Origin of the sequence: Cobetia sp. SIMBA_158 (assembly GCF_046566945.1) — a bacterium.
Classification (GTDB): domain Bacteria; phylum Pseudomonadota; class Gammaproteobacteria; order Pseudomonadales; family Halomonadaceae; genus Cobetia; species Cobetia amphilecti.
The window spans coordinates 1-53,338 of sequence record NZ_JAWJYL010000020.1 but is presented as its reverse complement, the minus strand read 5'-3'; the positions used below and the strand labels follow the sequence as shown (position 1 = coordinate 53,338).

The 53,338-nt window shown below is 64.2% G+C and carries 45 protein-coding genes, 3 tRNA genes and 1 pseudogene; 23 read left to right on the top strand and 26 right to left on the bottom strand.

Translation table 11 applies throughout. The annotated features are described in order from the left end of the window. Window positions 1–807 precede the first annotated feature (807 nt). The gene (locus R2R70_RS18590) at window positions 808–1,707 is read right to left on the bottom strand and encodes a Tim44 domain-containing protein (protein WP_107335863.1); all 900 of its coding nucleotides are present in this window, start codon (window positions 1,705–1,707) and stop codon (window positions 808–810) included. A gap of 74 nt (window positions 1,708–1,781) precedes the next feature. Here R2R70_RS18590 and R2R70_RS18585 point away from each other — a divergent pair, with 74 nt between their 5' ends. Next, window positions 1,782–2,387 carry an isochorismatase family protein gene (locus tag R2R70_RS18585; RefSeq protein WP_235507073.1) on the top strand — a complete coding sequence of 202 codons (606 nt, stop codon included), beginning with the start codon at window positions 1,782–1,784 and terminating at the stop codon, window positions 2,385–2,387. Window positions 2,388–2,414: 27 nt separating this feature from the next. Here the strand turns inward: R2R70_RS18585 and yaaA are convergent, their stop codons facing one another. From yaaA to R2R70_RS18570, 3 genes are all read right to left on the bottom strand, one after another. Next, window positions 2,415–3,203, bottom strand: coding sequence for a peroxide stress protein YaaA (gene yaaA / locus R2R70_RS18580; protein WP_410978690.1), 789 nt, complete (start codon window positions 3,201–3,203; stop codon window positions 2,415–2,417). Window positions 3,204–3,310: 107 nt separating this feature from the next. Further along, window positions 3,311–3,763, bottom strand: a complete 453-nt coding sequence (locus R2R70_RS18575) for a DMT family transporter (protein ID WP_043336565.1) — start codon at window positions 3,761–3,763, stop codon at window positions 3,311–3,313. Between the two features lie 80 nt (window positions 3,764–3,843). Beyond that, the gene (locus R2R70_RS18570) at window positions 3,844–4,875 is read right to left on the bottom strand and encodes an NADP(H)-dependent aldo-keto reductase (protein WP_410978689.1); all 1,032 of its coding nucleotides are present in this window, start codon (window positions 4,873–4,875) and stop codon (window positions 3,844–3,846) included. 317 nt (window positions 4,876–5,192) lie between these two features. On the opposite strand from R2R70_RS18570, the gene R2R70_RS18565 reads away from it, so the two are divergent. Both R2R70_RS18565 and R2R70_RS18560 read left to right on the top strand, forming a co-directional pair. Beyond that, complete coding sequence (locus R2R70_RS18565; protein WP_043336560.1) at window positions 5,193–5,678, top strand: tetratricopeptide repeat protein; 486 nt, start codon at window positions 5,193–5,195, stop codon at window positions 5,676–5,678. Window positions 5,679–5,931: 253 nt separating this feature from the next. Beyond that, entirely contained in the window at window positions 5,932–6,432 is a 501-nt protein-coding gene (locus R2R70_RS18560) for a hypothetical protein (protein ID WP_043336558.1), read from the top strand. Between the two features lie 205 nt (window positions 6,433–6,637). Here the strand turns inward: R2R70_RS18560 and R2R70_RS18555 are convergent, their stop codons facing one another. Beyond that, window positions 6,638–7,606, bottom strand: a complete 969-nt coding sequence (locus R2R70_RS18555) for an NAD(P)H-quinone oxidoreductase (protein ID WP_043336555.1) — start codon at window positions 7,604–7,606, stop codon at window positions 6,638–6,640. Window positions 7,607–7,818: 212 nt separating this feature from the next. Here R2R70_RS18555 and R2R70_RS18550 point away from each other — a divergent pair, with 212 nt between their 5' ends. Continuing rightward, window positions 7,819–9,600 (top strand): GNAT family N-acyltransferase, encoded by a 1,782-nt coding sequence (locus R2R70_RS18550; RefSeq protein ID WP_410978688.1) that lies wholly within the window; start codon window positions 7,819–7,821, stop codon window positions 9,598–9,600. Window positions 9,601–9,744: 144 nt separating this feature from the next. Here R2R70_RS18550 and R2R70_RS18545 read toward each other — a convergent pair whose 3' ends face one another. Further along, on the bottom strand, window positions 9,745–10,287 hold the full coding sequence (locus R2R70_RS18545; RefSeq protein WP_216059997.1) for a TIGR00730 family Rossman fold protein: 543 nt from the start codon (window positions 10,285–10,287) through the stop codon (window positions 9,745–9,747). Window positions 10,288–10,636: 349 nt separating this feature from the next. Between R2R70_RS18545 and R2R70_RS18540 the strand changes: the two genes are divergently transcribed. Next, window positions 10,637–11,977 (top strand): sodium-dependent transporter, encoded by a 1,341-nt coding sequence (locus R2R70_RS18540; protein ID WP_043336549.1) that lies wholly within the window; start codon window positions 10,637–10,639, stop codon window positions 11,975–11,977. A gap of 97 nt (window positions 11,978–12,074) precedes the next feature. On the opposite strand, the gene R2R70_RS18535 is transcribed toward R2R70_RS18540, so the two are convergent. The 9 genes and pseudogenes from R2R70_RS18535 to R2R70_RS18495 all read right to left on the bottom strand — a co-directional run bounded on the left by R2R70_RS18535 (window position 12,075) and on the right by R2R70_RS18495 (window position 19,044). Then, entirely contained in the window at window positions 12,075–12,602 is a 528-nt protein-coding gene (locus R2R70_RS18535; protein WP_043336547.1) for a DUF501 domain-containing protein, read from the bottom strand. Next, on the bottom strand, window positions 12,580–12,909 hold the full coding sequence (locus R2R70_RS18530; RefSeq protein ID WP_043336543.1) for a hypothetical protein: 330 nt from the start codon (window positions 12,907–12,909) through the stop codon (window positions 12,580–12,582). The genes R2R70_RS18535 and R2R70_RS18530 overlap by 23 nt, the downstream gene beginning before the upstream one ends. Before the next feature lie 78 nt (window positions 12,910–12,987). After that, window positions 12,988–13,467, bottom strand: coding sequence for an aminoacyl-tRNA deacylase (locus tag R2R70_RS18525; RefSeq protein ID WP_054557284.1), 480 nt, complete (start codon window positions 13,465–13,467; stop codon window positions 12,988–12,990). A gap of 95 nt (window positions 13,468–13,562) precedes the next feature. Beyond that, window positions 13,563–13,952: pseudogene (locus R2R70_RS18520) on the bottom strand (acyl-CoA thioesterase); the annotation flags it as partial. A 47-nt stretch (window positions 13,953–13,999) separates the two neighbouring features. After that, window positions 14,000–14,821: a hypothetical protein gene (locus tag R2R70_RS18515; RefSeq protein ID WP_410978687.1), complete on the bottom strand. Its 822-nt coding sequence runs from the start codon at window positions 14,819–14,821 to the stop codon at window positions 14,000–14,002. Continuing rightward, on the bottom strand, window positions 14,818–15,840 hold the full coding sequence (locus R2R70_RS18510; protein WP_317292351.1) for a zinc-binding dehydrogenase: 1,023 nt from the start codon (window positions 15,838–15,840) through the stop codon (window positions 14,818–14,820). Before R2R70_RS18510 ends, R2R70_RS18515 begins: the two co-directional genes overlap by 4 nt. A gap of 216 nt (window positions 15,841–16,056) precedes the next feature. After that, complete coding sequence (locus tag R2R70_RS18505) at window positions 16,057–17,598, bottom strand: alanine/glycine:cation symporter family protein (protein WP_054557282.1); 1,542 nt, start codon at window positions 17,596–17,598, stop codon at window positions 16,057–16,059. Window positions 17,599–17,678: 80 nt separating this feature from the next. Further along, the gene (locus tag R2R70_RS18500) at window positions 17,679–18,116 is read right to left on the bottom strand and encodes a universal stress protein (RefSeq protein ID WP_043336528.1); all 438 of its coding nucleotides are present in this window, start codon (window positions 18,114–18,116) and stop codon (window positions 17,679–17,681) included. A gap of 502 nt (window positions 18,117–18,618) precedes the next feature. Beyond that, a complete protein-coding gene (locus R2R70_RS18495; RefSeq protein WP_043336524.1) occupies window positions 18,619–19,044 on the bottom strand; it encodes a hypothetical protein in 426 nt (141 codons plus the stop codon). A gap of 120 nt (window positions 19,045–19,164) precedes the next feature. On the opposite strand from R2R70_RS18495, the gene R2R70_RS18490 reads away from it, so the two are divergent. Then, window positions 19,165–20,319 carry a MalY/PatB family protein gene (locus R2R70_RS18490; RefSeq protein ID WP_216059992.1) on the top strand — a complete coding sequence of 385 codons (1,155 nt, stop codon included), beginning with the start codon at window positions 19,165–19,167 and terminating at the stop codon, window positions 20,317–20,319. Window positions 20,320–20,932: 613 nt separating this feature from the next. Here R2R70_RS18490 and R2R70_RS18485 read toward each other — a convergent pair. The 5 genes from R2R70_RS18485 to R2R70_RS18465 all read right to left on the bottom strand — a co-directional run bounded on the left by R2R70_RS18485 (window position 20,933) and on the right by R2R70_RS18465 (window position 23,009). After that, entirely contained in the window at window positions 20,933–21,898 is a 966-nt protein-coding gene (locus tag R2R70_RS18485) for a tetratricopeptide repeat protein (protein WP_410978686.1), read from the bottom strand. A gap of 134 nt (window positions 21,899–22,032) precedes the next feature. Continuing rightward, window positions 22,033–22,512 (bottom strand): EVE domain-containing protein, encoded by a 480-nt coding sequence (locus R2R70_RS18480; RefSeq protein ID WP_410978685.1) that lies wholly within the window; start codon window positions 22,510–22,512, stop codon window positions 22,033–22,035. A 170-nt stretch (window positions 22,513–22,682) separates the two neighbouring features. After that, a tRNA-Met gene (locus R2R70_RS18475) sits at window positions 22,683–22,759 on the bottom strand. A 43-nt stretch (window positions 22,760–22,802) separates the two neighbouring features. Next, a tRNA-Met gene (locus tag R2R70_RS18470) sits at window positions 22,803–22,879 on the bottom strand. Between the two features lie 53 nt (window positions 22,880–22,932). Continuing rightward, window positions 22,933–23,009 (bottom strand) — tRNA-Met (locus tag R2R70_RS18465). 370 nt (window positions 23,010–23,379) lie between these two features. On the opposite strand from R2R70_RS18465, the gene phbB reads away from it, so the two are divergent. Beyond that, window positions 23,380–24,126: an acetoacetyl-CoA reductase gene (gene phbB, locus R2R70_RS18460; protein ID WP_043336510.1), complete on the top strand. Its 747-nt coding sequence runs from the start codon at window positions 23,380–23,382 to the stop codon at window positions 24,124–24,126. Between the two features lie 151 nt (window positions 24,127–24,277). Here the strand turns inward: phbB and R2R70_RS18455 are convergent, their stop codons facing one another. Continuing rightward, a complete protein-coding gene (locus R2R70_RS18455) occupies window positions 24,278–27,121 on the bottom strand; it encodes a DUF349 domain-containing protein (protein ID WP_248381071.1) in 2,844 nt (947 codons plus the stop codon). Between the two features lie 525 nt (window positions 27,122–27,646). On the opposite strand from R2R70_RS18455, the gene minC reads away from it, so the two are divergent. The 4 genes from minC (at window position 27,647) to sbcB (ending at window position 31,205) form a co-directional block, all read left to right on the top strand. Next, on the top strand, window positions 27,647–28,405 hold the full coding sequence (gene minC / locus R2R70_RS18450; RefSeq protein ID WP_107335876.1) for a septum site-determining protein MinC: 759 nt from the start codon (window positions 27,647–27,649) through the stop codon (window positions 28,403–28,405). An 82-nt stretch (window positions 28,406–28,487) separates the two neighbouring features. Further along, window positions 28,488–29,306: a septum site-determining protein MinD gene (minD, locus tag R2R70_RS18445; RefSeq protein ID WP_054557277.1), complete on the top strand. Its 819-nt coding sequence runs from the start codon at window positions 28,488–28,490 to the stop codon at window positions 29,304–29,306. After that, the gene (gene minE, locus R2R70_RS18440) at window positions 29,303–29,563 is read left to right on the top strand and encodes a cell division topological specificity factor MinE (RefSeq protein ID WP_043336475.1); all 261 of its coding nucleotides are present in this window, start codon (window positions 29,303–29,305) and stop codon (window positions 29,561–29,563) included. The genes minD and minE overlap by 4 nt, the downstream gene beginning before the upstream one ends. Before the next feature lie 166 nt (window positions 29,564–29,729). After that, the gene (sbcB, locus tag R2R70_RS18435; protein ID WP_410978684.1) at window positions 29,730–31,205 is read left to right on the top strand and encodes an exodeoxyribonuclease I; all 1,476 of its coding nucleotides are present in this window, start codon (window positions 29,730–29,732) and stop codon (window positions 31,203–31,205) included. Window positions 31,206–31,369: 164 nt separating this feature from the next. On the opposite strand, the gene R2R70_RS18430 is transcribed toward sbcB, so the two are convergent. Then, entirely contained in the window at window positions 31,370–34,354 is a 2,985-nt protein-coding gene (locus tag R2R70_RS18430; RefSeq protein WP_410978683.1) for an insulinase family protein, read from the bottom strand. A gap of 140 nt (window positions 34,355–34,494) precedes the next feature. Continuing rightward, entirely contained in the window at window positions 34,495–35,205 is a 711-nt protein-coding gene (locus R2R70_RS18425; protein WP_082388948.1) for an SOS response-associated peptidase, read from the bottom strand. 295 nt (window positions 35,206–35,500) lie between these two features. Here R2R70_RS18425 and R2R70_RS18420 point away from each other — a divergent pair, with 295 nt between their 5' ends. After that, on the top strand, window positions 35,501–36,145 hold the full coding sequence (locus R2R70_RS18420; protein ID WP_404325480.1) for a TetR/AcrR family transcriptional regulator: 645 nt from the start codon (window positions 35,501–35,503) through the stop codon (window positions 36,143–36,145). Beyond that, a complete protein-coding gene (locus R2R70_RS18415) occupies window positions 36,142–38,034 on the top strand; it encodes an MFS transporter (protein WP_410978682.1) in 1,893 nt (630 codons plus the stop codon). Before R2R70_RS18420 ends, R2R70_RS18415 begins: the two co-directional genes overlap by 4 nt. 122 nt (window positions 38,035–38,156) lie before the next feature. On the opposite strand, the gene R2R70_RS18410 is transcribed toward R2R70_RS18415, so the two are convergent. The 3 genes from R2R70_RS18410 to R2R70_RS18400 form a co-directional block, all read right to left on the bottom strand. Further along, entirely contained in the window at window positions 38,157–39,392 is a 1,236-nt protein-coding gene (locus R2R70_RS18410; protein WP_410978681.1) for a multidrug effflux MFS transporter, read from the bottom strand. Window positions 39,393–39,700: 308 nt separating this feature from the next. Then, window positions 39,701–40,978 (bottom strand): HlyC/CorC family transporter, encoded by a 1,278-nt coding sequence (locus R2R70_RS18405; protein WP_043336457.1) that lies wholly within the window; start codon window positions 40,976–40,978, stop codon window positions 39,701–39,703. Between the two features lie 99 nt (window positions 40,979–41,077). Further along, window positions 41,078–41,875, bottom strand: a complete 798-nt coding sequence (locus R2R70_RS18400; protein ID WP_153636634.1) for an inner membrane protein YpjD — start codon at window positions 41,873–41,875, stop codon at window positions 41,078–41,080. Between the two features lie 384 nt (window positions 41,876–42,259). On the opposite strand from R2R70_RS18400, the gene ffh reads away from it, so the two are divergent. From ffh to R2R70_RS18350, 10 genes are all read left to right on the top strand, one after another. Next, window positions 42,260–43,696, top strand: coding sequence for a signal recognition particle protein (ffh, locus tag R2R70_RS18395; RefSeq protein ID WP_054557273.1), 1,437 nt, complete (start codon window positions 42,260–42,262; stop codon window positions 43,694–43,696). Window positions 43,697–43,919: 223 nt separating this feature from the next. Further along, window positions 43,920–44,171 (top strand): 30S ribosomal protein S16, encoded by a 252-nt coding sequence (gene rpsP / locus R2R70_RS18390; protein WP_043336448.1) that lies wholly within the window; start codon window positions 43,920–43,922, stop codon window positions 44,169–44,171. A 7-nt stretch (window positions 44,172–44,178) separates the two neighbouring features. Then, a complete protein-coding gene (gene rimM, locus R2R70_RS18385) occupies window positions 44,179–44,745 on the top strand; it encodes a ribosome maturation factor RimM (protein ID WP_082388946.1) in 567 nt (188 codons plus the stop codon). Between the two features lie 25 nt (window positions 44,746–44,770). Next, complete coding sequence (trmD, locus tag R2R70_RS18380) at window positions 44,771–45,523, top strand: tRNA (guanosine(37)-N1)-methyltransferase TrmD (protein ID WP_043336440.1); 753 nt, start codon at window positions 44,771–44,773, stop codon at window positions 45,521–45,523. Between the two features lie 196 nt (window positions 45,524–45,719). Beyond that, on the top strand, window positions 45,720–46,076 hold the full coding sequence (rplS, locus tag R2R70_RS18375; RefSeq protein WP_043336437.1) for a 50S ribosomal protein L19: 357 nt from the start codon (window positions 45,720–45,722) through the stop codon (window positions 46,074–46,076). Between the two features lie 270 nt (window positions 46,077–46,346). Beyond that, window positions 46,347–47,252, top strand: a complete 906-nt coding sequence (gene xerD, locus R2R70_RS18370) for a site-specific tyrosine recombinase XerD (protein WP_410978692.1) — start codon at window positions 46,347–46,349, stop codon at window positions 47,250–47,252. A 39-nt stretch (window positions 47,253–47,291) separates the two neighbouring features. Then, the gene (locus tag R2R70_RS18365; RefSeq protein ID WP_410978680.1) at window positions 47,292–48,062 is read left to right on the top strand and encodes a DsbC family protein; all 771 of its coding nucleotides are present in this window, start codon (window positions 47,292–47,294) and stop codon (window positions 48,060–48,062) included. A 172-nt stretch (window positions 48,063–48,234) separates the two neighbouring features. Then, window positions 48,235–49,551 carry a homoserine dehydrogenase gene (locus R2R70_RS18360; protein ID WP_153636631.1) on the top strand — a complete coding sequence of 439 codons (1,317 nt, stop codon included), beginning with the start codon at window positions 48,235–48,237 and terminating at the stop codon, window positions 49,549–49,551. A gap of 115 nt (window positions 49,552–49,666) precedes the next feature. Further along, window positions 49,667–51,058 carry a threonine synthase gene (thrC, locus tag R2R70_RS18355; protein WP_043336430.1) on the top strand — a complete coding sequence of 464 codons (1,392 nt, stop codon included), beginning with the start codon at window positions 49,667–49,669 and terminating at the stop codon, window positions 51,056–51,058. A 159-nt stretch (window positions 51,059–51,217) separates the two neighbouring features. Beyond that, entirely contained in the window at window positions 51,218–53,023 is a 1,806-nt protein-coding gene (locus R2R70_RS18350; RefSeq protein ID WP_410978691.1) for a single-stranded-DNA-specific exonuclease RecJ, read from the top strand. The last annotated feature ends 315 nt before the right edge of the window (window positions 53,024–53,338 follow it).

The window sequence follows — 53,338 nt, the reverse complement described above, 5'->3', positions numbered from 1 at the left end:
TGTGAGAGTAGGTCATCGTCAGGCACTTATACCGAACCGCCCCTGCAGCCTTGCTGCAGGGGCGGTTCTCTTTGTGCTCAGGAAAAGTTGTGCTCAGGAAAATTGGCGCGCAGAAAGTCCACGGATGGCCACCTCATGGGAGGCCTGTACCAAGGGCGGTCATGAAAAGCTCGTCAGGCACTTGTCCCGCACCGCCTCTGTCGCCTTGCTGCAGGGGCGGTGCTGTCTATGGCAGTGCATAGGGGGAGCAAGGCGCCCTGCTGAGGAAGGGAGGTACGCAGAGATCCGCCTGTGGACAACCGGAATCTGGGAGTGGCGCCTGAATTATCCACAAGGGCTTGTCGAGCAGGAGGAGTGTCCAGGAGTAGGCAAGCCTTGCTGAAACCATGGGTACAGCCGGCTGATGGTGGGGGCTGATCAGGCGTCGCGGGTTCTGCACCTCAGGGTTGCTCATGTTTTTTACGGTCAGGCTGAACTAAAGCTCAATCGGCGACTCTGAGTATGTGAGTTTCGACGTTCCCTTGCTTAGAAACTTGTCTGTGCTATCCCATCAGCAGACTTTTTGCGATCTGGCGCTCCTGCCTTGCAGTCGAGCAGCCTATCCGCCGGTCACTTCCCCAGTGGCCGGTTTTTTTATGCCTGTCATTCGGGCGATGCCTTTGTGGTCTTCGGCGAGCAGTTGCAAAGCCCTGGTAGGTCATCTGCAGTGAGACACAAAAAAGCGGCCGGATGAGTGATCATCCGGCCGCTTTGGCATCTGATGTGGCCCTCACGGAGTGAAGGTCATGTCAGTGAGCGAGGAACGACTTAGCTGTTCTGCTCGATGCCCTGGATGTGCCAGTCGGCGCCATCACGCAGTTCACGGACCAGGTGCCAGGTCTCGTTGAACTCGTTCTGCTCGCCATTTTCATCCAGCACGCCGTGGAACAGGACCGTCGCTTCCGCCTGCTTGCCAATCTCCTGCACGCTGCCCAGTTCAGCAAACAGACGCACGATCTCGGTACGGTTGTTGGCCGGTTGCTGAGCGCGCTCTTCACGCAGCAGATTGTAGAGCTCTGGCGTGACGTACTCCTGAATGCGCGGCAGGTCGTTGTTGTCCCAGGCGCGCTGCAGCGTCATGAAGTGTTCCTTGGCGCCGCCGAGGAATTGCTCCTTGTCGAACCAGGCCGGTTCGCTGGTCGGTGCACCGCCCGTCAGGCCTGCCCCGATACCACCGGCCGGCGCCAGCGACTCGCCTTGTGGCTGATGCGCTTCACGCGCCTGCACATTGCGCGGCTGGTCGTCGTGGCGTGTAGAGGAACCACCACCACTACCTGCCGGCCCGCCGCTCGCCATGGCGGCCTTCTTGCGCGCGCTGAGGAACTTGAAGGCGATGAAGGCGATCACTGCGATGATCAGGAAGTCTGTCATGCGCAGACCATCGAAGGCGCCGCCGAAGAACAGCGATGCCAGCAGGCCGCCTGCCAGCAGGCCTGCCAGAGGTCCGGCAAACTTGGACAGGCCGCTGGAGGGCTTGGACTTCGCTGCGGTGCTGCTGTTGGTGGCCTTGTTGCTGCCAAACAGTGAGCTGGAGGATTTTCCGCTGTCAGCGGATCGTGAGTAGCTACCGAAACTCTTGCCGCCGCCGAGGCGCTTGGCCTCTGCGTGTTCGACGCTCAGACCGAAGCCGAGCAAGCCGACCATCAGCATGATGAACAGATGGCGCATGTGGGATCTCCTTGGATGCGCTAGCGTGTAAGTGGAAGCTCCATTCTAGCCTTGGAATCGTCGTGGGAGGACCAATGGACGACGAAAAGTCTCAACACCTGATGGCGAGGCGATCATTGTTGTTGCTGATCGATTTCCAGGCTCGCCTGATGCCGGTTCTGAGCGGCGGAACCGAGGCCATCAACAGTGCCATCTGGCTGGGCGGAATCGCCCAGGCGCTGGAAATTCCCGTCTGGCTGACCGAGCACTGTCCCGACAAGTTGGGTGCAAGTGCTCCGATGACGCATCTACTGAGCGAGCGCACCCGCTGCTTTACCAAGCGCAGTTTCAGCGCGCTGGATGCGCAGGACTTTCGCAAGGCATTGGAGCAGAGTGGCTGTGACCAGTTGGTGGTATGTGGTGCCGAGGCGCACGTCTGTGTGATGCAGACCGTGCTGTCCCTGTGTGGCGCAGGCTATCGAGTGGCGCTGGTCGCCGATGGGGTCGCCAGTCGCCGCCCGCGGGAGGCGGCGCTGGGAGTGGCCCGCTGCGAGGCCGCGGGCGCCAGTATCGTCAGTGCCGAGATGGTGGCGTATGAATGGCTTGGGTGTGCAGATCACGTCTTGTTCGGCGATATTCATCGCCGTTACCTCAAACCGCGTGCCGCAGAGCATCTGACTTTCCCGGGGCTGGGCGGATGAGGCGTTAAGTGACCCAGCGGTCACGTATCAGGCGCGTGCCGCGTCGGCCTCACTGCGCGTGAAGACCAGCGTATCGCCCTCAGAGGCGGCATTGGAGAAGCGATAACCGGCCACGTCGAAGTCCTTGAGGTCCTCGGCTGTCTCGATGTCGTGCTTGAGCATCCAGGCGCTCATCAGGCCGCGTGCACGCTTGGCGTAGAAGCTGATGATCTTGGACTGGCCATTCTTCTCGTCCTTGAACACCGGCGTCACGATGCGGTGGCGGAACGCCTTGGCATCGATGGCCTTGAAGTATTCATTGGAGGCCAGGTTGACCAGTATCGGCGTGCCGCTGTCTTCCACCGCCTGCTCCAGTGCCGGTGTCAGCGTCTTGCGCCAGTAGGCGTAGAGGTCCTTGCCGGCCGGGTTGCTCAGACGCGTGCCCATCTCGAGACGGTACGGCTGGATAAGATCCAGCGGGCGCAGCAGCCCATAGAGGCCGGAGAGAATGCGCAGCTTGCGTTGTGCGCGCTGGAAGTCTTCCTCGCTGAACGAGTCCGCCGCCATGCCCTGATAGACATCCCCCTGGAAGGCCAGCACCGCCTGTTTGGCATTATCTGGCGTGAAGGGCGGCTGCCATTCCTGGAAGCGAGCGGCATTGAGGCCGGCCAGCTTGTCGGAGAGCTTCATCAGGCTTGCGATGTCCTGCGGCGACTGTTTGCGCAGGATGTCGATCAGCGGTTGAGCCTGCTCGAGAAAATCGGGTTGGCTATGACGGGAGGTCACGGGGGCGCTGTCGAAATCCAGCGATTTGGCGGGCGAAATCACACTCAGCATGTAGACCTCCTGGCAGGGAAAGGTCTCAGTATATCAGGCAGACAAGATGGCCCCGAGTCCGCCAGGACTATCGGGGCCATAGATTGCAACGCGTGACGCCAGAGGCATCAATAGCGGCGGATCAGGAAGACCCCCGCGAACAGCAGCAACACGCCTGCCACGCGCCCCAGCGAAAGATCATGCTGCGGGAAGGTCGCCCAGCCGAAGTGGTCCAGCACCACCGAGGCCGTCAGCTGCCCCGCCAGGAAGGTGGCCATCATGGTGGCAGCACCCAGCTTGGGCACCAGTATCACGCTGGCCGCGACGAAGAAGGCGCCCAGCAGACCGCCGGTCCAGCTCCACCAGGGGGCCGCTTTCAGAGCGCCGACGCCCGGCATGGGCAGGCGCATGGCCAGCACGATGACGACCAGCGCGATCGAGCCGACCACGAAGCTGACCATGGCAGCCATGAGCGAGCTGTGGGTCTGCAGGGCCAGCGTGGAATTGACGCCAGCTTGAATCGGCATCATGGCACCGGCGGCGACAGCCATGAGGATCATGCTCAATTCAGCGGGATTCATGAGGGGTCCTTGGTCACGAGCAGGCCGGTCATGATGACCGGCCTGTCGGGGTTGTGTATCCGTTACGGGTCAGAGGCGATTCAGGGGCACGGGTTGGGCGCGGTGTTGTGGATCATCTCGATCTCGGCCAGCACTTCCTCACTCAGCTCCACCTCGAGGCTTTTGATGTTGCTTTCCAGCTGGGTCATCGTCGTGGCACCGATGATGTTGCTGGTCAGGAACGGGCGGGTGTTGACGAAGGCGAGGGCCATCTGGGCCGGGTTCAGGCCGTGACGACGCGCGATGTCCACGTAGCAGGCGATGACGTGCTGAGCCGGCTCGGCGTTGTAGCGCTGGAAACGCTCGAACAGCGTCAGGCGAGCGCCTTCCGGACGGGCGCCGTCCAGATACTTGCCGGACAGGGTGCCGAAGGCCAGCGGCGAGTAGGCCAGCAGGCCGACATCTTCGCGATGCGCGAACTCGGCCAGGCCCACTTCGAAGCTGCGGTTGACCAGGTTGTACGGGTTCTGGACGCTGGCCACGCGCGGCAGGTTCAGGCGCTCGGCCAGGTTCAGGCACTGCATCACGCCCCACGGCGTCTCGTTGGACAGACCCACGGCGCGGATCTTGCCGGCGGTGACCAGCTCGCCGAGGGCCGACAGGCTTTCTTCCAGCGACGTCATGTCTTCCTCTTCGGTCGGCTGGTAGCCCAGCTTGCCGAAGAAGTTGGTCTTGCGGTCCGGCCAATGCAGCTGATAGAGGTCGATGTAATCGGTGCCCAGGCGACGCAGGTTGTCGTCACAGGCGGCGATGATCTGCTCACGCGTCAGGCGCGAACCACCGCGCAGGTAATCCATGCCCGGGCCGGTGACCTTGGTGGCGATCTTGACCTGATCACGATTGCCGCGAGCCGCCAGCCAGCTGCCGATGTATTCCTCGGTACGGCCCTGGGTCTCGCCATTCGGGGGCACCGGGTACATCTCAGCGGTATCGATGAAGTCGATGCCAGCGTCGAGCGCGCGGTCCAGCTGCTGGTGGGCATCGGCTTCGCTGTTCTGCTCGCCGAAGGTCATGGTGCCAAGGCATAGCAGACTGACGTCGATGCCAGTACGGCCAAGAGCTCTACGTTGCATGCAGGATTCCCCTATCGGGTAGGTGTCAATGTAGCGGGCAGGACGAGTGCTTCCAGCACGCGCGTGGCGCGCGGTTCGCGCGCGTACTTTACCCCAAGGATGGCGCACATATTAGCAGCGTAACAAAAACCCACAAGGCGGGCTTGAGTCCCCCCGATTGCGCGAGTATGCTTGGCGCCCCGCTGTCAGGGGAGCAGTCTTTCTAGGCCGCCCGCAAGGGCAAACTGACAGTGTTGGCAAGGAGAATAGCGTCGCGGGCTCAGGATCGGGCCAGGACACGGCGTCACCCCTCTTATTCTGTATCAAGGTTACTCGTCATGCCGCAGGCCCCAACCCTGATGACTGGACTGAAATACCGCCTGGCGGAGCGTCTGTTCCACGCCTCCTGGCTGTCCGGCTCTCAGCAGAAGCATCGTCTGACCATGCGTCTGTTCAATCACTGCGCCAATGCCGGTCACACCGGTGCGTTGTCATTGTACGGGCACATGCTGTTCCAGCGCGGCAACTCCGCTCAGGAAAAGGCCAAGGGCGCGCGTTTCGTCATCAAGGCCGCGCAGGCCGGCGACGTGCATGCCCAGTATCAGGCGGCGCGTATCTATGAGTATGGCTGTGCCCAGTATCAGAGCGATCCGGCCAAGGCCGTGACCTGGTACGCACGTGCCGCCGAGTGCCGCCATGCTCTCGCGGCCCAGCGCCTGGCGCGTGCCTATCGTGAAGGCTCCCTCGGTCTGGCGGTCTGCCCGCACAAGGCCGAGCAGTGGGAAGCCCACGCCCGCACGGGTGGTGAGGCAGACCTGCACTGACTGGATGTACCAGCTGATGTGCTGCCCTCGCTGCCACTGACAACGCCCTCTTCGTGAGGGCGTTGTCGTCTCTGGCCCTCCCGCGCGCGTCTCTTGAGCGTGATGCCAGCGTGATGGAGCAGATCGACCTGATGCCTGCGTTGACAGCGTCGCGCTCAGGACTCGCCAAGCAGGGGGCAATTCCCGTAACCTGAGGACATTCAACCTCTTCTCGCCCGGGCCCTGTCTGCCTGAGATACCTTGGGAGATTCGTGTGACGCTGCCTATTCTGCTCGATATTGAAGCCTCCGGCTTTGGCCGTGGTAGCTATCCGATCGAGATCGGGCTGGCACGTGCCGACGGCAGCAGTTGCGCCTTTCTGATACAGCCTCTTGATGAGTGGGTGCATTGGGACCCGAAGGCGGAGCTGTTGCATGGCATCTCACGGGCACGGCTGGCACGCGAAGGGCGGCCAGTACGTGAGGTAGCGCAGTGGGTCAATGATGAGCTGGGTGAGGCGGGAATCGCCTATAGTGACAGCTGGGGCTACGACAATACCTGGCTCTCGCTGCTGTTCTATCATGCCGGCATGCTGCCGCGCTTTCGTCTCGAGGCGCTCAGACGGCTGCTCGATGAGGAGCAGCTGAATTGCTGGGCGGAGCTCAAGGAAGCGGTGATCGCCGAGGGTGGCATCCAGCGCCATCGCGCCGGAGACGACGCCCGTCTGCTGCAACTCACCTGGCAGAAAGCCCAGTCGATCGGGCGCAGCGAGTAAGCCTCTGCCAGGTGCCTCGGGGTCTACGCCTGGCGGCATGAGCGACACTGCTGTCAGGCCGGGTGTTGTCAGGTCAGATGTTGTCAGGCGGAGCAGCGAGCACGAGATAACGCCAATAAAGCCAAAAAAGCGGCAGCCCAGTGGGCTGCCGCTTTTTCATGCTGGCGCTTTTTTCATGCTGATATCATCAGCGCCATGACGAGGCTCAGGCGCCCGTCACCGCCAGCAACACCTTGCCGGTGCTGGCGTTGTCCTGCACATAGGCATGCGCGGCATCGGCTTCCTGGATCGGCCAGCTCTTGTCGATATGCGGGCGCAGCTCACCCCGCGCCAGGCGTGGCCACACATGCACGTAGAGCGCATCCAGCACCATGCCCTTGCCATCGGGGGAGCGCGACCGCAGGGTCGAGCCGATCAGGCGCTGACGCTTCATCAGCATGCGACCCAGATCCAGCTCATCCATGCGCCCGCCCATCAGGCCGATCAATACCATGCGGCCATCCTGTTTCAGCACCTGCTGATTGTCGGCCAGATAGCCGCCGCCCACCGGGTCGAGAATCATGTCGGCGCCGCCCCAGTCGTTCACGGCCTCCACGAAGCTGCCATCGTGGCGATTCCAGCCGGCATCCGCACCGAGGCGCAGGCAGGTCTCCAGCTTCTCCTGGCTGCCGACGGTCACGAAGCACGGATGCCCGAACAGCCCGCACAGCTGGATGGCGGTGGTACCGATGCCGCTGGCACCGGCGTGCAGCAGCACGCGCTCCTTGTGCTTGAGGTTGCCCTCGATGAACAGGTTCAGCCAGGCAGTGGCGAACATCTCCGGCAGGGCGGCGGCGTCTCGCAGGCTATAGCCCTCCGGCACCGGCAGCACCTGCAGGGCGTTGACGACCACTTCCTCGGCATAGCCGCCACCGGACAGCAGCGCACAGACCGGATCACCGACCTTGAAGCGCTCGACGTGGCGGCCAACTTCACGAATGGTGCCACTGACCTCCAGTCCCAGGATCTGACTGGCACCTTCGGGTGGCGGATATTGGCCGGCACGCTGCATCAGGTCGGCGCGGTTGACGCCGGCCCAGGCCACCTCGATACGCACCTCGTCCGAGGCGATCCCGTGCGGGGCCTCGGTTTCCTGCCAGACCAGTGATTCATTCTCGACGGCTATCGCAAACATTCGCTCTCTCCTTGGCGTGGCAGTCGCGCTGCCTGTTCGTACGCGGATGATCTCCGTGCCGGGGCGCATCGGCCGCGGATCACGTGGGCGACTGTCATCTCACTGTACGGGGACTGTGACGCATCTGTCATGAAGTGGCGCGAACCTGACGTGATATCAAGCCCCATGATCCAGACATCGCGCTCCGCACTCCGTGCGGCCAAGGAGAGAGCATGATCGATACTGCCCGCGTCATCGCTGCCAAGTATCCTGCCTTTGCCAAACGTCACCCGCTGATCCGGCGGCCAGCTCTGGCCATGCTGCGGCGCCTGGTGCATGAGGGCGAGATCAATGCCTTCCTCGGCGAGAACTCGGACCAGCGCGGCTTCGACTTCATTGACCGCGTGCTCGATCACTTCTCCTTCGGCTACTCGGTGTCCTCGCGGGAGCGCGAGAACATTCCGGCCTACGGGCGTGTCGTCATCGTCGCCAACCATCCGCTGGGATCACTGGATGGCCTCGCACTGCTCAAGCTGGTCGGCGAAGTGCGCCGCGACGTCAAGATCGTCGCCAACGACATCCTGATGAAGGTCGAGCCGCTGGCACCCTTGCTGCTGCCGCTGGACAACCTCAGTCGCCGTGGCTATCGCAAGAGCAGTGGTCAGATCTGCGATGCGCTGATGAATGAAGAGGCTGTGATCATCTTCCCGGCCGGCGAGGTCTCGCGTGCAGGCCCGACCGGGCCACGCGACGGCAAGTGGCTGTCGGGCTTCCTGCATTTCGCGCGCAAGACCAATGCGCCGGTGCTGCCTATCCATGTCAGCGGGCGCAACTCGACGCTCTTCTATGCGCTGTCGTCGATCAACCGCAGCTTCGGCACGCCCCTGCTGGCCCATGAGATGTTTCGCCAGCGCGAGCGTCAGCTCAAGCTGCGCATCGGCGAGCTGATTCCGCTGGAGCGCCTCGACAGTGATGCCCTCAATACCAACGCCAAGACGCGTCTGCTGCGCAAGCACCTGTATCGCATCGGGCGCGGCAAGCGTGGCCTGTTCGTGACCGAGAAGGCCATCGGCCATCCCGAGGAGCGCCAGGCGCTGCGTGAGGAACTGACGCCCTGTGAACTGCTGGGCGAGACCCGCGACGGCAAGAAGATCTATCTGTTCGATGCCTTCCCCGGTTCCAGCGTGATGCGCGAGATCGGGCGACTGCGCGAGATCAGTTTCCGGCGGGTCGGCGAGGGCACCGGTGAGCGGCGCGATATCGATCGCTATGACGCCCACTACCGGCATCTGGTGCTGTGGGATGACGCCGATCTCGAGATCGCCGGTGCCTATCGCATCGGAGAGGTACGCAAGATCATGGCGGCACATGGCGAGAAGGGGCTCTACAGCCCGACCCTGTTCCGCTTCACGCCGGAGATGTTCGAGCGCATGCAGGACGGTCTGGAGCTGGGGCGCAGCTTCGTGCAGCCGCGCTACTGGGGGCGGCGCAGCCTCGATTACCTGTGGCAGGGGCTGGGCGCCTATCTGCGCTGTCATCCCGAGATTCGCTGGCTGTTCGGCCCGGTCACGCTCTCCAACAGCTATCCGGAGGCCGCCAGGGCACTGATCGTCAGCTACTACCGTCACTACTACGGGGATGATGAGGGGCTGGCGCGTGCGCGGGCACCGGTCGCCCAGAGCCTGCCGGGCAGCGCCGCCCATGAAGCGGAGCGGCTGTTCGATGGCCAGGACGCCGATGGCGATTTCCGCCGCCTGCGTGCCCAGCTGGATGCGATGGGTGTGACGGTGCCGACGCTCTACAAGCAGTACGCCGAGGTCACCGAGCCCGGTGGCACCCGCTTCCTCGATTTCAGTGTCGACGCCGATTTCGGTTACTGCATCGACGGCCTGGTGATGGTCGATGTCGAGCAGGTCACCGCCAGCAAGCGGGCGCGTTATATCGGCAAACCCGTTCAGCAGCAGGCCGCCTCGGAGGAGGCCGTTGAGGTTGTTGGCGAGACGGTGCTGAGCTGAGGCGACGATTTGTTAAGACTGTGCGCTGCTGAAAGAGCGCACTGCTGAAAGAGCGCGCTGAACTGAGACGGCCGCTCGCAGAGTCACTCCCCATGGCGCCAGCGTCATGCGCTTGATGGGGAGTGACGCGTCAGGCCTCAGGTCTTACGTCTCGGGTGCCAGTCGCTCCAGCAGGGGCGCGATCTCGCGCTCGCTGATCAGGCGCGCGCGAGTGTCCGCATCGAGGAAGCCCGCCTCGACGGTGCGGTCCAGAAACTCGAGCAGGGGCGCGAAGAAGCCGTCACTGTCGAGGACGGCGATCGGCTTGGCGTGAAAGCGCAGATACTGCCAGGTCCAGGTCTCGAACAATTCCTCCAGGGTGCCAATCCCGCCGGGCAGGGTCACGAAGGCATCCGCCAGTGCGGCCATCTGCGCCTTGCGCTCATGCATGTCCGCCACCTCGATCAAGCGCGTCAGACCGGTATGTGCCTTCTCGTTGCGTACCAGTGCCTGGGGGATCACGCCGATCACCTCACCGCCCGCTGCCAGCGCGGCATCTGCCAAGGCCCCCATCAGCCCGGCGCGCGCGCCTCCGTAGACCAGTCCCCAGCCGCGCTCGGCGATGGCCGTGCCCAGGGCTTCGGCCAATTGGCGGTGCTGTGGGGAGACGCCCTCGCGGGAGCCCAGATAGACACAGATGCGATGCATGTTGCTCTCCTGAATGTTTCTCGGCGGCGCTCACTGCTGGCTGCCGTGCCTTGATGTCATGTCCTTCCTATCCTACGCGAGTTGTGCGGCGACGCTATGACGCCTGTGAGGAACTCGGCATTGCCCCGTGGCCAACGCGGGTACGTGCTGACTTTCGGCGTTGTCGCCTGCATTCGCGGGCCTGCTCTGCTACCCTTGCCGCCCCCGCAGGCGACGGCTGGCGGGCGCTGGCGCCCCGTGAGCTTGCATCGGGATGCACCCCAACTCATCGCGACGCCGCCTTCGGCGAGCGTGGACTCATCGCGACGTCGTCTTCGACGGACGCGGAACAACAAGGCAGGAGAGGCAGATGGCGCAGGTGCGCGGACGCTTTGCCAGTCGGCTGGGCTTCTTGATGGCCGCCGCTGGTTCGGCAGTAGGACTTGGCAACGTATGGGGCTTTCCGTCCCAGACGGCCAACAACGGAGGCGGGGCCTTCGTGGTGATGTATCTGGTGCTGGCCTTCCTGCTGGCATGGCCGGCCTTGATGGCTGAGCTTGTCATCGGCCGCCATGGTCAGGCCAACATCGTCACCAGCATGAGTCTCGGTCGAGGCATCACCAAGCGCTTCGGCGCGCTGGCGGGCTGGGCAGGCATGCTGACCGCCAGCCTGATCCTGGCCTTCTATGCCATCGTCGCGGGCTGGCTGCTGGGCTATACCGCCGCACCGGTCAGCGAGGCGCTGGGCATGAGTTCCGCCGCCAGCTGGCTGACCACCTTCGACTTCACGCGCAATGTCTCGCTGACGGCGGTCTTCCTCGCCTTGACGATGGCGATCGTGGTCGGCGGCGTGCGCGGCGGGATCGAGAAGTGGTCCACGCGTCTGATGCCGCTGTTGCTGATGCTGCTGGTCGGGCTGATCGGCTACGTGCTGACCCTGCCGGGCGCCGATGAAGGCCTGAGTGTCTATCTGACGCCGCAGTGGGACCGTATCTTCGATGCCGACCTGATGCTGAGCGCGATGGGCCAGGCCTTCTTCTCGCTGTCTCTCGGCGTGGGCGCGATGCTGATCTACGGCTCCTATCTGGGGCCGGAGCAGAACCTGCCGCGTCTGGGCGTGCTGGTGACGCTGATCGATGTCGGCATCGCCTTCCTCGCCGGCCTGCTGGTGATTCCGGCCATGTACGCCGCGCGTCATCTGGGCGTCGAGATCTTCGATGCCGATGGCCTGCTCAAGAGCTCGGACACCCTGCTGTTCGACACGCTGCCGGCGCTGTTCGGCCAGATGGGTGGCGCGGGTGACATCCTGATGGTGGCGTTCTTCGCGCTGATGAGCGTGGCGGGCATCACCTCTTCCATCTCGATGCTGGAAGTGCCGGTGTCCTTCGTGGTCGAGCGTGGCTGGCTGGGTCGGCGTGCCGCCACCCTGGCCGTCGGTGCCGCCATCATGGCCATCAGCCTGACCATCGCCGCCAACTTCGGGGCACTGTTCGGCCTGGTGATCATGTTGACCACCCAGTACAGCCAGCCGCTGGTCGCGCTGGTGATGTGCCTGCTGGTCGGCTGGGCGATGTCGCGCCATGCGCTGCTCAAGGAGATTCAGAGCGGGGCGCCGGACATCGAGTCCAGCCTGTTCTGGAAGATCTGGCCGTGGTACGTGCGCCTGATCTGCCCGTTGTGCATCGCGCTGGTCTTCGCGCACTCGCTGTAGGCCTGACACTCGTCACGACGCAAGAAGCCCGCCAATTGGCGGGCTTCTTCGTCTTCTGCATTCAAGCCGACGGCATCGGCTCGATCGTCGCCAGAGCTCAGGGCAGCTCGGACAGCACGTCGTAATGGGCATCGACCCAGTGACCGATGGCGTTGCCCTCGGCGTAGGCGAGATGCTGGGCGTACTGGGTGTGCAGGCAGCGCACCTGATTCCAGTCACGGATACCGCCGACGCCACGTTCACGCATCAGGTCGGCGAAGCCCTGGGACTCGATGGCGCTGCGCTCGGCCTCGCTCATGAAGCTCCAGCGTTCGGCGACATAGGCCTCATGGCTGGCACGATAGCGCGCCAGCAGTTCCTCGTCGGTCTTGAGGCGTTCTTCCAGCCCCTTGATGACGCCTTCGGCCTCGATGCGTGACAGCGAGATCTTGAGGCGTTCATCGCACAGCCAGTAGAGGGTCGGGAAGGGCTTGCCGTCCACCAGCGAATGCATGCGCAGTACCAGCGGAGTGCCCTCGCCATCGGTGGCGGCCACGGCCTGGATGCCGCGCGGCTTGCGTCCGAGCTGGCGCTCGATGATCTCGAGCTCCCGCGCGTCGGGACTATGATTGGTCAGGATCACCATGCTTGCGGTCAGGCTCCAGCACACACTTGTTGGACCGGGATACGGCCCGGAAGAAAGCCTGGTTGAGCTGCTGGGGGCTCGGCACATAGCCATGCCACTCGCGCTCGCAGTAGTCACTGCCGCGCGCCATTAGCTCCGGGGCCAGACGATTGAACCAGCCATCATAATCGTAGGGGTCAAGGCCCGGCAAGCTGATGTGCGGGTAGTCGGCGAAGCGCTCACTGAACCAGTGCTCCAGCGCCGCCTCGACCTGCGCATGCAGCTCGGTCATGTCCGGGTAGATCCACTTGCTGTAGCGAATGCCCATCGGGCCTCCTCGCTGACGCGGTGCTATGGCGGGTGCTCGTCATGGAGAGTCCATCATGCAGGGCCTGGCCCGTGGCCATCAGTCGTCACGGGCCAGCGGGGCGAACTGACCATTGCCCAGCTCACACAGTAACGCGGGGGCGAGCGCTATCTCCAGTCCACGACGGCCGCCGCTGATGAAGATTTCCGCCTGTGTCGCGGCGCTGTCATCGACCCACAGTGGCAGGCGCTTCTTCTGCCCCAGCGGACTGATGCCGCCGACCACATAGCCGGTGGCACGTTCGGCGGCCTCATGCGCGGCCAGTGCCGCCTTGCGTGCCCCGCAGGCGCGTGCCAATGCCTTGAGGTCGAGCGTACCGCTGACCGGCACCACGGCGACCACCAGCGGCTGACGTGCATTGCCGCCTTCCAGCTGGCAGACGAGGGTCTTGAAGACCTGGGCGGGATCAAGCCCCAGCGTGCGGGCAGCCTCTTCCCCGTAGGCGGGGGCACGCGGGTCGTGGGCATATTCGAGTGTGCGGTGCGGCTTGCCCTTGAGCAGCTTGAGCGCGGGTGTCATGCCGGCACGCTCCCCTCGGAGGCTGCGCTGTGCGTCCCGAGTGCCCGGGCGGCCTCGCGCAGGGCCGGGACATCCAGTTCGGCGCTGTCGGTGTGTTCGTGCACATGGCTGACCAGGGTCGCGCGCAGCTCGCCCTCGATGGGCAGCGACTGCTTGGCATGATGATCGAACTGCACCAGCACGCAGTGGCCACGCGCGCCGCAGACGCCGCTTTGCCACGCTTCCTGGGTCACGGTGAAGGAGCTGCCGCCGAGACGCGACAGCCAGGTGCGAATCTCCACCGGCTGGCCGTATTGCAGCTCGGCGAGGAAGTCGACCTCGATGCGCGCCATGATCAGCGGCCACTTGCGCGGGTCGAGGTCCGGCACGAAGACGCGGAACAGGTCATTGCGCGCCCACTCGAACCAGGCCGGCAGGCGCGTGTTGTTGACGTGCCCGAGGGCATCGGTGTCGTAGAAGGCCGGTTCCAGCGTCTTGAAGTACATGTCATCGCTCCTGGGCATCCATGCGGCATTTCAGCCTATCAGGAAGCTCAGGCGCTGGCTGTACGTCGTGAGGCTAGTCGACGTTGCAACGGCGTGAACACGCCCAGCCACGCCGTCGCCACGATGAAACCGAGCAGGGTGCCCAGGCCGACCCCCATGCCGGGGTAACTGAGCGAGACCACCAGCGCATAGCACAGCAGCGAGCCAAGACCGGCCGGGTAGTGCTTGATGACGGTCGCGACGGCCACTGGCCCCTGGGTGAGATGCAGAATCACCAGCAGCGGGTACATGGTGACCGGGAAGGCCGCCACCAGGCCTGCCCACGAGGGCGGCAGCAGATGGGCCAGCGCGGTGATGCCGAACACGATGCCGGCGGCCAGTCCGGCGCGCGCCAGCAGCGAGACCCAGGAGAAGGGCGACTTGCGCGCCGTGCTCTCCGGTACGCCGCGATAGAGGCGCATGCACAGTACGATGGCGATCAGCGTTACGATCACGCCGCTGACGCGCATGAACTCGAACTGCGCCAGCACCAGACTGGCGAGCAGCCAACCCAGCAGGCCGCCCAGGGTGCCATTGATGACGCCGCGCAGTCCTTGTGCACGCCCGCATAGCCAGTAGCCGACCCCCAGCGCCAGCGTCGAGGAGAAGCCGGCCAGAGTGTAGACGGCGCTCTGGCCGGCGAACTCGGGAGAGATCTCCACGCCGATGAAGCCCAGCGTGATGGCCGTGCCCAGCGGGTAGCCGGACAGCAGCCCGGCCATGCGTGTCGAGAGACGCTCCGCGATCAATGACAGCCCGATCACCACCGCCACCGAGATCAGCAGCTTGAGCAGTTGCAGGCCCAGCTCACCCTGAAGCGCTGCGCTCATTGGGCGGCGTCCCAGAACTGACGACGCACCAGCGAGATCTTGCCCACTGCCGTGCCGGAGGCCTGATGACGATGGGCCTCGGCGACCTCGCTGAAGTCGAACTGGCGCTCATCGAGGCGCACCTTGAATTCGCCTTCCTCGACCAGTTCCACCAGCTTGCCCAGCGCCTGGCGCTGCTGCTCATGCCCGATGCCAGCGGTCAGCGGCAGCAGGATCGACAGCACTTCCAGACTGCGGCTGCCGGCGTGCAGCGGTGAGAGGTCCACCGTGGTGCGCGCATTGATGGTCACGATGCGTCCGCCCAGCTTGCTGGCGGCGAAGCTGGCGGCCAGGTTGTCGCCGCCGACGCAGTCGAAGACCAGATCGAAGCCCTCGCCCCCCGTCAGCCGGGCCACGTAATCGGCCACGGCTTCCTCGCGGTAGCGAATGACGTGGTCCGCGCCGCAGTCGCGTGCTGCCCGGGCCTTGTCATCGCTGGAGACCGTGGTGGCGACTTCCGCGCCGATGCAACGGGCGATCTGCAATGCCACATGGCCGACGCCACCGGCGCCGCCGTGGATCAGCACGCGTTGTCCCGCTTCCAGCTGGCCACGCTCCACCAGTGCCTGCCAGGCGGTGATGAACACTGCCGGCAACGCGGCGGCTTCCATGAAGCTCAGGCGGCGCGGCTTGCGGGTGATCAGGCGCTCATCGGCGAGCATGTAATCCGCCAGCGCGCCCGGATGAGCGGCGACACCGCCGGCGAAGCCGAGCACCTCGTCGCCGGGCGAGAAGGCCAGCACGTCATCACCGACGGCATCGATCACACCGGCCACGTCGCCGTGCAGCACGCAGGGCGCTGGCGGCAGGAGAGGCACCTGGCCGCTGGCCAGCTTGAGATCCAGTGGATTGACGCTGGAGGCAGCGACACGAATGCGCACCTGGCCGGGGCCGGGAGTGGGTAGCGGGCATTCGGTCGCCACGAAGTCGGCATCCGGGCCGGGATTGCGCAGCACCATGGCATGCATGGAAGCGAGCATGAGACGTCCTCGTTGATACGGGTTCCGGCCAGTGTGGCCAGTTAGCGCCACACCCTACCCATTGCGCTGCGTTGCGGCAATCCGACTTGGGTGGTTTCAGCCGTCCAATGCACGGAATTGCATGATCGACAACGAAAAAGCCCCTGCCGATGGGCAGGGGCCTTGGGTCATGCGGCGGCTGACGGCTGTGTCAGGCCCGCCTGGGCGTGATGGGGATCACGCGTTCTGGCGCTTGGCCTCCTTGTCGACCGGTGCGATCTCGCCGGACTTCAGCTTGGCCATGTACTGGGCCAGCTCACGCTTCACGACCGGCATCAGGTAGTAGAGGCCGATGATGTTGGCGATGGACATGGCGAAGATCATGGCGTCGGAGAAGTCGATGACCGGGCCGAGACTCATGGAGGAACCGATGACCACGAAGGCGAGGAAGATCAGCTTGTAGACGATCTCGGAGCCCTTGCTCTCACCGAACAGGTAGGTCCAGGCCTTCAGGCCGTAGTAGGACCAGGACAGCATGGTGGAGAAGGCGAACATCAGCACCGCCAGGGCCAGCACATACGGGAACCACGGGAAGGCGGTCTCGAAGGCGTAGGAGGTCAGCTGGACGCCGCCGAGGCCTTCGACCTGGTAGGCGCCGGTGATGACGATGACCAGCGCGGTCATGGTGCAGATGACGACGGTATCGATGAACGGTTCGAGCAGGGCGACGATCCCTTCGGTCGCCGGCTGGGAAGTCTTGACGGCAGAATGGGCGATGGCCGCGGAGCCGATACCGGCTTCGTTGGAGAAGGCAGCACGCTTGAAGCCCTGGATCAGCACGCCGACGATACCGCCGCCGACCGCGACCGGTGCGAAGGCACCTTCGATGATGGCGCCGAAGGCGGCCGGAATCGCACTGAAGTTGAAGCCGAGGATGATGAGTGCCGCGATCACGTAGATGACAGCCATCATCGGCACCAGTTTCTCGGTGACACGTGCGATGGACTTGATGCCGCCGATGATGACCATGCCGACGATGGCGGCCATCACGAGACCGAACAGCCAGCCGTAGCCGACCAGGAAGCTGGCATCACCGCCGGTGACGTTGACGGCCTGCTGATAGGACTGGTTGGCCTGGAACATGTTGCCGCCGCCGATGGAGCCACCGATGGCGCAGATGGCGAAGAAGATCGCCAGAATCTTGCCCAGACCCGCCTTGCCGTTTTCCGCGAAACCCTTGGACAGGTAGTACATCGGGCCGCCGGAGATGGAGCCATCTGCATTGACGTTGCGGTACTTCACGCCAAGCGTACATTCACAGAACTTGGAGGCCATGCCGAGCAGGCCGGCCAGAATCATCCAGAAGGTCGCGCCCGGGCCGCCCAGCGAGACGGCGACCGCGACGCCGGCGATGTTGCCAAGGCCGACCGTGCCGGACAGCGCCGTGGCCAATGCCTGGAAGTGGGATACCTCGCCTTCATCCTTCGGGTCGGTGTAGTCGCCCTTGACCAGACGGATGGCATGGCCGAACAGGCGGAACTGCACGAAGCCGAAATAGAGCGTGAAGATGACGGCCGCGATGATCAGCCAGCCGACGATCAGCGGGAACTGGGTGCCGGCCACCGGCACGGAATAGAAGATGGTCGAGACGATCGGGTTGACGATCGGTCCGACGATGTCACTGATGGCCTGGTCCATGCCTTCGGCACGGGCAGAGCTTGCGGCCATGAGGGCTGCCATCGCGGCAGCCCAGGGGGCCAGGGAGCGGAATCGACTCATGAGAGGTAACCTCGAAAAGCGAATTGTCGTTATTGTCTGGTGCGAATCTCTGCAGGCGGCGGGTGCGGGAGGCGCCTGTCTCAGGGAACGATGGTGACGGGCACCGAGGCCTCTTGAATCAGATGGGCGGTCACGCTGCCGAAGATGCGTGAGCGCACGCTTTCCCCCTTGCGGCCGACGATGATCTGCTCGGCATTCACTTCACGCGCCAGCAGGCTGAGGATCTCGGCGGCATCGCCGTGGCGGACACGCCCCTCGACCTGATAGCCCTCCTTTTCCAGCTCGCTGATGGCAGGCGCCAGCACGCGCTCGCGGGCCAGCTTGATCTCGTTCTCACGGCGGCTGGCACGCTGGGCGTTCTCTTCCGGCGTGTTGAAGCTGTAGGGCGACCATTCGACCACGTAGCAGAGAATGATCCTGGTTTCCGCGCCCACCAGAGAGGCGACTCGCTTGGCATAGGCAATGGCACTGTCGCCGCCCGGGGTTCCATCCAGTCCGACAATCAGGGAGGTGGTCATGGAGCTTCTCCTGAAGCTTGCTGGTCGTCGTGTCGCGCCAGCGGATTCTTGTTGAATTACCGTTTCGTTGCGGTTGAAAGAACTTTACTCCTCGCTCACACAAGAAATCCCTTCGGGTGTATCGCTTCACAAAACGATGATTAAACGAAATGGCGTCAGTTACGCGTTGACGAGTCTCAGGTTTCCGCTACGCCATTAGCCGGTGGTGACGATATTCGCTGAGAAAACTGCTACCCATGGCTGTCAGCAATGCCGAGAGCAGGACGAGCTGTCCTTTAGGGCGCCAGCAGGGTCACCATCAGAATCGCTGTCAGTGGCAGGGGGCGGGAGTGGGAGCGGACAAGAGAATAGAGCGGGCAAGAGAGGGTAAGCAGGGGAGGGAAAGCAGAGGGTTGGGAGGTGAGGAAGGAGAGCAGAGGAGAGGGCGGTGAGGGAGCAGAGCAGTGGAGAGAAACGCAGCGCTGCTCACCAACAGCGCTGCGAGTGTTCAAAATCGATGCGGCTAGATCAGCCGCTGATGCGTCAGGTCTTGCCAGGCGGCTTCGATGGGCCAGGCCAGCGGCTGACGCAGGTGTTCCGGCAGCGCCATCAGGGCGGCCGTGGGACTGTCGTGTTCGCGCATGCGCAACCAGCAATAGGCCCAGGCGCAGGCGTCATCCGGGCCCTGCGGCACCGGGCGTGCCGGCATCTGCATCAACAGGAACAGCGCTGCCTTGGGTGCCCACAGCGGCGCACCGCCCTCTGCGGCCCACTGCTCCAGCGTCTCGCCATCGGGATTGCTGGCGGGCTGGCCAAGACTTGCGACGCGCGCGGTATCGGCCAGCAGCACGGCGAGGCGCTCGCTGTCGCCGCGGCCATGGGTCAGCCAGGCACGCAACAGACCGGGCAGCCCGCGCTGGGCCTGTGGGTAAAAGGTGTCTTCAGACATGCACAAAGCCTTATGCTGTAGTTGGTCCACAGGTATTCTTCTCGCCGCCCGAAGGCGGCGTGAGTCGAGAGCACAGCTCGCGTTGCCTGCCAAATTTGCCCGCCACAGGGAGACTCCATCTTGCCATTCGATTTCATCACCCCGCTCGATCGACGCCAGTATCCTTCCCAGAAGTGGGATCGCTACGCCTCGGACGTCATGCCCCTCTGGATCGCCGACATGGACTTCAGCGCCCCGCCCGCCGTGACGCGAGCGCTGGCCGAGCGAGTGGCGCACCCGGTCTACGGCTATGCCAAGCCGTCGGAGGGCCTCGATGACAGCCTGTGTGACTGGAGTCGCGAGCATTATGGCTGGGAGGTGCCGCGTGACGCCATCGTCTGGCTGCCGGGCGTGGTGCCGGCCTTGCATCTGGCCAGTCTGGCATTGACCTCTCCCGGCGCGGGCGTGGTCACGACGACCCCGATCTACCCGCCCTTCCTCAAGGTGGCCCAGAAGACCGGGCGACTGGCACAGATGGCGCCGCTGGCAGAGCCCGAGACGCAAGGCGGCCCCTGGCGTCTGGATCTGGAGGCGCTGGAAGCGGCCATCACGCCCGAGACCGAGCTGCTGCTATGGTGCCACCCGCACAATCCTACCGGCCGCGTCTGGCGCGAGGAAGAGCTCGAGGCGCTGGCGGAGCTGGTCGAGCGTCACGATCTTCTGGTGGTCTCCGATGAGCTGCATGCGGATCTGGTGGTGGACCCGACGGCCCGCCATATTCCGCTGGCCAGCCTGAGCGAGCGACTGGCGGCGCGCTGCGTGACTCTGTGGGCGCCCTCCAAGACCTTCAACACCGCCGGGCTTACGTTTGCCTGCGCGGTGATCACCGATCCCAAGCTGCGTGCACGCTTCACCGGCGCCGCCAATGGCTTGATGCCCGATAGCAATGTGCTGGGCATGGCCGCAACCGAAGCGGCGTGGCGCGAGGGTGAGCCTTGGCGTCAGGAGTTGCTGAGCGTGCTGCGTGACAACCTCGATCTGCTGGAAAGCCATGTGGCACGTTGGGACGGTGTCAGCATGTCGCGCCCGCAGGCCACCTATCTGGCCTGGCTGGATATGCGCAAGGCAGGGCTCGGGGAGTCTCCGCAGCAGACCCTGCTCGAGGAGTGCGATGTCGCGCTGTCGGATGGCGCAGACTTCGGCTGGCCGGGCTTCGTGCGCTTGAACTACGGCACCACGCGCGTGCAGCTGGAGAAGGCGCTGCAGCAGATGGATGAGCGCCTGCAGAAGGGCTGAGGTTGGCGAAGGGATCGCGGGGGCGAGCGAGGCGGCCGAGAAGGGGAGTCGAGAGAGCCGGAGTTGATCTGGGTCAGTCTGCGGCGTTTCGTTGGCAGCTATCGCTCATCGCAAACTTGAATTGAGAATCATTATCGTCAACTCTGAAGCCAGGCCGCTCATCGGGAGGGGCTTGTCATCAGGAGATGCGACGATGAGACATGAGGTGGCAGAGACGCCGCGACAGGGGCGCCCAGCAAGCAGGGATGCAGGCGTGACGGCCTGTCGTGAATGGTGTTGTCAGGGTGGGAGCCTGCGCCTGGCGCGTTCGTCGCCGCCATCTTCCCGCTGCCGTGCTCCCGCGGCGTCATCTGCCACCCCGTCTGCGCCAGACGCCGTGAAGTCTGCGGGCCAGGAACTAGAGGTGGACTTTCCGCCCAGCGTGCGCGAATCGCGTGCTCGCCCCTCGCTTCTCAAGGGCTGGAGCCGTCGTTAGCCCTTGAATCGGCGCGACGGCAGGCCCTCAATGACAAGGCCCCGCTTCCTTTACCGGAGGCGGGGCCTTGTCGTCTGCGTGGCGTGATCAACTCATTGATACGGTCAGCGCACCAGCACGATCAGTACATCAGCACGATCAGTACATCAGAGCGAACAGTTGGCGGCGGAAGCGCACGGTCAGCTCATGGGTCGCGCCGAGGGCGTCGAAGACACGCAGCAGCGTCTTGCGTGCCAGATCATCGCCGTACTGGCGGTCGGTCTTCACCAGACTGATCAGGGCATCCAGCGCCAGCTCGTAATGGCCATCCGCCAGGTCACGCATGGCGCGCTGGTAGCGGGCTTCGCTGTCGTCCCGCTCGATCATCGCCTGCACCTCTTCGGGAGACGGTGCCTCGGCGATGAAGTCGATGCGTGCGCGTACGCCACGCGCCTGGGCACCATCACGGTCTTCCGGCTTGAGGGAATCCAGCAGCTGACGGGCCTCTTCACCATTGCCTTCGGCGACCAGCACCGAGGCGAGGTGGATGTGGTATTCCGGCGTCTCGGGGGATTCCTGCGCCAGCTGCTGATACAGCGCCTTGGCGGTGACGAGGTCGCCGCTTTCCAGTGCAGTGGCCGCCTGCTCCGCGAGGCTGGGACCTGCTCCTGCCGCCGGCTGGACCTTGTGCTGCTCGAGGAACTGGCGAATCTCGGCTTCCGGACGTGCGCCGGTGAAGTTGCCTGCCAGACCGCCCTGGATGACCAGCTTGACGTCCGGCACCGAGCGCACGCCCAGCTGAGCGGCGATGTCCTGCTGTTCCTCGGCGTTCAGCTTGGCCAGGATGAAGCCGCCCGCATATTCACGTGCCAGCTTCTCGAGGATCGGCGTCAGGACGAGGCAATGCTCGCTCTGCGGCGACCAGCAATCCAGCAGTACCGGCACTTGCTGTGAGGCTTCCAGCACCTGCTGAAGATTGCTCATGTCCACATCGATGATGTAGGTGTTGGCGTCTTCTGCCTGGCGCGGTGCACTGGCGGCACCGCCGCCGACCACCCCTTGTGGCTGGGCGGCGGTGGTGTCATTGCCGGTCAGTGGCTGGCCGGTATTGGGATCGATGATCATGGTGCATGCCCCGAAATTCTGTCTGCGATTCAAGGCTCGCGTGCGAGCCGGTTGGCCTGATGATGCGGCCCGTCGCAGTGGAGTTCAAGGCGCTGCCGGACACTTCCTGGCGCGAGCGCCCCGGGCGCGTCGGTTCACGGCAGCAGGGTGTCGTCGGCCAGGCTGGCGATGCAGGCGGCTTCGCTCTCGCTGAGCGGCATCACGGACAGGCGTGCGCGGCGCACCAGGTGGCTGTCCGCCAGCTCGGGTCGGGCCTTCAGGCGCGCGATGGGCAGGGTGGTGCGCAGCGGGCGAAGGTAGCTCAGACGCGGGGCGACCCAGCGCGGAGGCTTGTCGGCATCGATATCCGCCACCTGACGTGGGTCGAAGCCCTTGTGCTCAGGATCACTGGCCGTCGGGTCGGGCAGGGCGAGTTCGCTGACGATGGCCAGTCCGACCACCGCAGGCACCTTGCAGCTGGAGTGCTGGATGAGCACGACATCACCGAGCTGCATCTCACGCAGGAAGTTGCGCGCCTGGTAGTTGCGCACGCCATCCCAGAGCGCCGGTGATTCGCGGCGCAGGTCATCCAGCGAGAAGGCATCGGGTTCGGTCTTGACCAGCCAGTGGCGCATGCAGGCACTCCCTTGGGACTGACGTGATGAGTGTGAAGGGGCCCGGTGTGAAGAGGCCCGGTGTGGATAGGGGTAGCCAGGCCCGAGAACCGGCTTCCTCGCCATCATCGCACAGGAATTTCACGCATACGAAAAAGGCCTGATGCATGGCATCAGGCCTTTCGAATTCTTGGTAGCGGGGACCGGATTTGAACCGATGACCTTCGGGTTATGAGCCCGACGAGCTACCAGACTGCTCCACCCCGCAACACTGGGTACTGCCTTTGCTCCAACTCTGACGCATCAGAGGTTGGTAGCGGGAACCGGATTTGAACCGATGACCTTCGGGTTATGAGCCCGACGAGCTACCAGACTGCTCCATCCCGCAACATTACGTTGGTGTCTGACCGGCAATTACCTTGATAGGCAACGACTTGTCAGTGGTAGCGGGGACCGGATTTGAACCGATGACCTTCGGGTTATGAGCCCGACGAGCTACCAGACTGCTCCACCCCGCATCAACGTGGGGCGTAGTATAAGGATATACAGTGCTGCGTCAACCGTTATCCCGTAATTGACGCAAACTTCTCGTGTCCGGTGAGTCGTCACCAACCCGTCTGCGCCTCTTGAGCGATTATCGGCATCTTGTGTGAGAGATCTGCTACATACATTCCCGCTGCATCCTGTCCATACTGAGGTGGACGCGCCTCGCACAGGCGGATGGCAGGCGTCACAGAGTGCACGATTGTCATCAGGCTGTTAGAGACGCGGGTCATTGTTGTCGTTGCAGGCATTCTCGTTTTCTCAGGGCGGGGGTGTCCGCAGATTCGCCAGGCTGTGCCCAAGCCAAGGACACAGGACGTTCCAGGATTAGGGAGACACAATAAGATGACACAAACAGCACCCGTCGCATGGGTTACCGGTGGTACCGGTGGCATTGGTTCCGCTATCTGCCGCGAGCTGGCGAACCAGGGGTATCAGGTAATTGCGGGTTACAGGAACAAGGAAAAGGCAGAGGGGTGGCTGTCGGAACAGCGCGCTGCCGGGTTCGAGAACATCGCACTGTCCGGCATCGAGCTGGACAACTTCGAAGCCTGTCAGGCAGGCGTCAACGAAATCCGCGAGCGCTTCGGTCCGATCGCGGTTCTGGTCAACTGCGCCGGCATCACGCGTGATACCTCCATGCGCAAGATGAGCTATGAGCAGTGGCGCGAAGTCATCAACTGCAACCTCGACAGCGTCTTCAACACCTGCCGTGCCGTCATCAATGACATGCTGGAGCACAAGTACGGCCGCATCGTGAACATCTCCTCCATCAATGGCCGCAAGGGCCAGTTCGGGCAGGTCAACTACTCGGCCGCCAAGGCGGGCATGCATGGTCTGACCATGGCGCTGGCGCAGGAAACCGCGACCAAGGGCATTACCGTCAACACCCTGTCACCGGGCTACATCGCCACCGACATGATCATGAAGATCCCCGAAGAGATCCGTGAATCGATCCGCGAGACCATCCCGGTCAAGCGTTATGGTCAGCCGGACGAGATCGCACGTGCGGTCGCCTTCCTGGCCGACGAGAAATCCGGCTTCATCACCGGTGCCAACCTGGATATCAATGGCGGCCAGTTCATGGGCTGATGCTCTGCGCTAGCGCGAGCCAGAGCAGGGTTGGCACCCGGCCCCCTCTGGCAAGAGAATGAAAAAGCCCCCGTCTCTATCGAGACGGGGGCTTTTCGTTGCCATGACTTCAATCTTGCGAGCGCGTCGTCACCAGCTCAAGAGCACAGGCTCAGTGATTGAACAGCGCATCGAAGCGCGGCAGTTCGGTCTGCCAGGCGTCCCAGTCCAGCGGACCGTTGGCGAGCAGCGCATCCAGCACCTCATCCAGCTCTTCTTCACGTTCCATGCGCTCGCCCAGCTGCTGGTTGATGCGCGCGACCTGCACGGTCAGGCGGCGTGATTCATCTTCGCTGCCCAGCGGGGCCTCGAACAGAATGGCCAGGTGGACACGCAGCTCGGCCAGGCGCTCATTGGCGGCGCTGCAGTTGCTCGGCAGGGCCTGGCGCATCTGGTTGCGCGCCGCATTGGCCTGACGGCTGTTGTCGTCGAAGGCCGAGGTGTTCGGCAGCTCGACATCCTGCACGTCGCCGTTGCGCGCGCTGGCATCCGCCACGGCGTGCTGTTCGAGCAGATCACGCCATTGCTGCCATTCCTCGCGCAGCTGCAGGGCGTGCAGTTCATCCAGACGCTGCTCACGACGCTTGAGAATGCCGGTCCAGCGACGACGCATGCCGTCGCCCCGCTTGCCGCGCGGCAGCGGGCCAAGGGTGTCGGCTTCCTTCAGGGCGTCATCGAGCAGGGCGGCGTCTTCCAGCGTCTCCGGCTCCCAGCTGTCGAGACGTTCGATCAGCGCCTGCCACTGATCCAGACGTGCCTGCTCGCGGCTGTCGCGGTCTTCGCGGTCCTGATCGCGCGCGGCGAAGATACGATCACACGCCGCGCGGAAGGCGGCCCACAGGCGTTGCTCTTCGCCCTTGGGCGCGCGGCCCATCTCGCGCCAGCGACTCTGCAGGGCCTTGGCCTGTTCGGCGCGGGCACGTGCTGGTGAGTCCTCATTGGCCAGTGCCTCGACGGCATCGACCAGTGCCTGCTTGGCGGCGGCGATCTGGCCCGCGCGGCTGTCGATCAGCCCCTGCAGTGCCGTCAGTGCTTCACCGAAGCGGTGCGACAGCTGGCGACCGGGACCTGCGGGCACCGGCGTGTGGCGACGCCATTCCTCACGGGCGCGATCACGGATCTGGCGCAGGGAGTCGGGGTCGGCATCGTCCATGGCGTGGCCGTTGAGCGATTCGAGCTGCTCGCAGAGCGCTTCGCGCATGGCCAGATTGTGTTCACGCAGCTGCTTGCGCGATTCGCGGTAATCCCGCAGGCGCAGCTTGATGGCGTCAGAGGCGGTGCGGAACGCCTGGCTGGCATCGCGGCTGGCGGCCGCATCACCCAGCTCGCGCCATTGCTGAATCAGCTGCTGGTGCTGGCGGTCGCGCTGCTCATCGCTGATGTCATCGCGCTCGCTCAGGGTGGTGATGGCCTCGAGCAGTTGCTCGCGCTTGGGCGCCGCGACGAAGTTCTGCCAGTCACGGAGTTCCGCGACACGCGCACCCAGCTGGCGCAGGCGGGTCTGGCGGGCATTGTCGAGCTGGCCTTCGGTGCGATCGCGCAGTGAGCGATGCAGACGGCTGGCCGGCTTGAGCTTGCCGGCATCGAGATCCGCTTCCAGGCGTGCCAGTTCGGCATCCAGTGCGTCCAGATCCAGGCTCGCCTTGCCGTCGGCCGCGCGGGAGGCGTCGGCTGACTCGGCGTCTTGTGCAGGGCTGCCATCGAGCGCGTCCTGCTCTTGCGCTGCCTCTGTCGGCTCTTCTGGCTGCGCCGCGCTGATCGCCTGACGCACCGCACTCAGGCTGGCGGTCTGCGGCAGACCCGCAGGCCAGGCCACTTCGCTTTCCAGACGACGCAGCTGGTCGATGTCATTGTCGACCAGCGCGGCATCCAGCTCGCCCTGGCACAGCTGATGGCGATGCCAGGCATCGAGAGCATCCTGAAGCTGCTGTTGCAGGCGCTGCTGACGTTCGAGCAGTTCGGCCGGGGCCGAGAACTGGTCGGTCAACTCGCTCCAGCGCTCTCCCTGCAGACGGCGCTGGGCCTGCAGGCTGGCGAAGTCGTGGTCATTGACGCAGTCGCGGCTGTAGAGGTCTTCCCGCGCCTGATCCACGGCGCTGAGAATCTCTTCCAGGTGCGTATTGAGGTTGGCGCTCAGGCGCTCATGGGCGCGAATGGCTTCCTCGCGGGCCTCATGGTCGCTGATGACCTTGTGCGCCTGCTGGCGCGCCTCTTCGAAGCGCTGTTGAATCTCGTAGTCCGCGGCCGGCAGACGCTCCCACTCGCGCAGCAGCGAGCGGTAACGCGAGGGCACACTGTCTTCCCATGCCTGACGCGGCAGCTTTTCCATCTGGCGCAGCAGGTTGTCGCGGCTGGCGGCCAGCGCGTCGGCCTGCTGGGCATCGGCACGGCGCTGGGCGAGGGTGTCGCGCGCCTGACGCTGCACGTGGCGGTCACGCTTGGCATCGCGCACCAGACGCTCGAGGCCGGCCTGGCTGGTGATGCGGGCGGCAGCGGCATGGCGCACGGCGGCGATGGTGTTGTGGCAGGCCTGATGGATCAGCGCCTCTTCATCTTCCAGACGGCTCAGTGCGGTCAGACGCAGTTGCTGGTTGTCGCCGCGGGACGCCACGGCGGACAGCAGTTCGCTATCGTCGAGGCGCTCGACCAGCTGTTCACGGCTCAACAGTGAGGGCGCATCCTGGCCGCCGCTCAACAGTTCGATCAGGCGCTCGCGTACCAGGCCATCGGCGCGGTCGAGCAGCGGCAGCAGGCGCTCGGGAGATTGCATGCGCGTCAGGGCGGCATGGCGCACTTCCAGGGCGTCATCTTCGAGAATCAGGGTCTCCAGGATCTTGCGCTGGTCTGGAATCTCCGGATCAAGCTGGTCAGTGGCAGCGGAGCGAATGGCAGGGTTGGCGTGTTGCCAGCGAGGAGTGAACAGGCGGCCAGTGAGGCGGGAGAGCAGTCCGGTCATGAGAGAGCGGTTATCCAGGCAAAAAATAGAGGGGCGCAACAATTGGCCGCACACTCGGCGGGTGCAATCGGGTGGGCACGACGGAGTGGGCGGAGTGACGGCGCATGAATTTCGTCACCCCGCTATCTTACCAGTCACAGCCCCCCGTTGTGTGGTATCGCATGTCGATCGATGTGCCTTATTGCACGCGCGCGGCGGCGTGCAGGGCGACCGGCGGCGGGTGACAGGTCGGCAAGTGAGCCACGTCGTAGGCTCGCGACACCTGACAGTGCCTGCTGCTGGCCGTATCATCAGTTGCAGCACTGTGTTCGCTCACATAGTTTTGTACGTTACCGCTATGCCATTCAGTGTCTGTCATTCATGCTCGGCGCCTATCAAGCAGTCGCTGTGCCGTGTGCGACGGCGAGCTATGTTATTCAGGTGGCCTTTCCATTCGAGGGTCACCTTGAGGATGCCGTGAACAGCACGTGCATCATCAAGAGTGTCGGAGGGCTTCGACACTCCTTACGCAACCGGAGTCAGGTCATGAGTCTCAGTACGGACAGGGCCCCTCAGGCCTTCACCTTCAAGGGCGGCATGCTGCCGATGACGGTCATGGAGCTGGTCAGCGGTGATCCGGAGCAGATCCGTGCTCAGCTGGCCAGCAAGCTCAGCCAGTCGCCGGCCTTCTTTCAACATACGCCGGTGGTGCTGAGCGTCGAGAAGCTCGACGAGCCGCATCTGGCGCTGGAGCGCATCTGTGCCGTCTGCCGAGGGCACAAGCTGCTGCCGGTCGCGGTGCGTGGCGGTGGAGACCCGGTGCGTCAGTCCGCCTGGGCGTTGGGGCTGGGGTGGTTCCCGCCACAGGAGAATCGCGGGCGTTCCCTCGAGTCCGTGCCGCCGGTGGCCGCTGAACCGGTCGCCGAGCCTGCCGAGACGGTCGCGGACAGCGCGGCTGAAAAAGCGGAGCCAGCCCACGCCAGCAAGGTGTATCGCGGCACGGTGCGCTCTGGCCAGCAGGTCAGCGCACCGGAGGGCGATCTGGTCATCATCGGCGCGGTGAATGCCGGCGCCGAGATCCTGGCCGCCGGCAGTGTGCATATCTATGGCGCTCTGCGTGGCCGCGCGCTGGCGGGGATCCATGGCGATCGCAACGCCAGCATCTACTGCAAGGAACTGCACGCCGAGCTGCTCTCGGTGGCCGGAACCTACAAGCGACTCGATGACATCGACAATCGCCTGCTGGGTGCCAATGTCGAAGTCGTGCTTGAACACGACCAACTCTGTATCGCACGACTCGGCTGACCCCAGCACTGTGTTCTGAACGATATCCAATATTTACAGGTGATCCTCGCTCGGCGAGGGACTCTCAGCAAGGAAGATACCTTTGGCCAAGATTATCGTAGTGACGTCAGGCAAGGGCGGAGTCGGCAAGACGACCAGCGCCGCCGCCATTGCCACCGGACTGGCTTTGCGCGGCAACAAGACCGTAGTGATCGATTTCGATGTGGGCCTGCGTAACCTGGACCTGATCATGGGCTGCGAGCGCCGTGTGGTCTATGACCTGGTCAACGTCATCCAGGGCGAAGCCAATCTCAAGCAGGCCCTGATCCGCGACAAGCGCATCGACAACCTGCACATCCTTCCGGCCTCCCAGACCCGTGACAAGGACGCGCTGACGCTGGAAGGCGTCGAGAAGGTGCTCGACGCGCTGCGCGAGGAGTTCGATTACGTCATCTGTGACTCGCCGGCCGGTATCGAGCGCGGTGCCCAGCTGGCGATGTACTTCGCTGACGAGGCCGTGGTGGTGACCAACCCGGAAGTCAGCTCGGTACGTGACTCCGACCGCATCATCGGCCTGCTGTCTTCCAAGACGCGTCGCGCCGAGAACGGCGACACCCCGGTGCGTGAACACCTGCTGATCACCCGTTACCATCCGGCGCGTGTCACCGGCGGTGACATGCTCAACCTGACCGATATCCAGGAAATCCTGTCGATCCCGCTGATCGGCCTGATTCCGGAATCCGACGCCGTGCTGCGCGCGTCCAACCAGGGTGTGCCGGTCACGCATGACCAGAAGAGCGATGCCGGCCAGGCGTACGTGGATTGCGTGTCCCGCCTGTTGGGCGAGGAAGTGCAGCTGCGTTTCCATGAAGTCGAGAAGCGCGGTCTGCTGGCCAGAATGTTTGGAGGGGGGCGCAAGTGAAATTACTGGATTTTCTGAAGCGAGAGCGCAAGAAGACCGCCAATGTCGCCAAGGAGCGGCTGCAGATCATCGTCGCGCACCAGCGTAGCCAGCGTGACCAGCCGGATTACATGCCGATGCTGGAGCGTGAGCTGCTCGAGGTGATTCGCAAGTATGTGCAGGTCGACCAGGATGCCATCAACATCTCGCTGGACCGCGAAGACGACTGCTCGGTGCTGGAACTCAACGTCACTCTGCCGCGTCCCGGCGAGGCCTGAGTTCGCGGGGCGTCGGGTGCTTGCCACCTGAGGCGTTGCCGAGCGGGCACCGCCTGCGACGCCCTGACCCAGCCAATGCCCATTGCCTGCCAGAGCACCGTGCCAGCCTCGCTGGAGACGGTGCTCTGGCACGTTCATTTTTCGACCGCCCGCGTGGAGACATCCTGTGGCAGAGCCCACCTTCCTGTGGCACGACTACGAGACCTTCGGCGCCGACCCGCGCCGTGACCGTCCTTCGCAGTTCGCGGCCATCCGTACCGATGCTGACTTCAATGAGATCGGCGAGCCGCTGACCCTCTATTGCAAGCCGGCCGATGACTTCCTGCCCCAGCCGATGGCGTGTCTGATCACCGGCATCACCCCGCAGCAGGCCGAGCGTCGCGGCATTCCCGAGGCCGAGTTCGCCGGGCGCATCAATGACGAGATGAGCGTGCCGGGGACCTGCACGCTGGGCTACAACAGCCTGCGCTTCGATGATGAAGTCAGCCGTCATCTGTTCTACCGCAACTTCCTCGACCCCTACGGGCGTGAGTGGCAGAACGGCAATTCGCGCTGGGACCTGATCGATGTCGTGCGCGCCTTCCATGCCCTGCGCCCGGAAGGCATCGAATGGCCCAGGCGTGAAGATGGTGCGCCCAGCTTCCGTCTGGAGCACCTGACGGCGGCCAATGGCATCGAGCACGCCGGCGCGCATGACGCGCTGGTGGATGTGCGCGCCACCATCGCGCTGGCACGCCTGCTCAAGTCGCGCAATGCGCGCCTGTTCGATTACCTGCTCAAGCTGCGCAACAAGCGCCATGTCGCCAGTCTGCTGGATATCGGCGCACGCAAGCCGATGCTGCACATCTCGCGTCGCTATCCGGCCTCGCGGGCCTGTGGCGCGCTGGTGGTGCCGCTGGCGGAGCATCCTTCGAATGCCAATGGCGTGATCGTCTATGACCTCTCGGTAGATCCGGCGCCGTTGATGGAGCTGTCACCGGAAGAGATTCGTGCCCGTGTCTTCGCCAGTGCCGATGACCTCGCAGAAGGCGAGGAGCGGATTCCTCTCAAGGTCATCCATCTCAACAAGAGCCCGGTGCTGCTGCCGGCCAATGCGCTCAAGGATGTGTCCGGGCCGCATGAGGGCGAGTACGGCGAGATCGCCGCGCGCTTCAAGATCGACCCCGCCCAGTGTCGCGTACACTGGAAGTGGCTGAAGGACAACGCCGGTGTCGGCGTGAAGGTGGCACAGGTATTCGCCGAGGCGCCGCCGACCGGCCCGGCTGATCCGGACCTGATGCTCTATTCCGGTGGCTTCTTCTCGCCCGCGGACCGCAAGGAGATGGAGCGTGTGCGCGCCACCCATCCCGAGGCGCTGGATGATACGCCGTTCGCCTTCCAGGATGGCCGACTCGAGGAGATGCTGTTCCGCTATCGTGCGCGCAGCTACGGCTACACGCTCAACTCCGCCGAGCGTGAACGCTGGGAGCAGTGGCGCTGGGAGCGCATGAACGATGAGCAGGTCGCGAGCCTGACCGTGAAGGGCTTCGTCAGCGAGATCCAGCGGCTGGCCCAGAGCGAACAGGACCCGGACCGCGTGCAGATTCTCGAAGAGCTGGCGATGTACGTGGAAGGCATCATGCCGCCGCAGGCCTTCGGCTGATGACGGGCTAGCCGGCCTGCAGTACTTGCCGGCAAGGCATGAATGAACAAGACCCCGACGCGGTTATTGAACTGCACCTCGTCGGGGTCTTGTCGTTTCAGACGCCCATCCGGTGAGGGCCGGCGCCTTGTTTGCCCGTCAAGCCGCTGGCGGGCCGTCGAGACTCAATGCTGAGCATTGCCGCTGGCCTCGGCTGAGGGTGCCGCCAGTGTCGCGCCTGTCTCGGCGCGCGGCGCCTCGGGCAGCGGCGGCAGGTCCAGTTCCGTGAGGCGCTGGTCGAAGTCGCTGGGCGTGCCGGGGTCGAAGGCCAGTTCCAGCGCGCTGGAGTCATTCAGCTGCTGCCAGATGGCGCGGATATCCTGCGCGCTGACCTGTTCGACGGCCGCGACCAGTTGCTGGCGACGGTCAAAGCCTGTCCAGCCGAAGCTCAGCTCGCTCCAGTTGCGCGCTGCCAGCTCGGACAGCTTGCGGGGCTTCTGGGTCAGGCTATCGACGACGGCGTCGCGATAGCTGGCAAGCGCGGCCTCATCCAGCGACTGCACGCGGCTGTCGAAGCGGGTGAGGAAGGCATCCATGCGCGAAAACAGAGTCTTGCTGTCCTTGGACGGCGACTGCACCAGCAGGCTCAGCCCCGGCGCATCGAGCATGGGCGAATAGCGTGCGGAGACGATATAGCCGAGTTGCTCCTCGGTGCGCAGCTGGCTGTAGAAGGGCGCTTCGAGCAGCTGGCCCAGCACCGCGATGCGTGCCTGGGACTGCAGCGTACGGTCCTTGCCCTGCAGGTAGCGCAGGGCGCCGGCATCGCCGCGTGTGCTGTCGGGACGCAGTACCGTGTGCTGGGTGACCTGACGCACTTCCAGGTCTGGCACCGCCTCGCGCGTGATGCGCGGCGCAAGCCCGTTGATCACCAGCTGGCCGGTCTCGCGGGCCTGGTCGGCGGTCAGGTTGCCGGTCACCATCGCCTGCACGTGCAGCTTGGCAAGGAAGCGCTTGCGGAAGCTGTCCAGTGACTGGGCGTCGATCTTGTCCAGGGCCGCCAGTTGTTGCTCGGCGGTGCTCGGCAGGCCGACCAGCGTTTCGCTGAGGCTGCGACCCAGGCGCGTGTAGAGCGGTGCCTGAACGCGGTTCTGCAGGCTGCGACGCAGGCGTTGAGTGATGCGCTCCAGGGTGGCGGGGGCCATCTCGCCATTCACCAGCTGGTCGAGCACTTCGCGCATTTCCGGCTGCTGACCATCGCGCCAGCCACTGAACTGCAGCGTGATGCCACGCCCATGGGCATAGACCAGCGCATCCTGCCCGGCCAGACGTGCCGGATACAGACGCGCGTTGAGGCTGTCATTCAGCCACGCCGCCAGCACCTGACTCATGGCCTGGTCATCCACCGAGCGACTGACGTCGGGATTGAGCAGACCGAAGCGCCATTCGGCCTTCGGCACGCCGAAGCTTGCATCGCCCTGATACCAGAGCTCGGCACCGGGCTCATCGATCAACTGGCTCGGCTTGGCGTCGTCCAGGTCAAGTACGCGGAAGTCCTTGGCCAGATACGGGTTGGGCCTGGGCAGCGCCAGCTGGTTGGCCAGGGTGTCGTCGCCGGCGGTCTGAGCAGCGGCATCCGCCGTCAGGCGCGTCAGGGTATAGGACGCCTTGAACCACTCGCCCTGCTGATCTCCCTCCACCTGCGGGCCGGAGTAGACCTCCAGCAGGTTGTCGGGTGTCAGGCGAGCGAGGGTGTCCTTGATCAGGTCCGGATCGAAGTCCTGCATCAGGTAGGGCGCCGCCAGCACGTCCTCGATCGGGTAGCGCGTCATCATCATCGCCAGATTGCTGGCCAGATTGACCGGCGAGCTGCGCTGCTGGAAGCGGAAGCTCTGCTCGCCCAGCTGCGCCTGTTCGGTGTAACGCCAGTCGTTGATGCCCTCATCGCGGATCAGCGCCAGGTAGTCGAACAGCGCGGCACGGATCTCCGCCTGATGCTGCGCGCCCTCCGGGGTCAGGCTGATGTCGACGCTGAGCAGGGCATGCTCGCCATCACTGAGGCCACCGCCGGCCGAGAGGCCATCTGCCCAGCCCTTGTCCTTGAGCACTGCCAGCAGACTGCCTTCGCCTTCGTGACCGATCAGGTTGGCCAGGTAGCTGACTGGCTGTGAGCGGTAGTGGGCGATCGGATCGTCGATGGGGAACATGAACGACAGCTTGCGCTCCTGCTTGAGCGCCTTGACCTCAAGGCGTGCCGGCAGCTCGTCACCGCTGGCCAGGGGCGTGGTGATCTCGGGGCGCGACAGCCCGCGGTCGGGGACATCACTGAAGTTGTCACGGGCCAGCTGTTCGAGCGTTTCCAGCGACTGCGGCCCGACCAGTGACAGGCGCATCACGTTGGCGCCGTAGTGAGCCTGATAGAAGTCGACCAGTCGCTGGCGCAGGCTGCCGGCCTCGGTGTCCTTGAGGGTCTCGAGGCTGCCGACACTGAAGCGGTTGAAGGGGTGTTCCGGGTTGAGGGCCGCTTCGACAGCTTCGTAGATGCGCCGGCCATCATCCTGCAGGCGTGCCTGATACTCGGAATTGACCGCATGGCGCTCGCGATCCACGTAGTCGGCGTTGAACTGCGGCGCGACGAAGAAGCGCGCAAAGCGCGGCAGTGCCTCATCGAAGGCATCCGGGTCGATGTCGAAGAAGTAGTTGGTGTCCTGGCTGGCGGTGAAGGCGTTGTGCTGGCCGCCATGCTTGGTGATGAAGTCCTGGTAGGCATCCGGCTTCGGATAGCGATCGGTGCCGAGGAACAGCATGTGCTCCAGGAAGTGTGCCAGCCCCGGGACATCGTCGGGGTCCTGGGCGCTGCCGACTTCGACATCGACGGCGGCGGCGGCCTTGTCGGCCTTGGCATCACTGACCAGCAGGACCTTGAGGCCGTTGTCGAGGGTCAGGCTGCGATAGAGTCGCTGGTCGTTCTCGCTCTTGATGACGGGACTGGCCTGCTCGGCTCTGGCGGGCGCCGTGCTTGAGGCGGAGTTGGCGGCCGGCGCGAGGAACGACGCGGGCACAGAAGTCGGGCGGGTATCGGCATGGCTGATGGCCGGCGCCAGGCCACTCATGACGATGGCGGCAATGGCCGTGCTCAGTGCAAGAGGGCGAAATCCTGAAGGCAGTGACATCTTCTCTCCTGATTCATGCCATCGCTGCTCGGGCAGGTGGCGCTGACTCGGTGATGGTTCTCATTGGGCGAACATGCGCGCGAGGCGGTAGAGCGATGCAGTGCCGCCATCCTCGATACGTGCCGTCGGCGCAGGCGGATTCAGGTCAGCATCGGGCCGGTGGGGTGCGCGACGCTCCACTCCTGATGCTCGGGGTCGTTGACGAGCCGTGCGACCGGGAAGGCGGCCAGGCTGGCGTTCGGCGTCAGCATGCTGCGTACCGTCTCCAGCGGCGTCTCGGCATTCAGCCAGTCGCGTACCTGATGCGGCGCAATCACGGCGGGCATGCGATCGGTCAGGCGTGACGTGACCCCGGCACACTCGACACTGATCAACGCGAAGCTGTCGCGACCCTCGGGGGGCAGTCCCTCCATCAGGGGAGCGCTGAAGTGGCGCGTCCACAGGGCGGCCAGCAACAGCGGGGCGCGGGTCGGGTGCGTGACCAGAAACGGCTGCTTCATGCGCGGTTGTTCCTTCCACACATAGACACCGCCGACGGGGATCAGTGCCCGCTGGCTGATGAACGACTCGCGGAACATGCGTCGCGTTTCCAGCGACTCTGCCCGTGCCACGTGCGGGGCGTGGTCCATGATCTCCAGCCAGCTGGGAGTCAGGCCCCAGAGTGCCGGCACCAGTCGCAGGCGGGGGCCTTCCAGACGCAGCATCGAGGCGGGCATGCGCGGGGCGCGATTGGCGCTGACCAGCAGTTCGCTGCGCAACTGGCGTTCGAGCGCGGGAGTCGCCAGCGACCCGAACAGTTCGTCGGGGGGCAGGTCAGCGGGGTAGGGGGGAATATACAGACGACCGGCCACGAGAATCCTTTGAGGCGATGAGGCGAAGGGAACATGCAGCGGCAGCTGCTGCCTGAGATGGGGTGTGGATTGCGCTGCACGCCACGGATGCCAGCATGCCACACCTTGGTGGTGCTTGCGTTTGTGCTCAGTCTCGATATGCTGGACGGAAACACTGTTCGATTCAATGACCGATACGGGGTGCTCCAAGAGATGCCCGCTAGGCGTCGCAACCCTTTGCCCACCCGTGCTGTCCGAACACACACCGCGTCAGATTCGCTACGCGGTAACGCATCTCAAGCATCAGAGGAATTCGATGGCCCGTCCACGTCAGCATGCACCGGAAGCGCTGCATGCGCGGGTAATGGAGACCTGCGATGAATGGCTCAAAGAGCAGCCCGTTCACGCCCTGTCTCTGCGCAACCTGGCTCGCGAAGTCGGTTGTGCGCCCAGCACCCTGCTCAAGCTTTATGGCAGCTTCGGCAACCTGCTCCAGCACGTCAATCTGGCGACGCTGGACAGGCTGCGCGATGCGATAGCCGGACAGGAGACGCCGAGTCCTTCGGAGCGCCTCAAGGCCCTGGCGCGCGCCTACTGGGGCTTCGCCCAGCGCGACCCTTACCGCTGGCAGCTGCTGTTCGACTTCCCGCTCGCACAGGAAGGGGAGCTGGACCAGCGTCAGAACGCGATGATCGAAGGGCTGTTCGAACGTGTGGAGGGGGCCCTGGTCGAGTACGCCCCACGCGTCGAGTCCGTCGAGGCCAAGCGCATGGCGCGCACGCTGTGGGGTAGCGTGCACGGTCTGGTGCAGCTGGGCATGAACGAGCGTCTGGGACTCTGGCAGGGGCAGCCACTGGAAGTGACGGAGCTGCTCGATCAGTTGCTGGACACCATGTTGGCGGGGCTCAAGGTACGCAGCGAGGCTGCGTGTGCGGGGGATGCCACGGAAGCTGGCCAATGAGTCGAGAACTGCTCCGGCGACCCCGTTTTGCGCCCTTCTTCTGGACCCAGGCCCTCGGGGCCTTCAATGACAACCTGTTCAAGAACGCCTTGCTGCTGCTGATGACCTTCGTGGTCATCGAGCAGCGGGGCTGGGACACCGGCATCGTCAACAACCTGGCGGCCGGTCTGTTCATCCTGCCTTTTCTGCTGTTCTCCGCCTGGGGCGGTCTGCTGGCTGATCGCCTCGACAAGCAGCGCCTGATCGTGCGACTCAAGTGGCTGGAGCTGGCCACCATGAGCGTGGCGGCCGGCGCCTTGATCTTCGAGGCCTGGGAGTTGCTGCTGGCGCTGCTGTTCATGATGGGCACCCAGTCGGCGCTCTTCGGCCCGGTCAAGTACGCCATCCTGCCCCAGCACCTCAAGCCGGATGAGCTGGTCAGCGGCAATGCCTGGGTCGAGCTGGGCACCTTCCTCGCCATCCTGATCGGTACCCTTGCCGCCGCGGCCTTGATGGCTCTGGGCGGCGAGCTGGCACGCTGGGCGCTCTCCGCGTCGCTGGTCTCGCTGTCCCTGCTGGGCGTGATGGCGGCCGGCAAGATTCCGCCGGCACCCTCCGCTTCGCCCGGCCCCGTGCCGTGGCGTCCGCTCTCCGGCAGCATCGCGGTAATGCGTGAAGGGCTGAGCAATCGCCGGCTACGCTGGGCGCTGCTGGGCATCAGCGCTTTCTGGTTCCTCGGCGCCAGCTATCTGACGCAGTTGCCGGCCTATGCGCGCGATATCGTGCATGGGGCCGAAGGGGCGACCTCTGCCTTGCTGGCGGCCTTCGCCATCGGTATCGGCCTGGGGTCGCTGGCCTGTGAGCGTGTCTCGCGCGGGCGTCTCGAGACGGGACTGGTGCCCTTCGGCGCGCTGATCATCTTCGCTGGCGGGCTGGATCTTGCCCTGCGCCCGGCACTGGCCGAGGCACAGATGGCCACACCGCTGATCGAGCTGCTGGGCATCGCCGGTTTCTGGCGCATGTGGCTGGATCTCGGTGTCATCGGCTTCGGCGGCGGCCTCTATATCGTGCCGCTTTACACCCTGCTGCAGATCCGCAGTCCTGAAGATCACCGCGCGCGCATGATCGCGGCCAACAACGTGCTCAATGCCCTGCTGATGGTGCTGTCGGCCGGGGCCGGCATTCTGGTGCTGGGCGTGATGGGGCGCGATATTCCGGACTTCCTGCTGCTGCTGTCCCTGATCAGCGGGCTGATCGCGGTGGTCTGCATGCTGCGTGACCCGCGGCCCTTCCTGCGCCTCAATATCTTCATCCTCATCCATCTGATGTATCGCCTGCACCTCAAGGGGCGCTGGCGGATACCGGCGGAAGGGGCGGCGCTGGTGGTGTGCAATCACGTCAGCTTCATGGATGCGCTGATTCTGGGCGGGGCCAGTCCGCGCCCGCTGCGTTTCCTGATGGATGCCGAGATCTATCATTCGCCGTGGCTGAAGTGGTTCTTCCGCATCGCCGGGGCGATTCCGGTGGACTCCTCACGCAAGGACCCGGCAGGGGTGCGCCGCTCGCTGGAGGAAGTCGGCAAGGCGCTGCGCGAGGGAGAAGTCGTGATGATCTTCCCCGAGGGCAAGCTGACGCGCGACGGTGAGGTCGGTCGCTTCCGGCGCGGGCTGGAGTTGATTCTGGCGCGTGACCCGGTGCCGGTGATTCCGATGGCGCTGGGTGGCCTGTGGGGCTCCTGGTTCTCCCACGGCGGCGGGCCTGCCTTCGCCAAGTTTCCGCGGCGCCTGCGCGGGCGGGTAGAGCTGTGCGTCGGGCGTACCTTCGACCCTGTCGGCACCAAGGCGGTGGAGCTCGAAGAGGCGGTGCGTGATCTGCATCGCAAGGCGACACGCCCGGCGCGTTCCCGCTAGCCGCTCACTTTTATCAGTGCTGCATGAAAATGCCGCCCATGCCGACACGATCGTCAGGCAGGGGCGGCATTTCACGTTCTGGCGACCAGCGGATGGCTACTGGCGTCGAGCGTGGCGTCGCGTCAGTCGCTGGACTGCTCGGAGGGAGCGGTGTGGCGCGTGACCCAGAAGCCGAAGCCACCGATGGCCCAGGCGCCCAGCATGACCAGCGGCACCGCCAGCATGTCGTCGCCGCTCAGCCACAGGCTGGCCAGGGCGCCATAGAGGCCGCCGCCGAGATACAGCACCGTGCCGGAGATGGCATTGGCGGCACCATGGCCACGTGTGAACAGCGACTGGTAGTCGGCCATCACGTTGGGCGTGATCATGCCGCCGGCGCCCAGCACGAACAGGATGCCCGGGATCAGGGTGGCGACCTGGACGTTGTCGGTGATGACCAGCGAGATCAGCCAGGTGATGCCGATCCCCTGCATGCACAGCGCTACCTGAACCAGCTTGCGCGTGCGCAGATGCTTGAGGCCGAAGTGGTTGAGGCGGTTGCCGATCAGCATCGCGCCGACATTGGCGCCGAAGGCCAGCGCGAACTCACCGGAGTTCAGCCCCAGCACGCCCTGATAGAGATAGCTCGCGTTGGTCAGGAAGGTGAACATGATGCCGGGGCCGCACAGCAGCAGCATCAGGTGCCCTGGGACGCCGCGCGTGGTCAGTACCGTGCGATAGCTGGCCAATGCGCCGCGCAGGCTGAGCGGTGAGCGCTCGCTGGCAGGCAGGGTCTCCGGCAGCCACTGGCGAATGGCGACTCCGGCGATCACGCCATAGACGGCCAGGCCGATGAAGACCATCTGCCAGGTGCTCAGTGCCAGGATGAGAGCGCCGAGGCTGGGGGCGACCAGCGGTGCTGCCATCAGCACCATCATGACGTTGGTCATCAGGCGCGCGGCGTCCTTGCCGGTCGCGACATCGCGCACCACGGTGCGAGAGACGCCGCCGGTCATGCCGGTCGCGATCCCCTGCAGGACACGGAAGACCATCAGCCATTCCAGGCTATGCGTCATGGCGCAGCCGAGACTCGCGATCAAGAACAGCACGATGCCGCCCAGCGCGATCGGGCGACGGCCCAGGCTGTCCGACAGCGGGCCACCACTCAGCTGACCGAAGGCGTAGCCGGCCAGGAAGAAGGTGATGGTCAGGCCGAGGCGGGAGTGATCGACACCGAATTCCGCGGCCATGGCGGGGATAGCGGGCAGAAAGGCATCCATCGATAGCGGGGCGAGCGCCACCATCAGGGCCAGCAGCACGGTGAAGTGAGGTTGTCGATGCAGGGCGGGGGACGCCGTTGGGGCGGAAGCTGAAGTCATGAGGGCCATTCGAAGGTTGTGGGGCATTGCAGGGGGAGCGGTGAGTCAGCCTGCTCTGGCGCAGGTCCGTGACGTCTGGAGCGCGAACGCGCACAGCATAGCGTGGGTTCGGGCCGCTTGCGTGTCGTGGTCTGCAACACCGTATTGCAGCTGGATCTTGCACCTGAGCAGCTGCATCTGAGCACCTGCAAATGAGCACCCGCAAATGAGCACCTGGGCGAGTTGGAGTGCCCCAGACGCGACAGGCCCGCCAATTGGCGGGCCTGTCGTCGAGAGTGCCGTGCTGCGTGGCAATGCGGGGGGGGGCGTCAGCTGCGCGTGGTGCGAGCCGCCTGCCAGCAGCGTGCCGAGGTGATCTGGTTGTCCTTCACCTGCTGGATCTCGATGCGCGTGGTGCCGATGGCGAGACTGGCCGGGGCATCCGGGAAGGATTCCAGATGTTCCAGAATCAGGCCGTTGAGCGTCTTGGGGCCGTCAGTCGGCAGCTGCCAGCCGATGGCCTTGTTGATCTCGCGGATGTTGGCGGTGCCTTCGATCACGTAGCTGCCGTTGTCCTGCGGGTGGATCTCCTGATGCGTACCGGCGACATCGGTGGTGAACTCGCCGACGATCTCCTCGAGGATGTCCTCCAGCGTCGCCAGCCCCTGCACATCGCCATACTCGTCGACCACGATGCCGATGCGGCGCTTCTGCTTCTGGAAGTTGAGCAACTGGGTATGCAGCGGCGTGGATTCCGGGATGAAGTAGGGCTCGCGGGCTTCCTGGATGATGGAGGCCTTGGTGACCTCGTCCAGCGACAGGAAGCGCGCCGCGTTGCGCAGGTGCAGGATGCCGATGATGTTGTTGATGTCGCCCTTGTAGACCGGTACCCGCGTGTGCTGACTTGCGCGGATATGGCTGAGGATGATGTCGAGGTCATCGTCCAGGTCGATGCCGAAGATCTCCTGGCGCGGCACCATGATGTCATCGACGGTGACGTTCTCGAGATCGAGAATCGACAGCAGCATGCCCTGGTGGCGACGCGGGATCATGCTGCCGGCTTCGTGGACCACGGTGCGCAGCTCGTCGCGGGTCAGGCTGTCGGCGCCGCCGCTGACATCGCGTACGCCGAACAGGCGCAGCAGGCCATTGGAGATGCCGTTGACCAGCCAGACCAGCGGGTAGAGCAGCTTGAGCAACGGTTCCAGCACCAGCGAGGCCGGATAGGCGATGCGCTCCGGGTTCACGGCGGCCATGGTCTTGGGCGTCACTTCGGCAAAGATCAGCACCACGATGGTCAGCACGGCGGTCGAGACGGCCGGGCCCGAGACATCACCGAAGTAATGGATCGCGATGATGGTCGCCAGCGAGGCAGCCAGGTTGTTGACGAAGTTGTTGCCGATCAGGATGACGCCGATCAGGCGGTCCGGGCGGGAAAGCAGGCGGGTAACACGCTTGGCGCCGCGCTCACCGCCCTTGGCACGGTGACTGAGACGGTAGCGGTTGATCGACATCATGCCGGTCTCGGAACTCGAGAAGAAGGCAGACAGGATGATCAGGATGACCAGTAGGCCGAACAGCAGCCCCAACGGGGTGTCGTCGCTCAAGAGTGAAGGGTCCTCGGTGGCGGATTTAGGCGCATGATACTGACACGCTCGCTGCAATGCATCAGGCGCAGCGAGCGATCTCTGTCGGGGTGGCAGGGCTTAGTGGGAAAATACCACTTGCAGCACGAACTTGGTGCCGAAGAAGGCCAGCGCCAGTACCAGGCAGCCGCCCAGTGTCCAGCGGGCGGCACGCTGGCCGCGCCAGCCCAGCACGTGATGCCCGAACAGCAGCACGGCGAAGATGATCCAGGCGCCGAGGCTGAGCACCGTCTTGTGAGCCAGATGCTGGGCGAACATGTTGTCCAGATAGATGGTGCCGCTGATGATCGACACGCTGAGCAGGATCATGCCGGCCCAGATCAGCTCGAACAGCGCACGCTCCATGCTGGTCAGTGCCGGCAGCACCTGGACGATGCCGCGGGTATGGCGCTTCTTGAGCGCGTGCTGTTGCAGCGACAGCAGTCCGGCCTGCATGGCCGCGATGCTGAAGAAGGCCAACGCCGCCACCGAGGTGAAGATGTGGGCGACCAGACCGGGGGAGAGCGGGTTCTCGGTGGTGGCGCTCGGCAGATTCATCACGCCGAGCACGCAGGCGGCGGCGACCGGGAACAGCGCCGCGCCCCCGGCGATCACCGGCTTGAACAGGCTGGCGGTCACCAGCAGCAGGCAGATGGCCCAGCTGACCAGCGACGCGCTCTCGAATAGTCCAAGGTGCAGCGCGCCACCGTGGTTGAGCGTGACCCAGACGATGACGGCATGGCAGGCGACGGCGATCAGCGCCAGACTGCGCACTAGGCGCGTGCGTGCCGGGACGCGGCGTGTCAGGGTAAGGCCCTGCCAGAGGCCAGCGCCGAGATAGAAGATGATGGCCAGAAAGGCAAAAGGCAGAGCCTGCATGTGCTGTTGTCCAGGTGCCGGAGGGTAGCGGGAGATCAGGCCTCGCATGAGGCACTGTCTATCTGCAGAGACTATACCGAATGCGCCGCCGGGATTGCATCCACTCGCGGTGTCCTGTCGCGTGCTCTCGCGGGCGATGAGGCCTGCGCGGCGACAGACTCCGCATTGCATGACGATTGTCGGCGCTGCTTCCTTCATGCATGTCATCGCCAGGATGGCGACTTGCAAGTCTTGCATGCATGGAGACACGGCCGCCCTGTGCGTATAATGCGCGACAGGATAACCATTCACGCGCTGGGGCGTCATGCCGTGCGCCGGTCACGAGGTGGCTTACGCCCTCGTCCCCGCAGCGCGGACCCCAGACGTCCCTAGCCGGAGAGGCCCATGTTTCAAAGTTTGAGTGATCGCCTGTCGCATACGCTGAAGTCGATTACCGGCCAGGCCAAGCTGACGGAAGACAACATCAAGGACACCCTGCGCGAAGTGCGCAAGGCGTTGCTTGAAGCCGATGTCGCGCTGCCGGTGGTCAAGGCCTTCATCGAGCGAGTGCGCGAACGTGCCGTCGGTCAGGAAGTGTCCAAGAGCCTGTCGCCGGGCCAACAGTTCGTCAAGATCGTCCAGCAGGAGCTGGAAGCGATCATGGGCGAAGCCAATGAAGGTCTGACGCTCAAGGGCAGTCCGGCCGTCATTCTGATGGCAGGCCTGCAGGGTGCGGGCAAGACGACCACCGTCGCCAAGCTGGCACGCTACCTGCGCGAGCGCGAGAAGAAGAAGGTGCTGGTGGTCTCGGCCGACGTCTATCGTCCGGCCGCCATCGACCAGCTGGAAACGCTGGCCAAGGAAGTCGGGGTCGATTTCTTCCCCTCCGACTCCTCCCAGCAGCCGGTGGCCATCGCCGAAGCGGCGATGAAGCACGCGCGTATCCAGTTCCACGACGTGGTGCTGGTCGATACCGCCGGTCGCCTGCATGTCGATGCCGACATGATGGACGAGATCGCCGCCCTGCACCGCAGCGTCAATCCTGACGAGACGCTGTTCGTCGTCGATGCGATGACCGGTCAGGATGCCGCCAACACCGCCAAGGCCTTCCACGAAGCCTTGCCGCTGACCGGTGTCGTGCTGACCAAGGCCGACGGTGATGCGCGTGGCGGTGCGGCCCTGTCCGTGCGTCACATCACCGGCAAGCCGATCAAGTTCATGGGTATGGGGGAGAAGGTCGACGCCCTCGAGCCCTTCCACCCGGACCGTATCGCCTCGCGCATCCTCGGCATGGGCGACATGCTGTCGCTGATCGAGGAAGCCGAGCGCACCGTCGACAAGAGCAAGGCCGAGCAGCTGGCCAGCAAGGTCAAGAAAGGCGAAGGCTTCGATCTCGAGGACTTCCGTGACCAGCTGCAGCAGCTCAAGAACATGGGTGGCATGGGCAGTCTGATGTCCAAGCTGCCGGGCATGGGTCAGCTGGCGGAAGTCGCCCAGAGCCAGGCCAGCGAGAAGGAGCTGGGCAAGCTCGAGGCGATGATCAACTCCATGACGCCCAAGGAACGCCGCAACCCCGATCTCATCAATGGGTCGCGCAAGCGCCGCATCTGCATGGGCTCCGGTACCCAGGTGCCGGACCTCAACCGTCTGCTCAAGCAGCACAAGCAGATGGCCAAGATGATGAAGAAGGCCGGCAAGAAAGGTGGCATGCAGAAGATGATGCGTGGCATGTCCGGCATGATGGGCGGTGGCGGTGGTCCTGGCGGCCCCGGCGGTATGGGTGGCATGGGCGGTATGGGTGGCCCCGGCGGCATGGGCGGCGGACGCTTCCCGCGTCGCTGATTGCTGACCCGATGCCCGATGCAGCGCTGATGAGACATGGGCGCTGACACCAGGAATTGCGCTCCGTGACACGCCCCGTGTCGCGGAGCGTGTGTATGGCCTTGGAAAAAGGTTTCCAAGGCTTGCCAATTTCCGTAGAATGTCGCCTCTTCGTGTGGACCCTCCATGCGAAGACGAGTTCTGTGGCACGATTTTCACTTCAACACGAAGGACAGATTACGCAATGGTTACCATTCGTCTGGCACGTGGTGGCGCCAAGAAGCGTCCCTTCTACCACCTCGCTGTGGCTGATTCCCGCACAGCCCGTGATGGCCGCTTCATCGAGCGCGTCGGCTTCTTCAACCCGGTCGCTCGCGGCCAGGAAGAGCGTCTGCGCGTCGATCTCGAGCGCGTCGCTCACTGGCAGCAGCAGGGCGCACAGGTCTCTGACCGTGTCGCTCAGCTGATCAAGGAAGCTGGCAAGCAGCAGGCTTGATTCCAGGATGCCTACTCAACCGAACAACCCGCAGCCGACCGCAGCGTCATCGCATGACGATGATGTCGTGGTGATGGGGAAGCTTACCAGCCCCTATGGCGTCAAAGGCTGGCTCAAGGTGTATTCCTACACCAGCCCGATTGACGGCATCTTCGATTACGCTGGCTGGATGCTGAAGCTGGACGGGAAGCAGATTCCCGCCCGCCTCGCTCAGGCGCGTCGCCATGGCAAGGGCCTGGTGGCACAGCTCGAAGGTATCGACAGTCGCGAAGCAGCACAGGAGCTGGCCGGGGCGGAGATTCTCCTGCCCAAGCAGCACCTGCCGCAGCTGGAAGTCGGTGAGTACTACTGGCATCAACTGGAAGGTCTCGAGGTGGTAACGCTGGATGGCCAGCGCCTCGGGAAAGTGAGCACCCTGATGGAAACCGGTGCCAACGACGTTCTGGTGATAAAGCCGAACGACGACAGCATCGATGAGAAGGAACGGCTCGTGCCGTACCTTCCCGATCAGGTGGTTCGCGATGTGGATCTCACCACTGGGCGCATGAGCGTCGACTGGGATCCCGAATTCTGATGTTAAGCACAGAGAGCTGACGCCTGTGTGGATTGGTGTAGTGAGCCTGTTTCCGGAAATGTTCACGGCGATTACCGCCAGTGGCGTGACCGGCCGAGCGGTCGACAAGGGCCTGCTCGAGGTCGATTTCTGGAATCCTCGCGACTACGCCACCGACAGGCACCGTACGGTCGATGATCGTCCCTACGGCGGTGGTCCCGGCATGTTGATGAAGGTCGAGACCCTGCGTGGCGCCATTCGTGACGCCCGCGCCGCTGGCGGTGACAACGCTCGTGTGATCTATCTCTCCCCGCAAGGCCGCAAGCTGGATCAGGCCGGTGCCCGCGAACTGGCGACGCAAGAGCGTCTGATCGTGGTGGCCGGACGCTATGAAGGCATTGATGAGCGCGTGGTGGAAGAGGAGATCGACGAGGAGTGGTCGATCGGCGATTACGTCCTGTCTGGCGGGGAACTGCCGGCCATGGTCCTGATCGATACGGTGGCACGCCTGGTGCCGGGCGTACTCGGGCATGAAGCCAGCGCGGAGGAGGATTCCTTCACCGATGGTCTGCTCGATTGTCCGCACTATACCCGCCCTGAAGTCATCGACGGCAAGCGGGTGCCGGATGTTCTGCTCAGTGGCAATCATGCCCTGATCAAGCGCTGGCGGTTGCAGCAGTCTCTGGGACGTACCTGGCTCAGGCGTCCGGATTTGCTGGAGAGTCGCACGTTGACTCGTGAGGAGCGCAAGCTGCTCGACGAGTTCATCGCGCAGCACGCCCGGAAAGGCAAGGCCTGACCGCTGCGAACCGAAGGTTCGCTGTCAGGAGAAGGCCGCCACCGTGGCGGAGGTGCGGCACGGCCCGGAGTCATCTTGCGGGAGTTCCGTGGCGCGTCACACACAAGGTCGATCCCCGTGTTCAAGGCCGTTTGCGGTGCCGGGGTCATGACGAACATCAATCCCAGGATTGATGCTAACGAATTTGGAGCTAGCGATGAGCAGCAAGAATAAACTGATCCAGGCGATCGAAAACGAGCAGATGGCCAAGGAAATCCCGGCCTTTGCACCGGGCGACACCATCGTCGTCCAGGTCAAGGTCGTCGAAGGTACTCGCGAGCGTCTGCAGGCCTTCGAAGGCGTGGTGATCGGCAAGCGTAACCGCGGTCTGAACTCCGCCTTCACCGTCCGCAAGATCTCCCACGGTGTGGGCGTCGAGCGTACCTTCCAGACTTACAGCCCGCAGGTTGCTGCTATCGACGTCAAGCGTCGTGGTGACGTCCGTCAGGCCAAGCTGTACTACCTCCGTGAGCGTAGCGGCAAGTCTGCACGCATCAAGGAAAAGCTGGGCTAAGCGCTCCGCATTCCCTGACTGCAGAACTCGGCAGTACTGCGGGGGAGCGAATTGCCACTTGCTCCTCCGCCATATGAAGACCCCGCCATGCATCGCATGGCGGGGTCTTCGTGTTTGTGCACCAGGGAAATCCGCAGTGACTTGCAGCGGGTTCATTTCATCGTCAGGGCATCACGGTAGAATTGAGGCTCACGCAGGCCAGGTGCCGCGGTACATGACGGCCACGGCGAGCGCGGATGGCGCGTCATTCAGGACGGGGAAGCGGGAATGATGGACGACGATGCGTTGGTCGAGGCCTTTCTCGATACGCTGTGGCTAGAGCGGGGTGCCAGTGACAATACGCTCGGCGCCTATCGCAGTGATCTCACGGCCTGGCGGCGCTGGTTGGCCGATCAGGCGGAGACGGGCGCTGACGCGGTGCCGTTGCTGAGCGTGGCACCGCAGCAGGTGCAGGCCTTCTGTGACTCGCGGCGTGAGTCGCATGCGCTGCGCTCCACGGCGCGTCTGCTGTCGGCATTGCGGCGCTTCTATCGCTGGGCGCTGGCCGAAGGCATGATCGAGGCGGACCCGCTGCATGAGGTGCGCCTGCCGCGCGTGATTCCCAGCCTGCCGGGCACGCTGGATGAGGAGGAGGTCGAGCGCCTGCTGGAGGCGCCGGATCTCGACACGCCCATCGGGCTGCGCGACCGCACCATGCTCGAAGTGCTCTATGGAGCGGGGTTGCGTATCAGCGAGCTGGTCAACCTGAGTGTCGATGCGCTCAATCTGCGCCAGGGTGTCGTGCGTGTCACCGGCAAGGGCGATCGTGAGCGGCTGGTGCCGCTGGGCGAGGAGGCCTGTGACTGGTTGTCACGCTGGCTGTCCGTTGGCCGACCTGCGATGATGGCCGACCAGACGCGCCCGGCACTGTTTCCCGGCCGACACGACAAGGCCATGACGCGACAGACCTTCTGGCATCGCATCCGGCGTCACGCCGTGACTGCGGCCATCAGCAAGCCTCTGTCACCGCATACGCTGCGCCATGCCTTCGCCACGCACCTGCTCAATCACGGTGCCAACCTGCGTGTCGTGCAGCTGTTGCTGGGACATCGTGATCTTTCCACGACCCAGATCTATACCCATGTGGCCCAGGCGCGTCTGGAGCGTCTGCATGCCGAACATCATCCGCGTGGCTGAGTGTCCTTCCCTCTGCGCGCGGACGCCAAGGAGTGTTTGATGAGCAAGTCTTTCCGTCGTCCGCAGGCCCTGTCCCGTGCGATCCGCCTCTTGAGCGCCGGCGCCATGCTGACGCTTGTGGCGCCATTGGCCCAGGCTGATGCGCTGGATGATCTGCGCGACAAGCTCGTCGTCAATGGCCAGCCGCTGCCGGTCGAATCACTGGCCTCAAGCCCCATCGACGGCCTCTATGAGGTGCGCCTGACTAGTGGCGAGAGCTTCTTTACCGATATCGACGGCAAGCATCTGATCGTGGGTGAGATGTACCGCAACGATGGCGACAAGGGGCTGGTCAATCTCAGCGAGCAGAAGGCCAATGGCGAGCGCCTCGAGCTGCTGGCCGAGGTCAGTGAAGATGATATGGTCATCTTCCGCCCGGCGGGTGAGATCAAGGCGGTGATCAGTGTCTTCACCGATACCACCTGCCCGTATTGCCGCAAGCTGCACCAGGAAGTGCCGGAACTCAATGCACGTGGCATCGAAGTGCGCTATCTGGCCTTCCCGCGCGGTGGCATGCGCTCGCAGGGCGCGCGTGAGCTGGCGCAGGTGTGGTGTGCGGACAATCCCACCGAGGCGATGAACCAGATCAAGAATGAAGGCGAAGTGCCCAAGCAGGCGGCCAGCTGCGATGCGCCGGTGCAAAGCCAGTATCAGCTGGGCACGCGCATGGGAGTGCAGGGCACTCCGGCCATCGTGATGCCGGATGGCCAGATGGTGCCGGGCTACCTGCCCGTGGAGCGTCTTGCCAGCATGCTGGGCATCGATGACTGAACCACAGGCGACAAGACTGCGCGTTGACAGGGCGTCCTGCCTTGCTACCGTGGTCACGACAGACGTACGTGCAGGATGTCTGGATAATAGACCGACGTGAGATCGGCAAGGCCGTCGCTGACAGTGGCGCGGCCCTCAAGGCTGGATACCGTAACAAGAGAGGAAAGCGACGTTGAAACCGGTGAAAGTAGGAATCTGTGGTCTAGGGACCGTAGGCGGCGGCACTTATAACGTGCTGATTCGCAATGCCGATGAGATTGCGCGTCGTGCTGGACGCCCGATCATCGTCGAACAGGTCGGCGCACGCCGCGACAATCCTGACTGCGATATCACCGGCGTCAGCCGCACGCATGACATCTTCGAGGTCGCGCGCAATCCCGAGGTCGACGTGCTGGTCGAGCTGATCGGCGGCTACGATGTCGCCTATCAGCTGGTGATGGAAGCCATCGCCAACGGCAAGCATGTCGTGACCGCCAACAAGGCGCTGATCGCCGTCCACGGCAACGAGATCTTCCGTGCCGCCGCCGAGAAGGGCGTGATGGTGGCCTTCGAAGCCGCAGTGGCCGGTGGCATTCCCGTCATCAAGTCGCTGCGTGAAGGCCTGGGGGCCAACCGCATCCAGTGGCTGGCTGGCATCATCAACGGCACCGGCAACTTCATCCTCAGCGCGATGCGTGATGAAGGTCGCAGCTTCGAGGACGTGCTGGCCGAGGCGCAGGCGCTGGGCTATGCCGAAGCCGATCCGACCTTCGATGTCGAAGGCATCGATGCCGCGCACAAGCTGACCATCCTGGCCTCGATCGCCTTCGGCGTGCCACTGCAGTTCGACAAGGCCTACACCGAAGGCATCTCGCGCATCACGGCCGAGGACATCGAGCAGGCCGATAACCTGGGCTACATCATCAAGCATCTGGGCATCACCCGCGCCACGGCCAAGGGCCTCGAGCTGCGCGTGCATCCGACGCTGATTCCCAAGGAACGTCTGCTGGCCAACGTGCATGGCGTCAAGAATGCCATCGAGGTGATGGGCGACGCTGTCGGCCCGACCCTTTATTACGGCGCCGGCGCCGGTGCCGAGCCGACGGCCTCTGCCGTGGTCGCGGACCTGCTCGACGTGGCGCGCGATATCGCGACCGACCACCGCTACCGTGTGCCGTATCTGGCCTTCGCCGAGATCAATCAGCACGGCGACACCCTGCCGATCCTGCCGATGGAAGAGATCGAGACGGCCTGCTATCTGCGTCTGCACGCAGTGGACCGCCCGGGTGTGTTGGCGCGTGTCGCGTCGATCCTCTCCGAGCAGGGCATCTCCATCGAGGCGATCATCCAGAAGGAAGCCACCGAAGGGGAGCTGGTGCCGATCATTCTGCTCACGCACCGTGCGCGCGAACTGCACATGAACGAAGCGATTCGCCAGCTGGAAGCGCTGGTGGATGTCGCCGGTTCCGTGGTGCGCATTCGTGTCGAGGATCTCGACGACAACGCCTGATCGCGGGCAAACGGGGCGGGGCTATCGACGGTGATGGCACCGCCCCGCTGGGCAGCCGGCGCAGGCCGGAAGAGCAAGAATCATAACGGTGGCAAGAGCCACGGGAAGACACGACATGCGTTATATCTCCACGCGCGGCCAGGCGCCGGCGCTCGGTTTTGAAGATGTGGTTCTCACGGGGCTTGCCAGTGATGGCGGCCTGTACGTGCCGGAAACCCTGCCGCAGTTCAGCGCCGAAGAGCTGACGGCGATGGCCGGTGAGTCCTACGCGGAAATCGCCTTCCGTGTCATGAAGCCCTTCGTCGATGGCGCCATCGATGACGAGACCTTCCGTGACATCGTGCGCGAGACCTACGCGACCTTCAGTCACGATGCCGTCGTGCCGCTCAATCAGCTCGACAGCAACCATTACCTGCTGGAGCTGTTCCACGGCCCGACACTGGCCTTCAAGGATGTCGCGCTGCAGCTGCTGGGTCGCCTGCTGGATCACTTCCTCGCCAAGCGCGGCGAGCGTGCGGTGATCATGGGCGCGACCTCCGGCGATACCGGTTCTGCCGCCATCGAAGGCTGCCGTGCCTGCGATCATGTGGATATCTTCATTCTGCATCCGCACAACCGTGTCTCCGAAGTGCAGCGTCGCCAGATGACCTCCGTGCTGGCGCCCAACGTCTTCAACATCGCCATCGAAGGCAACTTCGATGATGCCCAGGCGATGGTGAAGGCCAGCTTCGCCGATCAGGACTTCCTGAACGGCACGCGTCTGGTCGCGGTCAACTCGATCAACTGGGCGCGCATCATGGCCCAGACCGTCTACTACGTGGCCGCCGGTGTGGCGCTGGGCGCTCCGGCGCGTCAGGTCAGCTTCACGGTGCCGTCGGCCAACTTCGGCAACATCTTTGCCGGCTATCTGGCCTCGCGCATGGGGCTGCCGGTCCGCCAGCTGGTGATCGCCACCAACGCCAACGACATCCTGCATCGCACCATCTCCTCCAATGACTTCTCGCGTCAGGAGCTGAAGGCGACGCTGGCACCGTCGATGGATATCGTGGTGTCCTCCAACTTCGAACGTCTGCTGTTCGAAGCCTATGGCCGCGATGGTCAGGCGATCCGTGAGCTGCTCGAGCACTTCTCGCGGGAACCGGCAGCACTGGCGGATGCCCCGCTGGCGAAGCTGCGTGAGCTGTTCTCCAGCCACAGTGTCGATGACGAGACGATCCTCGAGGTCATCCGTGAGGCGCACCATCGCACCGGTGAGATTCTCGATCCGCATACGGCAACCGGCTATCGTGCGGCTGAGGTCTGCCGCACCGATAGCGCGACGCCGATGATCACGCTGGCGACGGCGCATCCGGCCAAGTTTGCCGAAGCTGTGGCGCGTGCCGGCTTTGCTGGCGTCGATCTGCCGCCGCATCTGCATGACCTGCTGGAGCGCGAGGAGCGTTACAGCGTACTGCCGGCGGAGTTGGCGGCAGTGCAGGACTTCGTGCGCGAGAATCGCCGCGGGTGATTGCAACAACTGCCGGTTGGCCCGCTCGGGGTGATCGGCAGTCATCTTTTCATGGCCGTCATGTCTGCAGTCCGCTGCCGAGATGACGGCCATGTCGTTTGTCAGGAGCTCTTCATGTCTGTCACTTCCCCCGTGTCGCCCCCATTCTCGCAAGATTCCATGAGTCGTCCGGACGAGCGCACGCTTGCGGCCAGCATTGCGCGGGTCATTCAGCCGCGCGTGCGTGACGAGCGTCTCTATCAACAGGGCATCGCGACCGGGCTCAGCGAATTGCAGGCGCGTGTGCTGGCAGGGCGTCTGACGCTGGAGAGCTGCAAGGCGCCCCTGGAGGCGCTGGTCACGCCGGCGCTCCGGCATATCGAGCATCCCGAACGGCTGGCCGATGGCCGGCGCGCGGCAGAGCGCATCGCGCGCGCCGTCGCCGAGGGGGAGCATATCGGCATCCTCACCGACTATGACGTGGACGGCATCACCTCGCATGTGGTGATGCTGCGCACGCTGACCGAGCTGTTCGATGTGCCTTACGATCGCGTTCACAGCCTGATCGGCCATCGCATCCATGATGGTTATGGCATCAGTCTGCCGCTGGTCGAGCGCATCATGACGCTGTCGCCGCGCCCGTCTCTGATCATGACCGCGGACTGCGGCTCCAGTGATGAGGCGCGTCTGGCGTTGCTCAAGGAGGCGGGGATAGAGGTGGTGGTGACGGATCACCATGCGTTGCCTCAGGAAGGGCCGCCGGCTTCCGCCTACGCGACCGTCAATCCGACACGAGATGACTGTGCCTATCCCGACGCGACCATTGCCGGCTGCATGGTCGCCTGGTTGACCATGTCACTGACCCGCAATGTCTTGATCGAACAGGGCAGGTTGCCGAGCGATGCCCCCAAGCTGTCGCCGTGGCTGTCGTATGTGGCGCTTGGGACGGTGGCGGACTGTGTGTCACTGGGGGGCAGTGCGATCAATCGCGCGGTGGTCAATCTCGGCCTCACGTTGATCAACCGCATGCAGGAACCCTGCTGGCGCGCGATGGCAGAACGGCTCGGGGCGGATAGCGTGCCTTTCAATGCCGAGACACTGGCCTTCCAGATGGGGCCGCGTATCAATGCCCGCTCGCGTCTGGATGACCCGTACGCCGCACTGCATTTCATGTTGGCGCGGGAAGATGACGCGGCGCAGCGTGCGCTGGAAGTGCTCGATCAGGACAACCAGTCACGCAAGGCGATCGAAGCCGAGATGGTGGAGTCGGCGCGTGCCCTGGCGCTCACCTCCTTGCGGGGAGGGCATCAGGTGATCGTGGTCCACCTGGAGGATGGTCATCCCGGGGTGCAGGGCATTGTCGCCTCGCGCCTGGTGCAGCAGTTCGGGCGACCGACCGTCGTGCTGACACCAGCTGCGGTGCCCGGCATGTTGACAGGCTCCGGGCGCTCCATCGAAGGATTGCACCTGCGGGATGCGCTGCAGCGTGCCCATGATCTCGCGCCGCAGTGCCTACCGCGCTTCGGTGGGCATCGCGGCGCCGCCGGCGTGGGCTTGCCGCTGACGGAAAAGGATACCTTCACTCGTGCCCTGCAGCAGGCAGCCGCGGAGCAGTTGGGGGAGAGGGCGCTCAATCCCTTGATTCTCAGTGATGGTGAGCTGGTGGAAGGGCAGTTGAGTCTGGAGACGCTGGATGAGCTCGAGCGTCTGGCGCCCTTCGGGCGTGAGTTCGAGGCGCCTCTCTTCGAGGGCAGTTTCCTGGTCGAGAGCCTCAGGCCGGTAGGCGCCGATGGCACGCACCTGTCATTGGAGCTCTCGCTCGGGCGTACACGCCTCAAGGCGATCTGGTTCCGTGCGCTGTCACCGGGGGATTCACCGGCATTTGGCGTAGGGGCCTCTCTGAAGTGTGCTTACAAGTTGTCGCGCAATCGCTGGCGGGGGAGAGAGTCACTGCAGTTGATGCTGGAGCACGCAGTGCCTGCATGAGCTTGTTTGAATTGACAGGGATATCTGGCCAAAAAGCCCTTGCCATCAAGCCGATTCCTGCGTAAAGTACGCATCCGCTGCCGGGGACGCATGGCGTTACCAGCGGTGAAAGAGGTTTGCAGGTGATTGTTTTGCTTGATGTTTTTGAAGTCCACTTCGACATCATCGATTGACAATCCCGGGCGATTCGCTAGAATGCGCCGCACTCCTTACGGAACAGGTGATCGAGCAATGCTCTTCACCGCTTGATGATGCTTAGAGGCAGTCGACTGACTCATCATCAAGTGCTTGACTTCTCAAGCGTTCCGGGTAGAA

Excerpts from the sequence above, each read along its gene's own strand:
- rplS (WP_043336437.1), top strand. The coding sequence starts at position 45,720 with ATGAGCAGCAAGAATAAACTGATCCAGGCGATCGAAAACGAGCAGATG.
- R2R70_RS18515 (WP_410978687.1), bottom strand. The coding sequence starts at position 14,821 with ATGAGCGCAGCGCTTCAGGGTGAGCTGGGCCTGCAACTGCTCAAGCTG.
- yaaA (WP_410978690.1), bottom strand. The coding sequence starts at position 3,203 with ATGCTGAGTGTGATTTCGCCCGCCAAATCGCTGGATTTCGACAGCGCC.
- R2R70_RS18530 (WP_043336543.1), bottom strand. The coding sequence starts at position 12,909 with ATGGGCATTCGCTACAGCAAGTGGATCTACCCGGACATGACCGAGCTG.
- R2R70_RS18430 (WP_410978683.1), bottom strand. The coding sequence starts at position 34,354 with ATGTCACTGCCTTCAGGATTTCGCCCTCTTGCACTGAGCACGGCCATT.
- ffh (WP_054557273.1), top strand. The coding sequence starts at position 42,260 with ATGTTTCAAAGTTTGAGTGATCGCCTGTCGCATACGCTGAAGTCGATT.
- R2R70_RS18550 (WP_410978688.1), top strand. The coding sequence starts at position 7,819 with ATGATCGATACTGCCCGCGTCATCGCTGCCAAGTATCCTGCCTTTGCC.
- R2R70_RS18590 (WP_107335863.1), bottom strand. The coding sequence starts at position 1,707 with ATGCGCCATCTGTTCATCATGCTGATGGTCGGCTTGCTCGGCTTCGGT.
- R2R70_RS18575 (WP_043336565.1), bottom strand. The coding sequence starts at position 3,763 with ATGAATCCCGCTGAATTGAGCATGATCCTCATGGCTGTCGCCGCCGGT.
- R2R70_RS18525 (WP_054557284.1), bottom strand. The coding sequence starts at position 13,467 with ATGACACCCGCGCTCAAGCTGCTCAAGGGCAAGCCGCACCGCACACTC.
- R2R70_RS18555 (WP_043336555.1), bottom strand. The coding sequence starts at position 7,606 with ATGTTTGCGATAGCCGTCGAGAATGAATCACTGGTCTGGCAGGAAACC.
- R2R70_RS18415 (WP_410978682.1), top strand. The coding sequence starts at position 36,142 with ATGAGTCGAGAACTGCTCCGGCGACCCCGTTTTGCGCCCTTCTTCTGG.
- rpsP (WP_043336448.1), top strand. The coding sequence starts at position 43,920 with ATGGTTACCATTCGTCTGGCACGTGGTGGCGCCAAGAAGCGTCCCTTC.
- R2R70_RS18410 (WP_410978681.1), bottom strand. The coding sequence starts at position 39,392 with ATGACTTCAGCTTCCGCCCCAACGGCGTCCCCCGCCCTGCATCGACAA.
- R2R70_RS18455 (WP_248381071.1), bottom strand. The coding sequence starts at position 27,121 with ATGACCGGACTGCTCTCCCGCCTCACTGGCCGCCTGTTCACTCCTCGC.
- thrC (WP_043336430.1), top strand. The coding sequence starts at position 49,667 with ATGCGTTATATCTCCACGCGCGGCCAGGCGCCGGCGCTCGGTTTTGAA.
- R2R70_RS18500 (WP_043336528.1), bottom strand. The coding sequence starts at position 18,116 with ATGACCACCTCCCTGATTGTCGGACTGGATGGAACCCCGGGCGGCGAC.
- R2R70_RS18365 (WP_410978680.1), top strand. The coding sequence starts at position 47,292 with ATGAGCAAGTCTTTCCGTCGTCCGCAGGCCCTGTCCCGTGCGATCCGC.
- R2R70_RS18350 (WP_410978691.1), top strand. The coding sequence starts at position 51,218 with ATGAGTCGTCCGGACGAGCGCACGCTTGCGGCCAGCATTGCGCGGGTC.
- R2R70_RS18485 (WP_410978686.1), bottom strand. The coding sequence starts at position 21,898 with ATGATCATCGATCCCAATACCGGCCAGCCACTGACCGGCAATGACACC.
- R2R70_RS18420 (WP_404325480.1), top strand. The coding sequence starts at position 35,501 with ATGGCCCGTCCACGTCAGCATGCACCGGAAGCGCTGCATGCGCGGGTA.
- R2R70_RS18535 (WP_043336547.1), bottom strand. The coding sequence starts at position 12,602 with ATGGTGATCCTGACCAATCATAGTCCCGACGCGCGGGAGCTCGAGATC.
- xerD (WP_410978692.1), top strand. The coding sequence starts at position 46,347 with ATGGACGACGATGCGTTGGTCGAGGCCTTTCTCGATACGCTGTGGCTA.
- R2R70_RS18480 (WP_410978685.1), bottom strand. The coding sequence starts at position 22,512 with ATGCGCCACTGGCTGGTCAAGACCGAACCCGATGCCTTCTCGCTGGAT.
- rimM (WP_082388946.1), top strand. The coding sequence starts at position 44,179 with ATGCCTACTCAACCGAACAACCCGCAGCCGACCGCAGCGTCATCGCAT.
- R2R70_RS18545 (WP_216059997.1), bottom strand. The coding sequence starts at position 10,287 with ATGCATCGCATCTGTGTCTATCTGGGCTCCCGCGAGGGCGTCTCCCCA.
- R2R70_RS18505 (WP_054557282.1), bottom strand. The coding sequence starts at position 17,598 with ATGAGTCGATTCCGCTCCCTGGCCCCCTGGGCTGCCGCGATGGCAGCC.
- R2R70_RS18510 (WP_317292351.1), bottom strand. The coding sequence starts at position 15,840 with ATGCTCGCTTCCATGCATGCCATGGTGCTGCGCAATCCCGGCCCGGAT.
- R2R70_RS18565 (WP_043336560.1), top strand. The coding sequence starts at position 5,193 with ATGCCGCAGGCCCCAACCCTGATGACTGGACTGAAATACCGCCTGGCG.
- R2R70_RS18540 (WP_043336549.1), top strand. The coding sequence starts at position 10,637 with ATGGCGCAGGTGCGCGGACGCTTTGCCAGTCGGCTGGGCTTCTTGATG.
- R2R70_RS18585 (WP_235507073.1), top strand. The coding sequence starts at position 1,782 with ATGGACGACGAAAAGTCTCAACACCTGATGGCGAGGCGATCATTGTTG.
- R2R70_RS18400 (WP_153636634.1), bottom strand. The coding sequence starts at position 41,875 with ATGCAGGCTCTGCCTTTTGCCTTTCTGGCCATCATCTTCTATCTCGGC.
- R2R70_RS18495 (WP_043336524.1), bottom strand. The coding sequence starts at position 19,044 with ATGTCTGAAGACACCTTTTACCCACAGGCCCAGCGCGGGCTGCCCGGT.
- R2R70_RS18570 (WP_410978689.1), bottom strand. The coding sequence starts at position 4,875 with ATGCAACGTAGAGCTCTTGGCCGTACTGGCATCGACGTCAGTCTGCTA.
- phbB (WP_043336510.1), top strand. The coding sequence starts at position 23,380 with ATGACACAAACAGCACCCGTCGCATGGGTTACCGGTGGTACCGGTGGC.
- minC (WP_107335876.1), top strand. The coding sequence starts at position 27,647 with ATGAGTCTCAGTACGGACAGGGCCCCTCAGGCCTTCACCTTCAAGGGC.